This is a genomic window from Tenacibaculum gallaicum, assembly GCF_003387615.1.
Lineage (GTDB): Bacteria > Bacteroidota > Bacteroidia > Flavobacteriales > Flavobacteriaceae > Polaribacter > Polaribacter gallaicus.
Map to the genome: position 1 here is coordinate 115,343 of NZ_QUNS01000005.1, position 54,740 is coordinate 170,082.

Consider the following 54,740-nt stretch of genomic DNA (forward strand, 5'->3'; position numbering starts at 1 on the left):
TATATTTTTTTTATTACTTTTCTACCATTAAGTTTTGGTAAAACAAACATATCTCCTATGATTTTATTGTACTTGTCTGGCTCATACTCTTTTCTTCCATCCGAAGGATAAAAAGTCATTTCACCAAAAACTATTTTATCACGTATCGAATAAAAATCAACTCTTACAAATGGAAATTTATCTGCTAATTTTTCAGATAACTCAATCATTTTCTCAAAGGTTTCTGGTTTTTTTACCTCTTCTGTTATTCTATTTATTTCAGGCATTTTATTGAATGGAAGTTGTTTAAAATCTACATTAAAATTAGCAATTTTAAGTAGTTCTGCTCTGTCATAATGAACCTCCATAAACTTGACCTTTCCATCAAAGCAATAAAATTTATAATCTGTTAAAGAACCGCGTTCTTCATCTTCTATAAATTTTTCAGCAATTAATCTTGGAGCTACATCTTTATACGCCCATTCTTGACCTGCTCTGTAGTATTGATTAGTTGACTGCCACTTTTTAATTGTTTTTTTTACCTTTTTTAAATCTAATTTAGATTTATCACGGCATAAAATATTGTAGCTACTAGCATGAACAGCTTTTAAAACAAACTCGTTAGGTAGCTTATCAAAATCTATTTCAGAAAAAGACTTATAAACACCATACAATTCATTTAAGTATTCATCACCTATTTTTTCTTTAACATACTCTCTTACCGCATATTTATCAACTAATTGGTTTAATATTTTAGGACGATAATAAAGTTTATACCATTGAAGCTTTTCGTTAAACTCTATAGGGTTTTCTAAATTTAATTTTTTCCCTGTAAAATACTCGTATAAATAGGGTAAAAAGACCTTTTCTGGCAAAAAGGTCATTTTTTTCAAAAACCGTAAAACAAATCTATTCATTCTATATACATCAAATAGTTAAATTGTTTTTTACAAGAGCATAAGTTAAGTTTTTTTATTTTATAACTTTCCTTCCTTTCAAATCAGGTAATTTAATCATATCTCCAATAATTTTATTATACTCTTTAGGGTAAAAATCATCTCGTCCATCTGTAGGATAAAATGTCATCTCTCCAAAATAAGCTTTACCATCAACCGAATAAAAATCTACCCTTACAAAAGGAAAATCTGCTGCTAATTTTACAGCTAACTCTTTTAGTTCTTCAAAATTTGAAGGTTTACTTACAGACTTATGATATTTAATTCTCCATCTAAAAGGACATTCCACCCAATTTAAATCATAGAAATATTTTCCTACAGAACTTGATTGTGCCACTAAAAACTTAGGTTTTCCACCGAAACAGTAAAACTTATAATCTATCAGGTCTTCTGTTTCTTTATCTTCTAAGTATTTTTCAGCAATAAGTCTTGGCTTTACATCTTTATATGCCCATTCTTGCCCCGTTCTGTAATATTGATTTGTAGCCTGCCATTTTCTGACAGTTCGTTTTACTTTTTTTAGGTTTAATTTACTTTTATCTCTACAAATTATATTATAGCTACTTGCGTGAACGGCTTTTAAAACAAACTCGTTAGGTAGCTTATCAAAATCTATTTCAGAAAAAGAATTATAAACACCATATAATTCATTCAAATACTGGCTTCCTATTTTTTCAATTACATACTCTCTCACAGCATATTTGTCAACTAATTGGTTTAATATCTTAGGATGATAAAAAGCCTTTAACCATTGTAATTTTTGGTTAAATTCTACTGGGTTATCTAAATCTAATTTTTTACTTGTATAATATTCATACGCCCACGGTAAGTACATTTTTTGAGGTAAAAAAGTTAGCTTTTTTAAAAACCGTAAAACGGATCTGTTCATATTCTTCTCTTAAACCGCTACATCATACTCTCTAAGAGCATCATTCAACGAAGTTTTCTTGTTTGTACTTTCTTTACGTTTACCTATAATTAAAGCGCAAGGTACTTGATATTCGCCAGCAGCAAACTTCTTAGTATAACTTCCAGGAATCACAACTGAACGTGCTGGAACTACACCTTTCATTTCAACTGGCTCACCACCTGTAACATCAATAATTTTAGTACTCATGGTTAATACTACATTCGCACCTAAAACAGCCTCCTTCTCTACTCTAACTCCTTCAACAACAATACAACGTGAACCGATAAAAGCTCCGTCTTCAATAATTACGGGTGCTGCTTGTAAAGGCTCTAAAACCCCTCCTATTCCTACTCCACCAGATAAGTGTACGTTTTTACCTATTTGGGCACAAGAACCAACTGTTGCCCAAGTATCTACCATCGTTCCTTCATCTACATACGCTCCAATATTTACATAACTAGGCATTAAAATAGTTCCTGCTGAAATATAGGCCCCGTGACGTGCTACTGCATTTGGTACTACACGAATTCCTTTTGCTTCATAACCTCTTTTTAATGGAATTTTATCGTGGTACTCAAAAATACCAGCCTCTAATGTTTCCATTTTTTGGATTGGGAAATATAACACTACTGCTTTCTTTACCCACTCATTTACCTGCCATCCATTGTCAGTTGGCTCAGCAACACGTAAATCTCCTGCATCTAATAAATCTACTACTTTTCTAATAGCATTAATCGTAGTTTCTTCTTGTAACAACTCGCGGTTATCCCACGCTTTTTCTATAATTGATTGTAATTCTGTCATTTTTCTAAATATTTTCAGCAAAAATAAAACTGCTTTCCATAATACACCGCGAAGATACATTTTTTAAACAGATATTTCTTCCTTGTTTAATTTAGCTACCTTTGCAAAAACTTATAGAATGGGCAGAATAGTAGCCATAGATTTTGGAAAAAAAAGAACAGGAATTGCGGTAACCGATGAGCTTCAAATTATTGCCTCAGGATTAACAACTGTAAACACCTCTGAACTTACCGCATTTTTAAAAGACTATACACAAAAAGAAAATGTAGAGCTCTTTTTAGTAGGAAAACCAAAGCAGATGGATAATTCTGATAGTGAAAGTGAAGTACTCATAACTCCTTTTCTTCAAAAGCTTGAAAAAACTATTCCTTCTATCCCTATAAAGCGTGTAGATGAGCGTTTTACCTCTAAAATGGCTTTTCAAACTATGATTGATAGCGGTTTGAAGAAAAAACAACGTCAAAATAAAGCTTTGGTAGACGAAATAAGTGCGACAATCATCTTACAATCGTATTTATACAACAAATAATTTTCTACCAAAAGCATTCTTTGTATTTTTGCGTTCCTTAAAATTAAAAAGTAAATGATTTTACCCATTGTAGCATACGGTGATCCCGTTTTACGTAAAGTAGGCAAAGAAATCGATAAAGACTATCCGCAGTTAGAAAAACTAATTGCCGATATGAAAGAAACTATGTACAATGCTAACGGACTTGGTTTAGCAGCTCCTCAAATAGGAAAAGACATTCGTTTGTTTATTATTGATGCTTCTCCTTTTGCAGAAGATGACGATTTAAGTGAAGAGGAAAAAGAAGTTTTTAAAAACTTTAATCGCGTATTTATCAATGCTAAAATCATTGAAGAAGAAGGTGAAGAATGGGCTTTTAACGAAGGATGTTTAAGTATTCCTACCGTTAATGAAGATGTTTTTCGTCAAGAAAAAGTTACTATTGAATACCAAGACGAAAACTTTGAAAAACACACAGAAACGCTAAGCGGATTACCTGCACGTGTTTTTCAGCATGAATACGATCATATTGAAGGAGTTTTGTTTACTGACAAACTTTCTTCTTTAAAGAAACGATTAATTAAAAAGAAACTAGACAATATTTCAAAAGGAAAAGTAAACGCAGGATATCGCATGCGTTTTCCTAATGCTAAAAGATAATAGTTATACACTAAAAACATTAAGACATGGAATTTAACAAAATTATATCGGTAACAGGCAAGCCAGGTTTGTATGAAATCTTATCACAAACTAAAACAGGAGTTATCGTAAAATCTATTGTTGATGGTAAACGTTTTCCTATTACTGCTACACATAACGTAAGCTTATTAGAAAACATCGCAATTTACACCTATGAAGAAGAAGTGCCTTTAGCTCAAGTACTTAAAAATATTGCTGATAAAGAAGAAGGTAAAGAAGCAATTTCTCACAAAGAAAGTGCGAATAAATTAACTACTTATTTTAGCGAAGTATTACCTGATTATGACGAAGAGCGTGTATATGCTTCAAACATTAAAAAAGTAATTCAGTGGTACAATATCTTAGCGAAAGCTAGTTTTGACTTTAGTACATTAATTGAAGCTGAAGAAACAACTACAGAAGAAGCTTAAATCGTGAATACTCGTAAGCAACAGTTAACCGCCTTTAATCGTTTGTTAGACATCATGGATGACCTTCGTGAGAAATGTCCGTGGGACAAAAAACAAACCTTAGAAAGTCTACGTCACTTAACTATTGAAGAAACCTACGAGTTAGCAGATGCTATTTTAGACAACGATTTACAAGAAATAAAAAAAGAACTAGGCGATGTGCTTTTGCACATCGTCTTTTATGCTAAAATAGGTAGCGAAAAACAAGCTTTTGACATTGCTGACGTTGCCAATGCTATCTCAGACAAACTCATCGACCGTCATCCGCATATTTATGGCGATGTAGTTGTTGAAAACGAAGAAGACGTTAAGAAAAACTGGGAAAAGCTCAAACTAAAAGAAGGTAATAAATCGGTTTTAGAAGGCGTTCCTAAAAGTTTACCTGCAGTAGTAAAAGCCAATCGTATTCAAGATAAAGTTGCAGGTGTAGGTTTTGATTGGGAAGAACCCCATCAAGTGTGGGAAAAAGTTCAAGAAGAGCTTTCTGAGTTGAACGACGAAATCAAAAACAACAATCAAGAGCAAATAGAAAAAGAATTTGGAGACGTTTTGTTCTCCATGATTAACTACGCGCGATTTATTGGTGTAAACCCTGAAAACGCACTGGAAAAAACCAATAAAAAATTCATCAATCGCTTTCAGTATTTAGAAGAAGCTGCTAAAAAAGAAGGCAAGCAACTTTCTGACATGACCCTCGCTGAAATGGATGTGCATTGGGAAAATTCAAAGAAATTTTTCAAATAAACTTAATTGGGAAAATTCAAAGGAATTTTTCAAATAAACTTAATTGGGAGAATTCAAAAGAATTTTTCAAATAATCGACTACCGTCATTCCGAATAAAATGAGGAATCTTTCTCTATAGAATCACAATATCATTTAAAGTTATAAACATACGATTATAAGATTTCTCAGTTGTACCTCCTTCGAAATGACAACTTGTAACCGTCATTCCGAACGCGAGAGAGGAATCTCACTCAATAAAGTTCCAAATACTCTTATTGAATACTCCTGACACACTTTATTGAATACTCCCTTGAATAGTCTCTCAGCGTGACGCGCTGAACGATCCTCAACGCAACGAAACCATCAGCGTGACGCGTTGAACAATCCTCAACACAACGAAACCATCAGCGTGACGCGCTGAACGATCCTCAACACAACGAAACCATCAGCGAAGCTCGCTGAACGATCCTCAACACAACGAAACCATCAGCGTGACGCGCTGAACAATCCTCAACACAACGAAACCGTCATTCCGAACGTGAGAGAGGAATCTCACACAATGAGACTCTAAATACTCTTTAGAATTACAAACATTCTATTATAAGATGTAACTCTCCTGAACCCAGAGTTTTCTCACACTTCGCTATCGCTTGGTTCGAAATGACAAATTGTAACCGTCATTCCGAACGCAAGAGAGGAATCTCAATCAATGAATCTCCAAATAACCTTTAAAATTACAAATACTCAACTATAAGATTTCTCACACTTCACTATCGCTTGGTTCGAAATGACAAATTGTAACCGTCATTTCGAACGCGAGAGAGGAATCTCGCTCAATGAAGTTCCAAGTACTTTTTAAAGTCACAAACACTCTATTATAAGATTTCTCAGTCGTACCTTCTTCGAAATGACAAATTTTGTATTTTTACTCTATGGATATAATCATCATCACCGGAGGAAGTAAAGGAATCGGTAAAGCCTTAGCCGAAAAATACGCACAAGAAAACTATAGAGTGTACTCACTATCTAGAAGCATTTTGGATTTGGAAAATGTAGTACAGCTTTCTGTAGATTTATCTGATACCAAAGCCACACACAACACGTTTAAAATGTTATTAGACGAAATTCAGAAATTGGAGGTTTCATCGATTACCTTGGTGAATAATGCGGGAAGACTCGGTACCATAGCAAACCTAGAAAATATTCCTTCGGAAGATATTGCCAAAAGTATTCAACTCAACACCACTACTCCACTGATTTTATCCAGTTTGTTTATCAAAGCCACACAACAGTTAACCTGTAAAAAACAAATAATTAGTATCTCATCTGGAGCAGCCGTAAAACCGTATGAAGGTTGGAGTATTTACTGTACGTCTAAAGCAGCTATTGACATGATGACCAAAACCATTGCTGCAGAACAAAACGAGCTTGAACATGGAATAAAATGCAATGCTATTTATCCTGGTGTAGTAGATACCAACATGCAAACTGATATTAGAAATACCAATGAAAAAGATTTTAAAAACGTACAACGCTTTATCGATTTAAAAGAAAACGACCAACTCTATACACCAGAATATGTTGCGGAAATCATTTTTACCATAGACACCCAAAACAAACTACAAAATGGGGATATTGTTGATATTCGGAATTTTGAAAAATAACTTAACTTGATTCCTATCTCAAATTCTACTACCTTTAGCTAACGTTGAATATAAGTCATTGAATGGATTTATATTCTCAATCGAGTTTTAAAAACCGTGCTTCATAAGTTAACTTTTACTCAATTTCAACATCGCTTTTGACACGCTTAATGTACTTTTATCGTATTCTTCATGACCATAACCATGCTTTTCATTTAATTCATAAAATTCTTTATATATGACAAATGGATTTTGTGATTCACCAACCCATTTCACTACAATATCTAAAATCTCATTCATAACTGGCTGAAAGGTCATTCTTCCATCAGATTTTCTGATTCCATTATTATCAGACTTACGTTTTCCTGAATTTAGAAAAATATTTTTCTCATCATAAATGATTTTTCTTACTTCTTTAAACTCTTTCCCTTTTGGCAAATAATCCATCAGTAGTTTACGAATTCCTTTATAATAAATGTTATACTTTTCTTCAGGGTTTTCAAACTCTTTCCCTATTAATTCTCGTAATTCATCTATTTCTTCAAGTTTACCTTCTTCAGAATTTATAGTTAATTGTTTACCTATTTTTTCATTTGCCTGCTGTAAAAGTTCCATTCTTTCCAAATCAGCTTCTGACAGTTCAACTTTTTTCTTAATGTCTTTATCTTTTGCCATAATAATTATATTATCTAATTTCTAAAATCGATTTAATTCGTTCACTCGTTTCCTTAATACTAATATCATCCCATGAAATAGGACTTAACTTACTTAATGCCTCTTTATAATTTGGATAAAAATTTCTGAATGCTGCATGATCATTTTTATCATATAGTTTGTCTTGGTACCAAGTGTAAAAAGAATAAACTATTGAAACATGAATTTCATTTTGTTCAGCAAATTTTGATACTAAAAAAGGATTATTAATGTACTTTTTTATATAATGAAATTTATCTTCTGCCATAAAAAATTCTCGAGCAAATGAATCTGCTTTATCTTCAATTAAAAATAAATCGTCATCACCTGTTAGATGAAAACTATTAGTCTCTATCAAATCGAAATCAAATAACACATGATGTAATTCATGCAAAAGTGTAAACCAAATAGTAGGATATTTTTTATTAAAGTCAGTAAGAACAATACAAGGTTTTCCATTTACAACAAATGTTCCACCTCTAACTTGAGTTGTTGACAAATAGTCTTGAAAAATTACTGTGACACCAATGTTATAAAGCGCTTTGCAAACAGTAAAAAGACCTTCTTTAACATCCTGCGAATAAGGCTTAACTTTTACTATTAAGTCTTTTAATCTACCTCTATCATATTCATTTGGATTGTCAATTATTCTAAAAGTTTGATAAGCCGACTTTATCCAAAAATCTTTCATTTTATCCGAAAAATTCCTTTTTGTTTTACTATATAAAGGTTCAACAAGTTCGTCTTCATATTCTTGGATAGATGAATAACCAAAAAATGTAAGAACTTTACCTACTAATTCATCAGTTTCATAATCTTTATCAAAGAAACCAAGTTTAGTTAAAGTCTTTACATCAAAATTCTTTAATAAAAAAGTTGCTTTTCTTGCCTTATCAATTGAACCGATATTATTCTTATTTTGATTATTTAATACAATCTGAATAAATTTATCAATATTAATTTCTAAAAATTCAGCAATTTTAACCACATGGATTAAATTCGGCTGTTTTGCTGTACCACTAATTATTTGTTCAAAAACATCTTTGTCAATATTCAAAAGTTTTAAAGCCTTCGTTTTACTAACATTATAATCAATTAGTTTTTGTTCAAATTCATTTCTAATATCAAAACTTTCATCATCAGAAAAAATTGATTTTAGTAAATCGTCAATGTTGGATTCTTTCATTAAAAGAGTATTTACCCTGCAAATATAATCATTTATTTGACATATATTAACATTTAAGGGAAATTACCCTTAAAAAAACCACACCCAACACCATGTATAATTAATTGCTAGGTTCTAGCCTACTTACGAAAATCCTCGCGGATTTTCTATTCGGTTTTTATTTGCAAAATAAGTTAATTAAATACGCTACTATATCATAAACAAAACATTACCAAATTTAAAACTCTCTAATAAGCATCCACATCAATAATAAAACGAATCGGTCTAAAATCTTTGACCGCTTCAAACGTATTTTTAATTTTTTGTAGCTGCTCTTTTGTCTTTCCTAACGATTGTTTGGGTGGAATTTTAATCACTAAATTCTTAATATACTGGTTTCGAATACGAGAAACCGCAGGCGCTGTGGGTCCTAACACATTTTCATGAAACACATTTTGTAACGCTTTTGCTAACCAGTTGATACCGTTATCAACACGCGTGTAATCTTTGTGCTTTAAGGTAATTTTTATCAAACGATAGTATGGCGGGTAATGGAACTGCCAACGATCTTGCAACTGTTCTTTATACATTTCTGTATAATTGTTGGTCGATACTTGCTGTAAAATCTGATGATACGGATTGTAAGTTTGTATCGCTACATTTCCTTGTTTTTTGGTACGTCCAGCCCTACCCGACACTTGCACCATTAACTGAAAAGCACGCTCATGAGCTCTAAAATCAGGAAAGTTGAGCATAGAATCTGCATTGAGGATTCCTACCAACGATACATTTTCGAAATCCAATCCTTTAGAAAGCATTTGCGTTCCTACCAAAACATCAATTTCTTGGGCTTCAAAAGACCCAATAATCTTTTGATACCCATATTTTCCTCGGGTGGTATCCAAGTCCATTCGCCCAATAGTATGATTCGGAAATAGCTCTTTGAGTTCTAACTCTATTTGCTCCGTTCCAAAACCTTTGGTGTCTAAAGTAGCACTTCCACAAGCACCACAACTGTTCGGCATCGAACGCTGATAATGGCAATAATGACATTTTAACTCCTTACGGAATTTATGGTAGGTTAAACTCACATCACAATTCGGACATTGAGGAGACACCCCACAAGTGGTACACTCTACCACAGGCGAAAACCCACGTCGGTTTTGAAATAAAATAACCTGTTCTTTTTCGTCCAACGCTTCGGTAATCATTTTTAATAAACGATCCGAAAAATGACCATTCATTTCCTTTTTTCGATGCTTTTCTTTAATGTCTATCAGCTCGATTTTAGGCAACTGAATGTTCCCGAAACGACGCGTTAATTCTATAAACCCGTATTTAGATTGTGTAGCGTTAAAATAACTCTCTATTGATGGTGTTGCAGAACCTAACAATACTTTTGCTTGGTGTAAATGACCTAATACTACCGAGGCATCACGTGCGTTGTAACGTGGTGATGGTTCAAATTGCTTGTACGACGTTTCGTGCTCTTCATCTACCACAATCAACCCTAAGTTTGAAAACGGTAAAAACAACGAAGAACGTGCTCCTAAAACAATTTGTGCTTTCGGTTTGTTTTCTAAGACATTATTCCACACCTCTACGCGTTCATTCATTGAGTATTTTGAATGGAATACCGAAATAAAGTTTCCAAAGTAGTTTTGTAAACGGGTAATGATTTGCGTAGTCAAGGCTATTTCTGGCAGTAAAAACAATATTTGTTTTCCTTCAGCAATCACTTCTTTAATCAGTTTTACATAAATTTCTGTTTTACCAGAACCTGTAACCCCGTGTAATAAACTTACTTGCTGAGTTTCAAAAGAAGTTTTTATTTGATTGAAAGCTTCCTGCTGAAATTCATTCAACTCTTTTATCTGATTCGTTTCCCCTTGATAATTGATTCGATCGGTTTGAATGTGATAAAATTCAAAAATATCTTTCTCCACCAAGGCTTTTAAAACTGCGGAAGAAGCTCCCGACTGTTCTTCTAAATCTTTTGCTTTTATCGGCTTTTTAGCTGCTACTAACTGAAAATACGTCAGTACCGCTTCTCGTTGCTTTTTAGCTCTGGAAAGTTCTTCTAAAAGTGTTTGTAAGCCTTCATTTGAATTGTAATTAGCGTGCAAACGCACATACTTAACCAGTTTAGGTTTGTAGGTTTCGTAAATCTCTTCTTTAATGTAAATCGCGCTTTTCTCTATCAATCCGTTAATGATAGGTAGTACGGTTTTCTTTCCTAAAATATCAGCAACTTGATGAATGGTTAACTGCGAATGATGCTGTAAGGCTTCAAAAATTAAAAACTCTTCATCGGTTAAAATAGTTTCCTCAGTGAATTCCTCGTTTTTATAGATAATCGTTTCACTTTCTAGCAAAAATGCGGATGGTAAGGCTGCTCTGTACACATCACCTAACGAACACAAATAGTAGTTCGAAATCCACTGCCAATGTTGTAGTTGTTGTTCAGTTATAATAGGAGTATCATCTAATATTTGATGAATGTCTTTGGCTTCGTATACTTCGGGTGCATTTTGGTGAATATTAAACACCAATGCGGTATATATTTTACTTTTCCCGAAAGAAACGGCTACACGCATTCCTTTTTTTAAGAAAGAGGCTTCTGCTTCGGTTACCGTATAGGTAAACGTTTTTTGCAACGGAATGGGTAATATGACGTCGATGAAATATGGCATTATTCTACTATTTCTAATGGAGCTGGTGGAGGTGGTGGTGGAAATTCTATTAAATTACCCTTTTTATCAAACAACCTGAAGTCTTTTTCCAATAATATTTGAAGAGGATATACTCTCTTTAAAGAATCTATATTTTTCTTTTGAAAACCAGTAATAAAATTAAAATATGATACTGATATAGTATTCAATGCTTTATATACTCTTTCTTTAGATTTTTTAGTTAAATCGCGATACCTAAATAGTATTATACTTCTATCTGGACTATCAGAATATCCATAATCTTTTCCCCAATTTAACAACTGTCTATTTAAATACTCTTCAAAATTTTTAACACTAAGAACTTTTTCATTTTCATGAAAAAAAAGTGTTTTTTCTTCTTTAAAGTCGCCTTCCAATACAATTGTATTTTTTTCTTTAATACAAAAAGTTGGCAAATGACACTTTATAAAAAAATTAATATTTAAGGGTATATCATTATTTTGTGTTCTTACATACTGTTTCTTGTGAGTAATCTCCTCATAATACTCGCATTTTTCTATATAATTTTTGAAACTAATAATTGTATCTAAATCAAAAACAAAAGTAGAATCTGTGTTTTTCCGTGTAGGAAAAACATCTTTCATAGTTAAAGCTTGTTCCTTTACTGTTTTGGAACAAGAAATAATTAGCAGAAATAAAACAGTAAGTATGTAAAAAGTGGTTTTCTTCATCTAACATCAAAACTACACAAAAATGAGTAGATAATAAATACTAAGTTTGTGTATTTAACCTTTAGTTTGTACGGTATTTTATACTAAACTCTAAAGGATTGTTTGAGTTAATCACTTATCATTTCTAAGTACAACCTTTCTACTTTAGCTCTTGCCCATGGTGTTGTTCTTAAGAATTTTAAGCTTGATTTATAGGTTGGGTTCTTTTTAAAGGCATTTATATTCAACATCTCTCCCATATCTTCCCAACCATATTCTAGGTATAGTTCTTCTAACATGGTGGCTAGTTTTATTCCGTGAAGTGGATTATTTGGCTGTTCTTGACTCATAGCGCAAAGGTAAATATTCTATTGTAGTAATTCGTCTAACAAAATTCTAAATTTATCACTATTCCAATCGGCAGGTCCTTTTTTATCTACGACAATAGTTCCGTTCTTATCAATTATAAACGTTGCAGGAATTGAGTTACTTACTAACTGGCTGGGTACTTTTGACAAAATGTTATACGTTGGTAAATCGTAACCTTTGTCTTTATAAAAAGCCTCAATCGTTGTCCAATCCTCGTTACTCACAAATACAAACTCAACCTTGTCTTTATAATCGTTGTATAGTCTTTGAATACTTGGCATTTCGGCAATACAAGGTGGACACCACGTTGCCCAAAAATTTATAAAAACTACTTTATCCTTTATTTCATTAAAATCAATATTAGTAGTATTTAAACCTTTAAGATTCCAATTGTAGTCATTTAATGTTTCTCTTTTTTCTTTAGTAATGGTAGAAGGAGAAAACGAAACTAATCTAATAAAATATACTTTTGTAGGAGGATATAATAACAAGCCAATAATTACGACAAATATGATGTTTGAAATTGTTTTTCTGTTGAGTTTCATTAAAATTATTTTTAGCTGAATTGTCGCTTTAATCACTAGAACATTACAGAGTAATTATCTTTTCTCTTAACCTTTTTCAAATCTACCATTCTTTGCTAAGACGAGGAAAATATTAACAAACATTTGGGTACTATACTATTATAATATTACACAGATTCAACTGTATTGTTTGCTAATTTTTCAATACTTTAGCATCACTTTTTTAAATAAACAATACACAATAATGAAACCAACATGAATAAAATAATGTTTACTTATTATTCTATTCGTTAAAAGGTTACAAAAACAATAAAAAACAAACACATGAAAAATACAGCTTTATCACATGTACATGAGGCTTTGGGAGCCAAAATGGTTCCTTTTGCAGGTTATAATATGCCTGTACAATACGAAGGAGTAACTGCTGAACACGAAACTGTTAGAAAAGGAGTTGGTGTTTTTGATGTAAGCCATATGGGAGAGTTCTTTTTAAAAGGAGAAAACGCTTTGGCTTTAATTCAAAAAATATCTTCTAACGATGCTTCTAAATTAGTTCCTGGAAAAGCACAGTACAGCTGTATGCCTAATACTGACGGAGGAATTGTAGATGATTTAATTATTTACATGATCGCCGAAAATGAGTATATGTTAGTAGTAAATGCTTCTAATATTGAAAAAGACTGGAACTGGATTTCTCAACACAACGATTTAAACGTTGAGATGGAGAACCGTTCTGAAGAATGGTCGTTATTAGCTATTCAAGGGCCTAAAGCTGCAAAAGCTATGCAGTCATTAACTTCAGTAGATTTATCAACTATTAAGTTTTACACTTTTGAAATCACTGATTTTGCTGGTATACCAAATGTAGTAGTTTCTGCTACTGGATATACAGGTTCTGGTGGTTTTGAAGTATATGTAAAAAATGAAGATGCTGAACAACTTTGGAACAACGTTTTTGAAGCTGGAAAAGATTGGGGAATTAAGCCTATTGGTTTAGCTGCTCGTGACACCTTACGTTTGGAAATGGGCTACTGTTTATATGGTAATGATATTGATGATACTACCTCTCCTTTAGAAGCTGGTTTAGGGTGGATTACAAAGTTTACTAAAGACTTTGTAAACGCAGAAGCTTTAAAAGCTCAAAAAGAAGCGGGTGTTACCCGTAAATTGGTTGCTTTTGAATTAACTGAGCGTGGTGTACCTCGTCATGATTACGAAATTGTAGATGTTGATGGAAACAACATTGGTCGTGTTACTTCAGGTACTATGAGTCCGTCGTTAGGAAAAGGAATTGGATTAGGATATGTTACTATTGAAAACTCTAAAGTTGATAGTGCTATTTTTATCCAAGTTCGTAAAAAACAAATTCCTGCTAAAGTAGTGAAGTTACCTTTTTATAAAGGTTAATAATATTTCTAAAAAAAGCAGCTTTTTAAAGCTGCTTTTACCCCTTAAAGAATAATTTAATTTTCCCCAAAAAATTAAATTAAATACTCATTTTTTTACTTTGAGCACTTCAAATATCTAGAACAAAAGTGCCTTTTCAGCTTTAACTTCCTTAAAAGACATCTTTTTAGATATAAGTGTACTATTTTACACCTTAAAAGTAAAAAAGCAGTTCTTAAAAGAACTGCTTTTTTACTATAAATCAATATTTTAGCTGTTATTAGTCTTTCTTCTCATCATCTTTTGATGCTTTGTTCCAGATTTTAATTTCATCATCGGCAGTTACTCCTTCTAAAACTTCAATATTTACTCCGTCTGAAACTCCTAATTTTAATTCTCTTTTTTCAAACTCATCATCGCCCTTTTTTATCTCTACATATGGTTCTTCTGTTTTCTTATCAAAACGTAATAATGATTCTTTAATAGATAAAACACTATCTTTTTTCTCTAATACTATATCTGCGTTGGCACTATACCCTGCTCTTACAAAATAATTATCATCAAGTTTTACATCTGCTTTAATTTTAAACTGTACAGCTCCGTTTTCTTCAGTTCCTTTTGGTGCTATAAAGTTTAATATTGCTGGAAATTTTTTGCTTTCAATAGCGCCTAATGAAACCTGAATATTTGAGCCTTTTACTAATTTTCCTACCTCTGATTCATCAACTTGCCCTTCAAAAATCATTTTTTCCATATCCGCAATTGTTGCGATGGTAGTACCTTCATTAAAGTTATTTGATTGAATAACTTGGTATCCTTTTTTTACAGGGATTTCTACAACCATACCAGATGTTGTTGCTCTAATATTAGTATTTGCCCCAGCTGAACCTACTGACCCTTTCTTAATGATTTGATAGTCATTCTGAGCATTTCTTAAATCATTTTTTGCTTGATTGTATGATAATTGAGAGGCTTCAAAATCTTGACTAGAAATTACACCTTTGTCAAATAAATTTTTGTTTCTATCATACTGCGTTTTTGCATTGTTTAGTCTAATTTGTATAGAGTTAATCATTCCTCTAGCACTTTGTAACGATTGTTCGTTTGGCACTACTCTAACAGTTGCTAATAAGTCTCCTGATTTTACTATCTCTCCCTCTTCTACAACAACTTTATCTATAATTCCTGCTATTTGAGGTTTAATTTCTACTTCTTCTAAAGGAACAACTTTTCCTGTAGCTACTGCTTTTTTAACGATTGTAGTTCTGAATGGTTTCTCTGTTTCATAGGTTACCACACTTTTTTGATTTTTCTTCCCTAACCAAATTAGGATGACTACAAATAATAGTGCTACTATTCCTAAGATAATTTTTGCTCTTTTGCTCATGATTAATTGATTATTTCTTTTTTTATTCTTCTCTTAATGCTTCGATTGGTTTTACTACTGTTGCCATATATGCTGGTATTAATCCTATTAAAGTTCCTAAAATTACTAGGATTGAAAAAGCCAACATTACTATGGGTATATTTACGGTTGGATTTACTAATGTTGGATCGTCTCCACTTCCTACTGTGAAATCTAATAGAAACAGTACGAGTCCTCCAAAAATAATTCCTAACATTCCTGCTACAGTGGTTAAGAAAACGGACTCTAATACTATTTGTCTTCTTATACTTCTAGGTGTTGCGCCTAAAGCTCTTCTAATCCCAATTTCTTTAGTTCGTTCTTTTACGGTAATTAATAAGATGTTACCAATCGCAAAAACTCCTGCTATTAAGGTTGCAATTCCCACAAACCATGTTAAAAATTGCATCCCTGTTAAAAACCCCATTAGTTTATCTATTTGGTCTCCTAAGTTTACACTACCAAAGGCTCTGTTATCTTCTGGGTGTACTTTGTGCAAACTTTTTAAGGTTAACAAAATATCTTTTTCCATTTGTTTTATATCCACTCCTTCATTAGCCGTAATCATCATCCAATCTACCTTATTAGAAGTATTGTATACTTTTTGAAAAGTTGTAAAAGGAATATAGGCAGTATCTCCGTCAATATCTATAGTACTTGAAGGTTTATAGACACCTATTACCTTATAATTTACATTGCTAATTTTCACATACTGTCCAATAGGCACTTCTTTTTTATCAAACAATTGTTTGTACATGTCTTCAGAAATAACACAAACTTTAGAGTTGTTCTTTATATCATTCTGATTGAGAAATCTTCCGTAGATTAAATCTTTCTTTTGTACACGATCTAAAACTGGATAATCCCCACTAACCTGAAAATCGCCTGATTTAAAATCTTTAACAACAGTACCATTGGTTTGGTTTCTTGGTGCTAGTAGCTTTATTTCTTTGCTGTATTCTTTTTGAAGTACTTCAATATCTTTAAAGGTTAAATTAAACCTTCTTCCTTTTTGAAAGCCTTTAAAAGGCATATCGGTTCTCTGCGTCCACATAAAAACACTATTGGTAGCAAAATCTCCAAAAATTCTTTTAAAGTTATTCTCCATACCACGAGCAGCTCCCAACAACACTACTAGTATGAAAATTCCCCATAGTACTCCTACAATAGTAATACCTGTTCTTAATTTATTTTTACGAATACTTCCGTAAATTTCTTGCCAAGTGTCTGAATCAAATAAAAACTTCATAATTAGTCTGCTCTTAGTGCTACAATTGGTTTAATTTGTGCTGCCTTTTTTGCTGGTAAATACCCTGCAATTAACCCTGATAAGATTAAAATAATGGTAGCTCCTATTACAATTCCCGGACTTACACTTGGATCTTTTATAAAGTATTTTTCTAAACTGTCTCCAATAGCACTTAATATATAGGTTCCCAAACTTAAACCTAAATACCCTGCTATCGTTGTTATTAAAATAGACTCTTGAATTACCATCCCTATAATTGATGCAGGTTTTGCTCCTAGTGCTTTACGAATTCCAAATTCTTTAGTACGTTCTTTAATAACAAAAATCATAATATTACTAATACCAATAATTCCTGCAATTAAAGTTCCTGAGCCTACAAATATGACAATGAAATACAACGCAAACATAAATTGGTTAATTCCTTTGTTTGCTTCTGCCATATTTCTTACTGATAAAGCACTTTGATCATCTGGATGAATGTCTAGTTTCTTACGTAAATCTCTTTCTAATCGATTACCAAATGTAATAGCTTGATCTAAGTTTAATTTTGGATCGTACCCAATATTAATTTGACTGATATAATCGTTATTTCCATATAGTTTTTGTGCTGTTGTTACAGGCATATAAGTTAATCGTTCTTCATTATCTCCTCCTTTATCAGAAAATATTCCAACTACTTTATACGAAATTCCATCAACATTTACTCTTTTTCCTAAAGCTGGTTTCTCTCCAAATAAATCTTGTTTTACAAGTCTACCAATTACAATTACTTTAGATTTATTTTTTAAGTCTAATTCGTTAATATACCTTCCTTCATCAATAATTGTTTTTTCTAAAAATTGATGATCTGGATGTACAGCTCGTAATTGATAACTATTTTGGTTGTTCTTATAAGCAATATTTACACTTTTATATATTCTTGCTGTTAAGTGTTGAATTTTGTTTTCGTATTCATCTTTAACATAATCAAAATCTTTATTTTTTAACTGAATTCTTCTTCCTGTCTGTAATCCTTTATAAGGCTTTGAGGTTTTCCATACTCTTACAAACATAGCATTGGTTGCATCGTCTACAAAAGCTGTTTTAAACTGATTTTGTAATCCAGATACAATTCCAAATAATAGTGTAAATAGTAAAATAGCAAAGGCTACCGTGAAGCCCGATAAAGCTGAACGCAACTTGTTTTTACCAATACTTTGAAATATTTCTCTCCAGCGATCTAAATCAAACATAATTAAATTGCTTTTGCTTTATTCGTTGCTGTTTCTGTTAACTCATCACTTATAATAACACCATCTTTTAAACGAACAACTCTATTAGTTTGTTCTGCTACTTCTTCTTCGTGTGTAATTACAAAAACAGTCATTCCTTCGTCATTAATTTCTTTTAACAAATCCATTACTGAATCGGTTGTTGTAGAATCTAACGCTCCTGTTGGTTCATCTGCTAACACTACTTTTGGTTTTGTTACCAACGCCCTTGCAATTGCTACACGTTGTTTTTGACCTCCAGAAAGCTCATTTGGTAAATGGTTCGCCCATTCCTTTAGCCCTACTTTTTCAAGATATTCTAAAGCGGTTTCTAATCGTTCTTTTCTAGAAACTCCTTTATAATATAGGGGTAGTGCTACATTTTCTAAGGCTGATTTGTATGATATTAAGTTAAAAGATTGGAAAACGAATCCTAAAAACTTATTACGCAGTACAGCTGCTTTCTTTTCGTTTAAGTCCTCTATTAACTGTCCGTTTAAATAATACTTTCCTTCATCATGCGTATCTAATAAACCTACAATATTTAACAAGGTAGATTTCCCAGATCCTGAAGACCCCATAATAGATACAAATTCGCCTTCTTTTATGTGTAAGTCTAACCCTTTTAAAACATGAAGTGAGTCTTTTCCTATAGGGTAAGATTTGTGAAGATTTTCTATTCGAATCATAGTGTTAGTTAATTTTTAAATAAAAATAAATACTAATTTCTCTAATCTACTAATAAATTATTGTTAAATCATTATTTACTTTCTTACAAGACGCTTAATTTTGATTTATGTTACAAGTTAACGCTTAATTTTTCTCAAAAAATTAAATATGAACAATTTACCTAGTAATAAAAAAGTGATTTTATTTGATGGTGTTTGTAATTTTTGCAACGATAGCGTGTTAAAGGTTATAAAATACGACACCAAAAACAAATTTGTTTTTACTTCACTTCAATCGGATATAGGAAAAGAAATTACACAGTATTTAGGGGTAGATACTTCTAAAATTGATTCTATTATATTATATGAACCGAACGTTTCTTACGATATTAAATCATCAGCTGCGTTAAAAATTATGAATGGTTTTGGTGGAATCTGGAAATTAACGCAAGTTTTTTGGATATTTCCAGAGAGTCTTAGAAACTTTGTATACGATTATATTGCTAAAAATCGTTACAAATGGTTTGGTAAAAAAGAAGCATGTATGCTACCTTCTAAAGAAATACAAGAAAAATTTTTATAAAAAATAAGCTCACCAATTTGGTGAGCTTATGCATAGCATTCTTCCCATAAAAAATTAATGAAACTTTCTTTATTTTAACAGAACTTTTTTTGTTGTCCTTGTTGTTTTTAGAATATGAATCCCTCTTAATCCAGCTTCATTTATAATGTTATTTTCATTACTCTTATTTTCTATTAGAAAACTTTTTTTATAATTACCATTAATATCATAAACATCAAGCTTATATGGTTTTTCAATAGAATTTTCTTTTAAATTATAATTAACAGATGATATTTTTGAACTAGTAGGACTCTCTTTAAAAGTAATTGGTATAACAAAGGTATTATTACTTTCATCCACTTCCTCTATCTTATTATCAGGATCAATTTTCCCTATAATATAAACATTACCATAAGGCATACCTTCTGTCTTAAAATCGTTACCATCAATTATTTGAGATACTTTTCTAATAGTGTTACTGTTAATTGTAGAAACACTAGTAGAAATAGTAAAAGGAATATCAGAATCACCTAAAGAATTATTCAATGAATAATAATACTTTATCTCAGTTGGCTTAGTAGATTTCCCCCCTGAATTAAGCACTAACACTTCATTTATATTTAACTCTAATCCATATCGATAAACAATGTGTCTTTTGCTTCCTAAATCTTTTAATCTTGGTCTGCAATCCCCACATGCACTTGTTATAAATACTTCTTCAAACTTAAAGTCGGGTTTAGGGCATCCATTATTAGATTTACTTCCTGCTTCATAACGGCACTCATCTTCATTATCATACACCCCATCTCCATCAGAATCTGTATCTATAAATATCCCGTTGTTACAATCTGTACAAATATCATTTATTGAAAACACCTTTACTCCATTAGTAACACCTGAAATTAAATCTCCATTACTATCCCATTCAGCCGCTGGTCTATGTCCCCAGTTAGGGATAATACCTACAATTGTAAACTTAAAATTTCCTTCAGGAAAAGTTTTTCCGTTGTATGTAAAAGTTGATAAATCTATCAATTCACTTTTATAAGTATAAATATCATTACCTCCTGTACTTACTTTACTTATTCTATTAAACCTGTAACGTCTTCCTTTTTCATCATCATTTCTTGAAGACATATAATATTCATTTTCTCCATAGATTAAATAATCAAAATACATAATAACTGAATTATTAAAATATTCATCACTATCTTCAGGTCTAACTACTTTATATTTAATATAAAATTTATAAGGTTTATTATGTTCTTGAACTGAATTTTTTGCTAATTCAAATGTTATATTATTATTATCAATTAAAAACTCATCATGAATTGAAAACTGAGCTTTTACTTCATTTGTTAGGTTATAAAGCAATATGGTTAACAGAATTATCTTTTTCATTTTTTATAGTTTATTTGTTAGAATATTAATTAAAATAAATTTTTGAAGCTCCTAAACCTACAGGTGACGAGTAAACTTCTGATTTTGTATTTATGTCATAAACTAAAAGCTTACTCAATTTTGTAAACTCATACTTTACCGTAAATAATTCATTTCCTTTTACATTCATACCATAAATAGAACCTACACTTATTCCATCCTCAGCTAATTCTGCAGCAGTTTCACTAATACTATAAACTTTGTCTGTATCACCTTGATAGTAGTAAAGTTTGCCTTCTGATTGTGTTAAGTATGTTGCTCTTTTGTTTTCTGGAAACACTATTTCTTTTGTAACTTCATTAGTAGAAGTGTTTATAAAGCTTATCGAAGAAGTCGTTGATGTTAATACTTCTGTATAATCAGAGTTATAAGTAAGTGGCTTCCCTTCAGATAAAACAATTAGATTTCCTGCACTATCAAATGCTATATCATCAGGGTTATCTTTTACTGTTATTGTTGAAACAGCATTGTTATTATTTAAATCTACTACAGAAATAATATTATTAGATGACCAAGCTCCTTTGTGAGAAACATATAACTTGTTATTTCTGCTTACAATTTGTTCTACACCGTTAGCTAGTGAAATTGTATTCTCTTCAATAGTGTTCGTTTCAATATCTATAATAGCTAGATAATCATCATTCTCATTCGCTCCATCTCCCCAATTCGTAACATATCCTTTTCCATTTACAATAGTCATATATCTAGGATTCCCTAACCCTGTATTAATTTCTGCCTTTTTCTCAAAGGTAATTCTATCAACTACTACGATAGTATTTACATCATTTAAAATGATATAAGCATCTGTATCTGTAAATGTAATAGACTGTATTAAACCTCCTAATTGAGCGTTATTTTTTCCTGTATAAATAAAATTAGTAGCTACAGTTGATAAAGAGTTATCCACATAAGCTACAGAACCATCTTTGTTTCCGAAATTTCCTTCGGAACTGATGATTATACCATTATCGTACTTGTCTCTTATTACTTCAACTATTTTATCGTCACTAGAACAAGAAGTAAGAACTATACTTACTAAAAAAAGCTGTAAAAGTAGTTTTGTTATTTTCATTGGTTTAAAATTTATAATTTAAATTGATATTAAAATTTGTTCCAGGCATAGGACGTAAGTTTGAAAAATAATACACCTTATTAAATATATTATTTAGCGTAAACCCTATCATTGGAAGCTTTGTTTGTTTTGTAGATAAATTAAAGGTTACTCCTGCATTTTGAACATGTACTGGATCTAAAGAATAAAAATCTAAGTTTGTTTCATTAGTATACACCTTACTTTGATGTAAGCTTTGTATAAAAAAATTAAACCTTTTATAATTATAATTGATATTAAAATTTAACAAATGCTCAGGTGCATAAGGAAGTGTTTTTTTTGTTTCTGTGTTTTCTGCCAAAGTAAATGTATAGTTAGAAGAAAAATCAATAATATGCTCCCCTATCTCTTTCTTATAACTTACAAAAGTTTCTACACCTTTATTTATTACATCGTTCACGTTTCTTGGTCTCCACAAATTACTACCTCCTGTCGGTAACCAGAGAATTTTATCATTGATATAAATATAAAATAATGTAGATGTTATATTTAAACTTTTCCTTTTAAAAGAAGCTCCTAACTCTCCTTGCTTGGAACTTTCAGGTATTAAGTTTAAGTTTCCTACTACAGGCCAATACATTTCATTATAAGTAGGAACTCGATAATTTGTTGAAAAATTGGCTAGAATGTTTAATTGATTAGTTAATCTATATTCTCCTCCTACGAATAAAGACAGAGGCACATTAAAATCTGAATTAATTTCTTTTCTAACTTGTACATTTGTTACTAATTTTTCAATAGGCTGATATTTAACACTACCTACAAACGCTACAGAATTTCTTGTTTTGGTATTAATATCTGTATTCTCACCATTAATGTTTTCGTACATCGTTTTATAATTAAACGATAAAACATTAGATGATTTATAAGTTAAAGAGTGATTTAATAAAGTAGTTTTAGACTTACCAAAACTGTAATTTTCAGCATCTTTATCCCCGTAATACCTATATTCCTGCGTTAGGTAAGCTAAGTTTAGTTCTTGTTTAAACTGAGAAGAAAATGCATATTTCCACTGTAGTAAGTTTCTTTGATTAAAATCTTCGTTACGTTCACTACCAGCGGACGGATTTGGTAACCCATCAGAAAACAAACGGTTTCCATAGTATGCAGTTGAATAAAAAGATAAAAAGTTTACAGGACTAAACTTATAACCTATGACAAAATTAACTCCGTAGTTTTTGTACTTACCATTTTCATTAGTTAGGAAATTACCTTCGCTATCTTTATAACGTTCATCTATGTATGTATAATCATTATCGGAATAATTAAATGTAGACGCTAATTTCACATTCCACTTATCTGTTCCAGATGAACTTTTAAAGAAATTAGACGTTGTATTGTAACTTCCATAAGAAGTAAACAATTGAATTTTTTGATGCTCTTTAAACAGTACTTCATCTTTTAAGTGTACCGTTCCTCCTATAGCTCCTGAACCATATTCAGTACTATTCCCACCACTTTGCACAAGAATATTATCACTTATACTCGCAGAAAGTGCGTTGAAATCTGTTTGTCCGCTTCCTACAGCATTAATAGGAATACCATTCCATAACACCAACGTATTTGAAGCCGATGTCCCTCTAAAACGTGCAGTACTCACGCCTCCATTACCATAATCTCTAAATGCTATAGGACTGTTATAACGCAGAAGGTTTGTTAAGTTGATAGGGTTTTTAGCTTGTTCTTTAACTCCAATCTTTAATTCTTTCGTAGCAATGCGTTTTTTCTCTATATTTCTCTTACCATTAACTATTACTTCTTTTAATTTATTAACAGTTACAGTATCTTTTTGAGAAAAAAGATTAATCGTAAAAAACAGTATGAATATTGTTGTTATTTCCTTCATTATACATTAAACTTTTATCCCGAAAGTTTTAATTAAATTATAATAATTGGCAGGTCTCCTGGCTTGCGTCTTGTAACATACCTTCCCATTAAAAAACAGTGGTTTGAGTAATCGTTACAAGCTTAATAGCTTACAGTTGCGGGAACAGCTTCGGTTTTACACCGAATTCCCTTTTAATTTTCTTTAATAGATGATTAAAGAAAAACCAAAAATCACGGCAAATGTATCGTATTCTTATAAATTAGCAACCATCAAATCATGATAATTTGCGAATTTTGTTTGTAAGTTTTCGGGAAGCGTATAATACTCTGGATGAATCATTTTTGCCAAACATTCAATTCCCTCTACTAAAGTACCCGCTGAAGATTGTGTAAACATGGCAAAGTCGGCAATATACACTTGTTTATTTTTTACCGCTCTTAAAGACGTCCATTCCTCTCTCTCTTCTAAAAACCTCATATCTTCAAGTGTCCTGTCAATTCCGTATCCGCAAGGAGCGATAATCAATACCTCTGGATCGTATTTTACAATTTTATCCCAAGAAATTACAATACTATCTCCTGATGGATGCGATAATAAATCAATACCACCTGCATACCCTATTTGATGAGGAATCCAGTGCCCGCAATTGAACAACGGATCAATCCACTCTAATAACATCACACTTTTCGACTGGATTCTATGCTCACGTTGCACATCAACAATACCATAAACACGCTTTTTTAATCCACTCACATACGCCTCTCCTACTGCTTCCTGCTTCATTGCTTTTGCAATAGTTAATGCATTCTCAAAAACATCTTCTAAAGAGTTTGGAGTAATCGATATTAATTCTGGAACCTTTGGCAATTTATAAGCTGATTTTGCCACAGATTCTGTGTCTATCTGGCAAACATCACAAACATCTTGTGTAAAAACAATATCGGGTGCTAAACGTTCTAAAACAGGTTCATCTACATAATACAATGTCTTTCCTTCAGCCTTGGTTTTAGAAAAAATAGCGGTGATTTCTTTACTTGTTAAGACTTTTCCTTCCAACTTATATCGAACAGCTACTTCTTTTTCCTGTAAAGCTACTTCTGGACACTCAAAAGTTATTCCGTTTAAATAATCTTGCAACCCCATGTCATAAATCATCTGAGTTACTGCTGGCATAAAAGAAGATACTGTCATAATTCGTGGTTTTAGTTCAGCAAAAATAAACAGTTCTCTATTTTAATTTGTTTTTTATTAAAAATCTTTCCAATCTTTGTGTCAACATAAAATACGATTTCATGATACATTATATCTCAGGAGGTGAACGTTCAGGTAAAAGTAGCTATGCTCAAAAGCTAGCCGAATCTTTATCCGACACCCCTATTTACCTAGCCACTTCTCGTATTTGGGATGAAGATTTTCAGCAGCGAGTTGACAGACATGTTTCTGATAGAGATGAACGCTGGACCACTGTTGAGGAAGAAAAATGGTTAAGTAACGTAATTTCTGAAAAACAAACGGTGGTTGTTGATTGTGTTACACTATGGCTAACCAACTTCTTTGTAGATACAAAATATGATATTGAAAAAGCGCTAGAAATCGCTAAAGAAGAACTCAATAAACTGGTTGAAATTGACGCCAATATTATCATCATTTCTAATGAAATTGGTATGGGATTACATGCCAATTCTGAATCTGGAAGGAAATTTACACAATTACAAGGCTGGACGAACCAACACATAGCAAAACTAGCCGATAAAGCTACTTTTATGGTATCTGGACTTCCTTTAACTTTAAAATAACACATGATAACAACGATAACTCCCCTTTCAAAAGAACTACAAAACGAGCTTCAAGAAGAAATCAACTTCAAAACCAAGCCTATTGGTGCTTTGGGTGATTTAGAAAAAATTGCCATGCAAATTGGTTTGATTCAAAATACGACCACACCTGTGCTATCAAAACCCACAATTATGGTTTTTGCAGGAGATCATGGAATTGCTACTACGGGAAAAGTAAGTCCGTACCCTCAAGAAGTTACGCAACAAATGGTGTTCAACTTTTTACAAGGAGGTGCTGCTATTAATGTATTTTGTAAACAAAATAACATTCTTTTAAATATTGTAGATGCTGGCGTGAATGCTGATTTTGAAGCACATCCACAGCTTACCAATGCCAAAATAGCGAAAGGAACGCAAGATTATAGCACTACCAAAGCTATGACCTCAGAGCAATACCAAGAAGCTTTAGAAAAAGGAAGACAATTGGTGAGAAAGGTATATAGTGAAGGGTGTAATGTTATTGGTTTTGGTGAAATGGGGATTAGCAATACGTCATCTGCGGCTTTGTTAATGAGTTATTTTACCAATGCACCTATTGAAAACTGTGTTGGTAGAGGTACTGGAGTGGATGATAAAGGACTACAAACAAAAATCGACACATTATATGAGGTTTATAAGTTACATGCCGATTCTATTTCAACACCTACGGAAGCCTTAACTACTTTTGGCGGATTTGAAATTGTAATGATGTGTGGTGCTATGTTAGAAGCCGCTTCTTTAAAAATGACCTTACTTATTGATGGTTTTATTGTGACTGCTGCTCTGTTAGCAGCTCATGCAATGGAGTCTGATATTCTAGACTATTGTATTTTCTGTCATAATTCTGGTGAACAAGGACATCAAAAAATGTTAGAATTTTTAAATACTGAACCGCTTTTAAATTTAGGTTTACGTTTAGGTGAAGGTACAGGTTGTGCAGTTGCATTTCCTATTATTCAATCGAGTGTCAACTTTTTAAACGAAATGGCTACCTTTAAAAGTGCCAATGTTAGCGAAGCCTAGTTATGATAAAAAGACAAATCCATTATTTTTTAACAGCTATATTGTTTTTCACACGAATTCCGTGTCCTAAATGGGTTAATCATTCTCCTGAAATACTCAATAAAAGCAGTCGTTATTTTTCCTTGGTAGGCATTGTAGTTGGAAGCATTGCAGCACTAGCCTATTTTGCCTCCGCTTATATTTTTCCTACGGATATTGCTATTGTTATCAGCATGATTAGTTCTATTTGGATTACAGGAGCTTTTCATGAAGATGGATTTGCCGATGTTTGCGATGGTTTTGGTGGTGGGTGGACTAAAGAAAAGATTTTAACCATTATGAAAGATTCCAGACTCGGAACTTTCGGAGTGAGTGGTTTGGTGTTCATTCTAGCTATAAAGTTTTTAACTCTATATCATTTACAAAACCTATCAGTTAATTTAATTCTAGTAATTATCTCAGGACACAGTATTAGCCGATTTATCGCTACGGTTTTATTGTATACACATGAATACGTGAGAGATATTGACAGCTCAAAAATAAAACCAACTACCAAACAAATGAGTAGTAAATCGCTACTCATATCTGCTATTTTCGGAATAGTGCCTTTGTTTTTCTTTCAAAAACCAGCCATATTTTTAGTCTTACTTCCATTATTACTCGCCTATTTGTACATGGGACGCTTTTTTAAAAAATGGATTGGTGGTCAAACAGGAGATTGTGCCGGTGCTTTGCAACAAGTAGCTGAAATTGTTTTTTATCTAAGTCTACTCGCCTTATGGAAGTTATTTTAGTTAGACATACCACACCTGATATTGCTAAAGGTATATGCTATGGTCAAGCCGATATTGACGTTACCACTACTTTTGAAGAAGAAGTGAGTAATATTCTAAAAAAAGTTCCTGTTAACAATGCTGATGTAACCTATTATAGCAGTCCTTTACTACGTTGTAAGCTTTTGGCTGTAAAACTTTCATCCACAGTAATTTTTGACGATCGATTGAAAGAACTTGATTTTGGTGATTGGGAGCTACAAAAATGGAACGATATTGATAAAAAAGAACTCGATATTTGGATGAACGATTTTGTAAAAACTCCTGCTAAAAACGGAGAGTCTTATATCGATTTACACAACAGAACCATCGATTTTTTAACCGAATTAAAAGCTAAAAACCACCAAAAAATAGTGCTTGTTACCCATGCGGGAGTAATGAGAAGTCTTTGGGCGTATACAAACAATATTCCGTTGGAAAAATCATTTGAATTAAAACTAAACTATGGAGATACTCTAACCCTCCACCTATAAAAACTTATTACTATGAAACGTTATTTACTTATTTTTTCTTTATTACTTCTGTTCACACAGTGTAAACAAGAAACTAAAAAAAACACTGAAAAGAAAACCTCACAAAGCACTGTAAAATACGCCAAGGGGTTTGATATTATTTCAGAAAACGGAGTAAAAAAATTAGTGATCAAAAAAGCTTTTCAAAGCTCTCACGACCTATACTCTTATACGCTTACCGATAAAACCGATCTTTCTAAAAATGAAATTAAAGTTCCTATCGAAAAAATGGTGGTTACCAGTACTACACATATTCCGATGTTAGAACTTTTGAATGCTGAAAACACCATTGTTGGTTTTCCGCATACCAAATATGTTTCTTCAAAAAGGACAAGAAATAGAATTAATGAAGGTAACATTGTTGAATTAGGCTTGGAACAAGATATGAATACTGAAAAGTTGATTGATATTGAACCTGAACTCGTTGTTGGTTTTGCTTTGCATCCAAATACGAAACTATACCAAAACATCAAGAAAACAGGAATTCCTGTCATTTTTAATGGAGATTGGCTGGAAGAAACGCCTTTAGGAAGAGCAGAATGGATTAAGTTTTTCGGAGCTTTATACGGAAAAGAAAAGGAAGCAGACAGTATTTTCACCAACATAGAAAAGGAATACCTAAAAGCGAAAAAAATTGCTAAAAACAGCGCTAAACAGCCAACTATTTTATCTGGAAGCATGTTTAAAGATGCATGGAATGTGCCTGCGGGTGAAAGCTTTATTGCTACATTTTATAACGACGCGAACTTAAATTACTTATGGAAAGACACGAAAGGAACGGGTAGCTTACCACTAAGTTTTGAAAGCGTATTGGAAAAAGGACAACATGCCGATTTTTGGTTTAACTGTGGCTTGTATGCTACCAAAGAACAATTAACTACCGCAAACATTCATTACAAAGAGTTTGATGCCTTTACAAATAACAAGATATTTTCTATTGGGCATAACAAAGGAGAAACTGGAGGTTTAATTTACTTTGAGCTATCACCTGTACGCCCAGATTTAGTATTAAAAGATTTAATAAAAATTACACACCCTAATTTGTTACCAGAATATGAATTGACTTTTTATAAAGAGGTTAAATAAATTTAAGTTAACTCTTATCTTTAAATTGCAAAAAACAAAACTTAAATCTTTATTTTTTTTTATTTAAGAATAAAATGCCTAAAAGCCCAACAAATAATTCTGCTCTTGATTTTTATGAAGCCTTACTCCTAGGGCCTTTAACACAACTGTATTCTGTCAGAAAAGAAACAGAACTTTCTGATTGGATGAACTTCTCAAACCTACTTATCGACAAATTTGCGATACACTCATCATCATTTTTTCATTTATCAAAAGGAATAATTGAACATCGAAAATCAGGTAAAAAAAGAAGAATTAATGGTTATGATTTATTTACGGTAAATATAACTTTCAGAGCATTATTAGAAACTTATGTTACATTTCACAACCTTTATGTTGAACCAAAATCAGAGCAGGAAACAAAGTTTAGATTTTTGATATGGAAACTTGATGGCCTATATCAAAAAAGGAAATATAATATTTATAACTCTAATTTTAAAAACGCAAAGGAAACTCTCAAAAGAGATAATGACCTAATAAATGAAATTCAAAATCAAATTGAACAAACAGAATTCTATAGAAATTTAGATTCTGAGCAAGCAATAAAGGTCTACAACCCTGAACACAAAAGTGCAAATTGGAAGTTTATATTAAAGAATAACCTTATCAAACCCAAAAAAATAATTGAGTTAATAGAATATGTATGCAAACTAAAAGCCTTTGTTAACTTGTATAAATATACCTCAATTCATTCTCACTCTAGTTTTCCTGCAATAGCTGAATTTAATGCTACTCGAGGAAAAATAATATCAGAGACACATACAGAACCTATAACAAATTATGCTACAATTATGACTTGTCTCTTAATTTCTGATATATGTGAAATTGATAAAAAAGTAAAATCAAAGTTTGATACTTTCCCTAGAGAAATAAAAGAATACATAAATGAGGTGATAAAAACAATTAAGACATCTGAATAAAGCCTGTATATTATACTATATGAAACCTCAAACAAATCTCTCTGTAATTTATTCTTCGACTTGTTTATCAGAAAGTTTCTTACTTAAAAAACTCAATGAACCTTTAAAAAACAAGATAACAAACCTACCTCACAATCGTTCTAAACGTTAAGTTTACTCGTGGTCGGTGAATTTTTTTGGTAGGCGGTAATCGGTGTAGCCAATGGGTTTGGGTTTCGTCTTTCATTACCAATAACGAACCGTGTTCTAATACTTTGTACACCGTCTCTTTGGTTTGCTTGTGTTTAAAACCAAAACGTCTTTCTGCTCCAAAGCTTAACGAAGCAATCGCTCCATTCTTTTTTAAGTCTTTTTCTCCGTCACTATGCCACGCCATTCCTTCAGAACCATCGTGATATAAATTCAACAAACAAGAATTATACGTTTCACCGGTTTCTTTTTCAACCAACTCTTTTAACGCTAACAATTCTTTCGTAAACGATAAGGCTGTTTTTGTGATGTTGGAATAGGAATATTCAAAGGGTTGTTCGGCATACCAAGCTACTTTTCGTTTGGTTACCATTCGTTTACCAAAAATAATAGCTTCGTCATTGCGCCACTCAATAGAGTTTAATAAAGCCTCATAATAATAGTCTGCTTCCTTTTTTGAGAAAACAATTCCGTAGTAGTGTACCGTTCCATCTTTCGGAAGTAAGTTTATAGGGGTATTATCAAATTGTGAGAATAAATCCATCGTTATAAAATTAAAAAACTCCTGTAAGTTACAGGAGTTTTAATACTTTAATTTCTAAACTTATTTCGTGTGATAATATGCTTGAGTTTCTGTTTTAAATCGGTACCTGTATCGTACACCATTTGTTCACTAGAAGGAAAGTTTACTGATCTTTCATCAAGTAACTCTATAAACGACTTATCCAACGCTCTTCTGTCTCCATCATAATCGGCATATATGTGTTCAAAAATAAACTCACTTTGTATAGGAAAACGTTGTAATAATTGATTGCTTCTATTATCAATGTACTTTACAACACCAGTTACTTTACTACTCTTAAATTGCGTAAACTGGTAAAGCTTACAACGTATTCTTTTAAACTTATCTACTTTTATTTTATTTCCTAAGCTATCTTTTACATAGCTTCCATTATTATCTCGTAAATACTTAAACCCATCTTTTATGCGTCGTTCTTTAATAACTTCCTTTTCATGTACCTGTTCCGGAGAAACTATAATATCTGTAAAATCTAACTCTAAATCGAAATCATATTGAATATTTCTATCTCTTTTTGCGTGATATTGTGTCCATAAATCATTCAACCCATAGGTATCAATTGCTAGCAAGTCTCTTTCTAATCTTTTTGGAATTATTTGCTCTGTTCTATTTCTAACAGAAACATGTACATAATCAATTCCTCTAGCATGCGCCTCTTCTATTAAGTTTCTTGTATCTCTATAGTTAGGGCTAATTTTATCTAAATGCCTTAACTCGTCAAAAGCTCTTCTGTAGTTAATTTTGTTTCGGTCTCCTTCATTTAACAAGGCTACACCATTTTCATACAAATAACCAGCATAATTTTCTTTCGCTGCAAGAATTTCATCCGTATAATTAACAAGTTTAAACTTGGCATTTCTACCAGAAGATAAAATTCGCAACGGTAACAATGGCTTTATTTTTTCCTGCCTGTTATTAAGACGTTGATACAGCGTATAAATTGTTTCAAAGTTTTCAGGATTTCGTTCTTTCTCTAAAAAAGAAATTCTGTCCAAATCTCTATCCGTCGCTTTTCTAAAAGCTTCCTGAAGCATTAGTACGTGCGGCTGATTTTTCTCTTTGGTTTTATTCTTGGCTAATTTTTCAATAGATAATGAAATTGCCTTGTCATAATTACCCGAATTAAGCGCTTTTTCGGTAGTTTTTACACTACTACAAGACGCTAATACCAATACCGATAAAATAAGTAGTAAAGTAGTTTTTCTCATAAAGTTTAAGTTTCGCAAGAAAATTCAATTATTGTGCCAAAACTAAGTATTCTTTTTAACTTAAACTTTATGAAGTATACTATTTATTCAAGTAGCTTCGCCATAGCTATTTGAATAAATTTAAGATGTTTTTCTTTATTTGACGGATTATTAGTTTTTTGCATTTGAACCATTTGACGTAATAAATTTACTCCAACCTTATCAAAGTTATATTGCTTATACTGAAGTCCTTTAGCCACAATATCTTCGGATAAGTTTTGAATAGCCTCTGTATTATTACTTTTTCCAATCTTATCAAATGCTTTTTTATACAATGATTGAATTTTCTTATTCGGACTTAAAAACATTCCAGACATTACATTGCTTGCAATAAAACTTAGCTCTTCATCATCATTTTCTTCTAAATAAATGCGCGTTAACGGTGTTGCAATGATCTTTTTTACAGCTAATGGTAACGTTTTTGATTTTTGAATTGCTAACTGTTTGTCTATATAATACATTCCTACCAACGACTTTCCTAATACTGAGTATGACTTACTTTGTAAGCCTTTTTCGAACACCGATTTTAATGCAGGGTCTGTTAACTTTCCTAAGGTTTCAATTGCAGCTGCTTGCACCAACGTTTTTGGATCGTTCTGAGCTATTTTCATTATTTGATCAATCACATTCTTTTTTGAATACTTATTGATTAAATTAATGTTCTCCAAAGCTAAAATCCTGATTTTATAAAAATCATTATTCAGAGCATCTGCCACAGCATTAAACGCTTTTTTATCATCTTGATGTTTAGCTACTTCTAACAAAGCCTCTCTTTTATGTACATAGTTTTGAGCATATTTTAATTGATGTATATAATCGCTCAATACTTTATTCTCATTAATATCGCACAACAACACACCGTCAGCATTTACTTGAATTAAATCTGGATGCTTGGTAAAAGGAAAGGTGAATGAAGCATCTCTTCCCTCAACAAACACAGTATGACGTGTACGTTTACTTCCTTCAAAAACATCGATCGCAAATGGGAATTTAAACTCATTAAGTTGAGATTGAATAATATTTACGGTTACTGTTTTTCTAAGTTTGTTATAATCGTAAGATATTGATAGTTTTGGATGTCCGCTGTTAAAATACCACTGATTGAAAAACCAGTTTAAGTCTTTACCACTTACTTTTTCAAAAGCTAAACGTAATTGATGCGCTTCTCCTGTTCCGTATTTATTAGCTGTTAAATAAGTATTCAATCCTTCATAAAAAGCTTCATCACCCAAATAGTTGCGTAACATGTGTAAAATAGCGCCTCCTTTGTTGTAACTAACCGCATCAAACATATCTTCTTTATCCTCGTAATAAAAACGAACTAAATGTTTATCAAAATTTTGTCCACTTTTATACCCTTCAATATCTTCAAACAAGTGTGCGTCTGCTTCATTTTTTCCATATTTATGCTCTAACCACAAATACTCACTATAATTAGCAAAACTCTCGTTTACGGTTAGGTTACTCCAACTTTCGGTAGTTACTAAATCACCAAACCAATGATGAAAAGCTTCGTGTGCTATCGTATTCTCTTGTACATTTTCATCAATTAATTGCCCAGGTGTTTGGTAAGCTCTTTCTCCATGAATTACGGCTGTGGTATTTTCCATAGCACCACTTACATAATCACGTCCTACAATCTGCGCATATTTATTCCATGGATATTCAATTCCTGTAATCTTTGAAAAGAACGCTAACATTTCAGGAGTATTCCCAAAAATATCTTTTGCATACGGGGCATATTCCTTCTCTACATAATAATCTACAGGTATATCTTTGTATTTATCTTTGATAATCTCATACTCTCCTACCCCCATAAAAAACAGATATGGTGCATGCTTCTGAGTAAAATTCCAATAATCAGTACGAGTTCCGTTAGCATTGGTAGTTTGTTTTTCTAGTTTTCCGTTAGAAAGTGTTACATACTTTTGCGGAACCGTCATATAAATTTCTTGTGATGTCTTTTGGTTTGGCGCATCAATTGTTGGAAACCAACAACTACTTGCTTCGGTTTCACCTTGCGTCCAAATTTGAGTTGGTTTGTTTTTATCAAAACCTGTTGGATTGATAAAATACAGCCCTTTTGCAGATGTAATAGCGGCACTTCCTTTTTGCTTTACCCTTTCTGGTCGCGCCGTATATTTAATATATAGTGTAAACTCTTCGTTTCGCTTATAGGTACGAGGTAAGTTGATGATTAACTCATAATCATCGTAATTATACTCTAATGCTTGATTATTCATTGTTACTTTATCAATAACCATTGCTTTAGCATCTAACGTAACTTTATCTGTTTCATAAAAATGAGGTGTTAAGGTTACCCATTCTTCTCCATTCATTTCTTTTTCTTGAAAGTTAAAATCTACTTTTAACTTCGTATGAACTAAGTTGTGAACTTTATCTTTTTCAGCTCTATATACTTTATTTGATTGAGAAAATAAGCTTGCTGTAAAGAAAACAGCGATAAAAACAAGGAGTTTGTTAAATTTCATATGTTTTTGTTTAGAGTCCAAAAATATGAAATTCTATTGGGAGGCTTGTTAATGACCCGTTAAAAAGAAAAAGCCGTCAGATAATCTAACGGCTTTTCTATATTTTCAACACAAATTTTTATTCTGTTTCTTCTGAAGAACGATGTTTGTCATCGAAGATCATTTTAAATTGTTTTAAATCTAGGTTTCCGGCATCCATCTTAGCTTTTTGCATCATTTCCATAATTTTCCCAACATTCATATTTTCTCCTAAAATTCGTGCAACTCCTACTCCCATATCTTTTCCGTAACCAAAAGCTACAATTTCGTCAATAGCATCAGCATCTCCTGAATAATAAATTGCTGCATTAGCTCCATCTTTTTTAAATTTCATTAACTGTTTATAACCTGATTTTTTAAAGATAGATTTCAATTTCTCCTTTTCTACTTCATAACTAGCTTCATCTAAATTCTTATAAGGAACACCAGTAATGTTAACCTTTTTTATGCTTTCATACGCTTTTTTGTCTTCTTCCGAAGCTTTATCCATGCTTAATTGCAGCACACTAGCTGGTACATCAAACGTTATAAAGCCTTCTTTTTCTTGGCTTTCTACCAAATAGCTTTGTAAGGATTCTGTTTTACAAGAAACGGCTACAAAAGCTACTAGTAATATTGAATATATAAGTAGTTTTTTCATTGTTATTAGTTTTTGATTAAAAGCAGCGCTAACTTGTTAACGCTGCCTTATTTGTTTTTATTTGTTCTTCTTTCCGTCTTTAGAAAACGTCTCTGCTAATTTTGACATTTTATTGATGTCTATGTTACCAGTTAACGAAACAATTACAGATTCTGGTGAACCATTATTAGAGTTTTTGTCTTTTACAAACATTAACACTTCACTTACAAAGTCTTTGTTTTTAGTAGACTTTACATAGATTTTAACACGAGAATCTTTATCTTTTACACGCATTAACTCTATTAAGTTACTCTTTGCTATTGCTGATTTTACCATGCTCTCCATTTGTCCAGATACTTTTGCATTTTCAGTAGAAAATACTTTTAGCTCTTGTAGGTCTTGAATCATTTTAAAAACCTCCATAGCTTCATTGTCTTCAGATTCTACCTTAAATTTAGATAAAATTTCAAAAGCATCTTTATTTACTACCACTGATGATACCTCATCTAGGTCTTCTAATTTATCAAATATCGACTGTCCGAAACTTATATTAGCTATAGATACGAATGCGAATAATAATATTACTTTTTTCATGATTTTCTTGGTTTATAAGTACTTGGTTTTACTTTCTTAATTAATTTACTGTGTTTATTACTTTGTTTACTGTTTCTTCATAGGTTCCTAAATGTTCAATAGCATCATTTCCTTTTTTTAGGTTGTTTGAAACTGCATATAATGCATCATTTCCTTTGTTTAAATTGACTGAAACTAGTTGCAACGCTTCTTTAATTTGTGCAAACTGTTTACGCTGTTGATGCTTTTTGTACTCTTCATTACCCATAAATAAACTAAATAGTAAGACTACTGACGCTGCTACTGATAACCATTTCCAGTTCTTCTTAGTTTTCTCAGGTTTTAACTGAATGGTTTTGGTAAAGGTTTCGTCTTTACTTTGTTTAAAATAACCAAACATCATACTATACTCTTGCAAATGCGGTGCCACGTCGTTTGATGTAAAATACTCTTGTAACGTTTGCTCTTCTTGCAATGTTGTTTCTGCGTCTAGATATTTATCTAATAATTTTTCTATGTTAGCTAACTCCATAGTTGTGTTGTTTTATTAATTCTTGTCTTATTGCTTTTCTAGCTCTTGATAATGCTACTCTTACAGCTGTCGGCTTCATATCAACCATTTTACATATTTCTTCAAAATCATATTGTTCAATATCTCTTAATTGTATGATTATTTTTTGCTGCTCTGGTAACTTATCTATAAGCTCATGTACTCTGTTTACACTGTCGTTATGTTCTACCCTCTTTTCTAAAGGAGTATCTTTCTCTTTATAATTACTATGAACCAATGTTAAATTACTTGCTTGTTTAGACTTTAATCTGTCATAACAGTAATTCTTCGTCATGGTCATTGCAAATGCCTCTACATTTTTATAATTAGAGAGCTTTTCTCTATTTCTCCACAATTTAAAGTACAACTCTTGTGTAGCATCTTCAGCTTCTTCAGTAGAAACCAACAATCTTTTCGCTAAACGAAAGACTTTGTCTTTAAATGGTAATACAACTTTTAAAAAGTCCGATTGGTTCATGGTTTGGTTAATTAGTTCTGTAAGCCTATTAAAACAATTGCGTCTTATTTAACAGGTTTACATATCTACGACGACGCAGTTTTAAGTTTGTTACATCAATACTAAAAAAAATAATATTATTCAGTAAATTGCGTTGTTGTTACAACTAATATACTCTTATGAAATTACTTAAAGCATCCCTAATCATCTTTTTTTCAATACTACTTGTATCATGCAGTGAAAAAGACGATGCGCCGAAAAATATTGAAGTTCAAAATTTTGTTTGGAAAGGTTTAAACGCCTACTACTTATGGCAAGATTTGGTTCCTGATTTAGCTGACAGACGTTTTAGTAATGATAGTGAATTGTTCAGTTATTTGTCAGGATATGACGATCCTGCTAACCTATTTTACAATTTATTATACATGCCTAATGAATACCCTAAAGATCCTAACAGAACCTATTCGTGGATTGTAGATGATTACATAGCTCTAGAGGAGTCTTTTGCTGGAATACGCTTAACAAGTGGTATGAAGCTAGAAGGTGCTGATTATACTGATGGTTCTGGAGGTTACTATATATATGTATATGATGTTGTTACTGGTTCTGATGCAGATGCACAAGGAGTTACTCGTGGAATGATTATTACTGAGATTGACGGAACAACTATAACTAGAGCGAATGTAAATGATTTATTAGATAATGATACCTTTACTATTCATTTAGCTAATTACAATGGAGGAAATCCTGTTAGTAATGGCACAACCATTACTGTTACAAAATCTCAAGTAACAGAAAACCCAATAAAAGTAACCAACGTAATTACTAGCGGTAGCCACACTATTGGATATTTAATGTATAACCAATTCTCTAGTAACTTTGACGGAGAATTAAATGCTGAGTTTGCTAAGTTTCAAACAGCTAATATTACCGATTTAATCATCGACTTACGTTATAACGGTGGGGGTTCTGTACAAACAGCTACGTATTTAGGAAGTATGATTACCGGACAGTTCACTAATGAGTTATTTGCTAAACAAGTATGGAATCATAAAGTGATGGAGGTAACAAACCCTGATTTATTAATCAATAACTTTACGAATCAAATTTTAAATAAAGACCAACAAGGAAATGTAGTGTTAGATGAAGCTATTAATAGTTTAAACCTAAATACTATTTACTTTATCGTTTCTGATGATTCTGCCTCTGCTTCAGAACTGGTCATCAATGCTCTAAAGCCTTATATTGATGTAAAGCTAGTAGGTGAACAAACCTACGGAAAGCATGTAGGTTCTATTACCTTATACGATTCTGACGATTATACCCGTAATGGTGATAACTTAAAGAGTCATACTTGGGCAATGCAACCTATTGTATTAGAAATTCAAAATGTAGATGGTGAAAACGCTCCTGAAGGATTTATACCTGAAGTTATTATAGACGAAGACCCAGGCAACTTAGGTATTTTAGGAAACCCTAATGAGCCTTTATTACAAAGAACCATTCAATACATTACTACGGGAGCAAAAGGAACTCCTACAATGAAAAAAGGAGTTCAATTCTCTCCATCATGGAATTCAAACATGATGCGTCCTGATTACAACAATATGTATGTGGAGTTGAAATAACATATTATCCTATATAAATAAAGAATCCAGCTTGCTTAGCTGGATTTTTTTATCATACTTTTTTAATGAGAACGAAAAATAAACTATTCCTTTGAGTGAGATTCCTCCTCGTATCTCGTTCGGAATGACAATACATATTACTTTTTTATATTAAGTCTCGTCATTTCGAGCGATAGCGAGAAATCTTAAAACCGTTTATTACTCCATACAAAATATTCCTCTCCTATCTCGTTTGGAGTGACTAAATACCTTTATTTTTCTACAACAAACTCATTTGTTGATTATTCTCTTCATTAGGAATCTTTAAATCAACTCCTAACTCTTTGTTTAGATTTTTTATAAAATACGCTGCTAATAATGGCGACTCTACCTCTAAGTTTTGATGGATAAAAAAGTGAATGTTCTCTAAACCTACATCGTTCCATTCTTTTAAACGAACTACCCAATCATCTAAACGAGCATAATCTGACGGGTGATTTGCTCCAACATAACGAACAAAAGCTTCATTATTCGTTAAACGCATATGCATCATATCTCTCCTTCCTGCGGTATCAACTAACACATTGGTTATGTTATGTTCTTCAAACAACTGTGTAAACTCATTAAACACAACCTCATCTTCAAACCAATTTGGGTGACGAACCTCAATAGCTAATGGTATACCTTTAGGCCAGCTTACCACAAAGTTTTGCAATCTATCAAAGTTTTTATTACCAAAATTAGCGTGTAACTGTAAAAAGATGGTACCTAACTTCTCTTGTAAATGTGAAGCATTATCTAAATACACATTCACAGCATCTTGTACACCTTGTAAACGCTTCCAGTGGCTTATCTCCTGTCCTAGTTTTGGGAAAAACTTGAAGTTTTCAGGAGTTTTAGCTTTCCACTTTTCAAATTGTGCTGCTGGAAACTGTCTATAAAAAGTAGCATTGAGTTCTATCGAATTAAACTGTTTCGAATAATATTCCAATTCATCCTTAGTTCCTCGTGGGTAAAAACCTTTTAAATCTGCTTTATTCCATTTTGCACAGCCAACATACACATTAGGCGTACCACTCTTTTCAAAAGAACTTAATAGCTCTATTGTTTTAGGATGCGTTGCTGGTAATGTAAAATCTATTAACTCTGGTTGTGCTACTTTTCCAAACTTCATACTTCGTTATTTTCTATTCCTTCCTCTATATCTTGATTATCTACCATCTCTGGTCTAAACTCTGTCATTCTATCATCATCCAGTTTTTTAGCATACTTATAACCCGACTTCCACCATTTCTTCATTTTCTCTTTATCAAAAACTAGCGAATTGGTTGTTAACACCGTTGGTGTATAGTATAAGTTCAACTTTACATTATGTTGTTTGGCAGATAACTTTCCTATGGTAATATTATGTCGCTCAACATTCTCCAACATAAAATCAAACGTATCCATCATCAGTGAAAAAGGGTTCTTAGCAGGCAATCGGTTCATTTGGGTTACTTCGGTAGCTAAAATAATAGCATCTACTTCTGTAGCTCCTCGTGCAATTGCTTCACGAATAGGAACTAAACTACCAAAACCACCATCGGCATACTGACAATGATCTTTTTCTAACAAACTCATAAAAGGCACATAGTTACACGACCCCCAAATCCAATCACAAAAATCTTCATACTCACACTCCAAAATAGATTTGTACTCAATTTGATTTGCTGTTAAATTAGAAACTGTTACCACTACCTCTTTATTTAACCTTCTAATTTCATCATAAATTTCTTTAGTTATGCTATTGCTTATAAGCTTTCGTAAGTTCTTACTCTCACCAAATGTTTTACGACCATTTAAAAAGTTCCAAAAAGTATTTCTATGTCGTATAGAAATTACCTTCTCTCCATGCACCGATTTTATTCTAAACGGACTATTACTAAAAATAGCTTTTTGATCTACTGAAGTATATATTTCTTTTAATTCATCAACCATACCTAAAGCTAAATGCGAAACCATTAAGCTTCCTGTTGACGTTCCTAAAAGCATATCGTAATCTTTATTTTTATTTTTCATTAGGTATTGTGCAACACCGCCCGCAAAGGCTCCTTTACTTCCTCCTCCTGAAATTACTAAGGCTTTTTTCATTGATTTAAGTTTGGTTTTCCTATTTTTAGTTCTGTAAAAATATCAAAAATATGACACGATTATCATTCCTTTTATTAATCTCTTTTATAATACTTTCTTGTACACAAGAAAAGAAAGCCCCAAGAACTTTTGAAACTATTAAAATTACCGAGTTTAAACAAGATAGTACCAGCATTAGAGCTATGCTAGCCATTAGTAACGATGAATTAATTTTTGCAGGCTCTAAAGGAGATATTACAAGTACAAAGGATGGTGGTAAAACATGGCAAACACAAAATTTAAAGTATAACGATACTATTATACCACACTTTAGAAGCATTGCCAAAAACGGTGAACACATATTTGTTTTATCGGTAGCTAATCCTGCCTTACTATATAAAGGAAATGAAAACAGTTATGAATTGGTATATACAGAAGAACACGAAAAGGTTTTTTACGACTGTATGCAATTCTTTGCTGATGGAAAACATGGGATTGCCGTTGGTGACCCTACAGAAGATTGTCCGTCTGTTATTCTTACCTCAGACGGAGGAAATACGTGGACAAAACTACCTTGCTCTCAACTACCTACTTTTGAAGAAGGAGAAGCTTTCTTTGCTGCTAGTAATACCAATATTGCTATTGTAAACAATACTGTGTGGATAGGTTCTGGAGGAACCAAAGCACGTATTTTAAAATCTACCGACTTTGGAAACACTTGGGAGGTTTTTGATACTCCAATTGTACAAGGTGATGGACCTCAAGGAATCTACTCTATTGATTTTTATAATGAAAATAACGGAATTGCTATTGGAGGTAACTACTCAAAACCAGAAGATAATAACGCTAATAAAGCAGTTACTACCGATGGTGGTAAAACATGGACACTCGTAGCTAATAATACCAACCCTAACTACAAAAGCTGCGTACAGTATGTACCTAACACGAACGGAGAAGAAGTTTTTGCAGTTGGAAAAACAGGAATATCATTTTCTAACGACGGTGGACATACTTGGAAAGAAGTAAGCAAGGAAAGCTACTATGCAATTCAGTTTATTGATAAGAATACCGCTTGGTTATCTGGTCATGAAAAGATTGGAAAGCTAGTTCTTAACTAAACTATCTTAGGGCAAATAAACAAAGAACTATAAGAAAACCCATTTTAAGTCTATTAAGTAAGCCTTGGTGGATTAAATTCTTGGCTATCACCCTGTGATTAATTCTTAATGTTTTGTTAAAAGGAATTCTTTTCCTTTTTAACTATCTATTTTTATAAGCTAATCAACTCAATATTAAATGAAAAAAATACTATTCTTACTCTTATCCCTGTGTATTAGTACCTCTTTTGCACAAGAGTACTTTCCTACCAACACAGGAGTAAAGTCATCCAAAAACAATGTGTATGCATTTACCAATGCTACCATTTATGTTACCCCTAGCCAAGTAGTAAAAAAAGGAACGCTGCTTATTAAAGACGGTAAAGTTGTTGCTGTAGGCAAATCGGTTAACATACCTAACGAAGCACACGTAATTAACCTAGACGGAAAATCTATGTACCCTTCGTTTGTAGATGCCTACTCAACCTTTGGTATCGCAAAACCTAAACGTGAAAGCGGTCGTGGTAAAAGACCACAATACGATGCTGGCAGAAAAGGGTATTACTGGAACGATCATATTCGTCCTGATGTAAACGCTGCTACCGAATTTAACTTTGATGCTAAAAAAGCCAAAGAATTATTGTCTTTAGGTTTTGGTACTGTTAATACACACGTAGCAGACGGTATTATGCGAGGTAACGGAATTTTAGTTGCTTTAAACCCTAATAGTTCTGATGCTTACAGAATTTTAAACAACGAATCAGGAAACTACTTATCGTTTTCTAAAAGTGCTAAATCACGTCAAAGCTACCCTACGTCACGTATGGGAGCCATGGCATTATTACGTCAAACGTATTTAGATGCCGATTGGTACGCCAAAGGAAATGCAAAAAACACCGATTTAGCTTTAGAAGCATTAAATAACAAGAAAAAACTACCACAAATATTTAATGCGGGTGGATATTTAGATAATAAGCGTGCTGATAAAATTGGTGACGAATTTGGAATTCAATACACCATTGTAGGTGGAGGAAATGAATATGAAAGAATCAATGATATTAAAGCGACCAATGCTACGTACATTATTCCTATTAACTTTAGAAAAGCTTACGATGTATCAAATCCATTTTTAGCAAATAAAATTGCGTTAAGCGATATGCGCTCTTGGAATCAAGAACCAGCAAATCCATCAATTTTAGCAAAAAACAATGTTCCTTTTGCCTTAACTACCTATAAGTTAAAAAAGGCAAAAGAATTTAGTAGTAATCTACAAAAGGCTATTACTTACGGATTAGATAAGACTACAGCTTTAGAAGCGTTAACTACAGTGCCTGCCAAAATTTTAAAAAATGACAAAGTTGGTAACTTAAAAGCTGGTAGTTATGCCAACTTCTTAATTACTTCTGGTGATATTTTTGACAAACAAACTACTTTATATGAAAACTGGGTGCAGGGTGATAAAAACACCATTAACTCAATGGATATTAAAGATATTACAGGTAAGTACACGTTAACAGTTAACGGGAAATCGTACGATATGACCATTACTGGTAAAGGAGCTAAACAAACAACTGCTTTAAAAAGTGGAGATAAAAAGATAAATAGTAAATCATCTTTTAGCAACGACTGGTTGCATATAACTCTTAAAGATGGTGACAACTATACTCGCTTAACAGCATTTGTTAAAAACAAACAACAAATTACAGGTACAGCTACCGACAATAATGGAAATGAAAGTACTTGGAATGCTACTTATACTGGAAAAGCTGATGCTAAAAAGAAAGACAACAAGAAAAAAGACAATACCCCTGAAGTAGTAGCCGTTACCTATCCAAACATCGGATTAGGAAACCCAACTGCTCCACAAAAAGAAACTATTTTAATTAAAAATGCTACGGTTTGGACTTCTGAAAACAACGAAGTACTAAACAATACCGATGTATTAATTACAAATGGAAAAATAGCCAAAATAGGTACCAACTTATCTTCAAGAGGAGCTACAATTATTGACGGAACTGGTAAGTATGTAACCGCAGGTATTATTGATGAACATTCACATATTGCTACTTCCGCAGTAAACGAATCAGGTCATAACTCAACAGCTGAGGTTACTATTGAAGACGTTATCAACCCTAACGATGTAAATATTTACAGAAACATTGCGGGTGGTGTTACTTCTATTCAAGTATTACACGGTTCTGCGAATCCTATCGGTGGACGTTCGGCAATTATCAAACTAAAATGGGGAGAAAATGCTAACGGAATGTTATACAACAACACACCTAAGTTTATCAAGTTCGCCTTAGGTGAAAACGTAAAACAATCTAACTGGGGAGATATGAATACCATTCGTTTCCCTCAAACACGTATGGGAGTTGAACAAGTATATATTGACTACTTCCAAAGAGCCAAAGAATACGATGCTAAAAAGAAAAGCGGACAACCATATCGTAAAGATATTGAGTTAGAAACCTTGGCTGAAATTATTAATAAAGAACGTTTTATTTCTTGCCACTCTTATGTACAATCAGAAATTAACATGTTAATGAAGGTTGCAGAACAATTCAACTTTAACATTAACACGTTTACCCACATTTTAGAAGGATACAAACTCGCTGATAAAATGAAAGAACACGGAGTTGGTGGCTCTACTTTTGCTGACTGGTGGGCATATAAATACGAGGTTAACGACGCTATACCATACAACGCTGCTATTATGCACAACCAAGGTATTACAGTTGCTATTAATTCTGATGATGCTGAAATGTCTCGTAGACTAAATCAAGAAGCTGCAAAATTAATTAAATACGGAGGTTTAAGCGAACAAGAAGCTTGGGCTACTGTAACTATTAATCCTGCAAAACTATTACACTTAAACGACCGTACAGGAAGTATTAAAGTAGGTAAAGATGCCGATGTTGTAGTATGGAGCGGAAATCCGCTTTCAGTATATTCAAAAGCAGAAAAAACAATTATTGACGGAGCTATCTATTTTGATATTGAAAAAGACTTAGAAAAGCGTAAGGCTATTAAAGCAGAACGTGCTAAGCTAATCAATATGATGTTACAAGAGAAGATTAAAGGAGGTAAAACACAAGCTCCTAAAAAGAAAACTCAGAAATTATTTCACTGTGACACAGAGTAATCCTCACAGAGAAATTTAGTAAGATTAGCTACTAAGTATAAACTAATAGTAACAAAAATTTAAAACGTGAAAATTAAATATATATATAACATAATATGCTTCTTATGTATAGGAAACATACTAGCGCAACAAACACCAGCACCCAAGCAAACTGAAGCTTATAGTATTGAAGGTGCCACAGCACACTTAGGAAACGGAGAAGTAATTGAAAACTCCTTAATCATGTTTTCTAACGGTAAAATAGCACATGTAGGAAATGCCAATAGCAGAATTGCTCGTATGGGAACTGTTATTAATGCCAAAGGAAAACACGTATACCCAGGATTCATTGCTGCAAACACCTCTTTAGGTTTAGCTGAAATTGATGCTGTACGTGCAACCAGAGACTTTGATGAGGTAGGTTCTATGCTACCACACATCCGTAGTATTATTGCCTATAATGCAGAAAGTAAAGTGGTAGAAACCATGCGTCCTAACGGAGTATTAATGGCACAAATTGCCCCACGTGGTGGTGTTATTTCTGGTACCTCTTCGGTAGTACAATTAGATGCTTGGAACTGGGAAGATGCTACTATTAAAACTGATGATGGTGTTCATATGAACTGGCCTCAGGTATTCTCTAGAGGTCGTTGGTGGATGGGTGAAGACCCAGGATTAAAGCCTAACAAAAACTATCAAAAAAGTATTGATAAGCTTACAAAATTTTTCGCCAATGCAAAAAGCTACCTAGCGGGTAATAAAACACCTAAAAACTTACCTTATGAAGCTTTACAAGGAGTTTTAAACGGTAATCAAAGAATGTTTGTACACGTATCTGGTGAAAAAGGAATTACTGATGCTGTAAATATTTGTAAAGAATTAGGAGTTAAAAATATCGTGATTGTTCGCGGACAAGAGGCTGAAAAAGTTGCTGACTTATTAAAAGCAAACAATGTACCTGTTATTTTAGAACGTGCACACCGTTTGCCTAATGGTGAAGATGCAGATTATGACAGACCTTTTAGAGCAGCTAAGATATTAACCGATGCTGGTATTTTAGTAGGTTTAGGTATGGAAGGAGATATGGAACGTATGAGCACACGTAACTTACCATTTTATGCAGGAACGTATGCTGCTTACGGATTAGGTAAAGAAAAAGCCTTACAATTAATTACTCAAAACAATGCTAAAATTTTAGGTATAAACAACAACGTAGGAACCTTAGAAGTTGGTAAAGACGCTACCCTATTTATTTCTGAAGGAGATGCTTTAGATATGCGTACTAACATTTTAAAAGAAGCTTTTATACAAGGAAGAAAAATTAGCCTAGAATCGCATCAAACAAAATTATGGAAGCGTTATGCTAACAAGTATAAAAACCAATAGAACATCTTTCTAAACTAAGAGATAGCCACGTCATTATCATTCCTCGCTATGACTGCAATTTTAACGTCATTCAGAGGAGTTTGTTGAGCCTTTCGACTTCGCTCAAGATAAACTTAAGTCGAAATAATAACGAAGGAATCTCTTCTATTTAAGAAACTATTAAACATCATTCCGTAAAAAGAATGATGTTTTTTTATGCACAAATAATAAGCATGCGCTACTGTATGGTAACTTCATACACCACTATATCGTGACACCATACAGTAGTGTCGGGTGACTTCATACACTACTGTATGAAGCTTAATACAAACTAGTACACCCCATATTTTAGTTTTGTTTGAAGGTTCAAACAGTAGCATCTAGTGTTAAACAACAGTAGTGTTTGGTGTTGGGCAACAGTACTGTTGTTTGCCTAACAACAGCAATAGCTAGTAATTATTCTTTTAGTAAGATGGTATTTTATTATAAAACAGAATAGTACTTTTGTATTTAGATATCATAGCAAATGAAACAGATTAGTAGCACACAAAACGCCTATATAAAAGAGCTTTTAAAGCTTCAAGAGAAATCTAGAGAACGTAAGAAGAAAGGACTATTTTTAGTAGAAGGACAACGTGAAATTTCGTTAGTTGTTAAAGGAGATTATGAAATAGACACCCTGCTGTTTGTTGCTGATATGTTTACCGAAGAAAGTGTAAACAAAATTCTAAATAAGGCTGCTAACTGTATAGAAATAACAAAAGAAGTATACCAAAAACTAGCCTATCGTGATACTACCGAGGGTATTATTGCTGTAGTTAAAGCTAAAAACTTCGATTTAGACGCTATTGAATTCAATACCACTACCCCACTCGTATTAGTTATGGAAGGTATTGAAAAACCAGGGAATATTGGTGCTATGTTACGTACTGCCGATGCTGCTAAGGTGGATGCTGTTTTTATCGTCAACCCAAAAACGGATTTATTCAATCCTAATATCATACGTTCTAGTGTAGGTTGTGTATTTACCAATCAGATAGCTACAGGTACATCTGAAGACATTATAGCGTACTTACAAGAGCACAACATTCATATTTACAGTGCTACACTACAAAATTCAAACGAGTACCATAAAAACGACTATACAAAGGCTACTTCTTTGGTAGTGGGTACCGAAGCGACAGGATTAACACAAATTTGGCGAGACCAAGCTACTCAGAACATCAACATCCCTATGCAAGGGGAAATAGATTCTATGAATGTATCGGTTGCCGCAGCCATCTTAACTTTTGAGGCAAAACGACAACGTAATTTTGTATAATTGAATTTAATTACAAGCACTTGCAAAAGTTTTATGTATTACAGTAATAAGGTGGATTTAATTATGTCTATATTCTGTATATAAATACAGCCTTAAAATTTAAATTCTCTCTTAAATATATACAAAATAAGGACAAGTATATATTTTATAAAACACTTGTGTTTAAAAGGCTTTCGTGATACAACATACTTAAAATAGATCTTACTTGGTGGAATCCTAAAATGTCCATATATTTGGGTGTTACCTGCAAGCTGAACCCAGCCGCACAAACAGCACATTTGGTTTTTGCCGACACATAAGCCAACGCTGAAAAACCAAAAGAGCTGTTTTTTGCCTTTGCGCTCGAAAACATAGTGAAAAGATTGTGAATAAAAATATAGAAGCCGACCAACCAAAACAGCAAACTTTATTAACTTGTACGGTTAAATAAGAGATAATGATTAAAGAAAGAATTGACATAGAAAACATTGACGGACAACTATTTGAAATAAAAGTAGTTGACCCTGATAATTCTAAACCTGCTTCTTTTACGCATTATTTACACAATCATAAAAATGGAGTTTCTCAATTTTACAAAAAAGATGCACTTTCTTACGTAAAAGAAATTCTTGAAAAAGAATATCCAACAGAAAAAGTCACAAATAAAGTAGCGGAAGAAGCACTTCAATATTTGATTTTTGACCTCAATAAAACTGTTCCATTTCCAGCACCTGAAAAACCAAAATTTAAGTTTATTGACCTTTTTGCAGGAATTGGTGGATTTCGTTTAGCTCTTCAAAATCTTGAAGGAAAGTGCGTTTTTACAAGTGAATGGGATAAATATTCAAAACAAACCTATAAAGCTAATTTTGGAGAAATTCCGTTTGGAGATATAACAAAACCTGAAACAAAAAATTATATTCCAAACAATTTTGATGTGCTTTGTGCAGGCTTTCCTTGTCAAGCGTTTTCGATTGCAGGAAGACGTGGCGGATTTGAAGATACAAGAGGAACATTATTTTTTGATGTTGCAGAAATTATAAAAAGGAAACAACCAAAAGCAATTTTTCTCGAAAACGTAAAAGGTTTAAGAAATCACGACAAAGGAAAAACATTAGCAACAATTTTAAACGTGCTTCGAGAAGATTTAGGCTATTATGTGCCTGAACCTCAAATATTAAATGCAAAAGAATTTGGCGTTCCTCAAAATCGTGAACGAATTTTTATCGTAGGTTTCCGTAAAGATTTAGGAATAACTGATTTTCAGTATCCAGAACCAACTAATAAAACCGCAGTATTAGATGATATTTTGGAACAAGAAGAAGTTTCTGTTAAATATTATTTATCAACAACTTACGTTCAAACATTAAAAAATCACAGAGCACGCCACGAAAGCAAAGGCAATGGATTTGGTTACGAAATAATTCCAAATGATGGAACAGCAAACGCAGTTGTTTGTGGAGGAATGGGCAGAGAACGAAATTTAGTTCTTGATGATAGACTGACAAATTTTAAACCAATAACTAACATTTCAGGAAAGGTGAATCGAGAAGGAATTAGAAAAATGACACCACGAGAATGGGCAAGATTACAAGGTTTTCCAGACAATTTTAAAATTATAGTTTCAGACGCACAAGCATACAAACAATTCGGAAATTCAGTTGCAGTTCCCGCAATTCAAGCAACAGCGGAAAAAATAATAGAAAAACTTAACTGCAAATGATTACAGGAAATAAGGGAGAATGGAGCGAAATTTATGCGCTTTTCAAATTATTAGGCGACAAACAATTATTTCTTGGAAACAAAGACATTGAAAAATTAGAAGGTTTAGTTTACCCAATTATAAAAATACTTCGCACAGAAAACAATGGTAATTTTGAATATTCAATCCAAGATGAGATTATTTTAGTTTCGGGAGATGAAGAAGTTTTAAAAATCCCCATTTCAGACTTTAAAGACAAAGCACTTTTTCTTTTAAATGCAATCAAACAAAATAAAGAAAGGACTTTTTCAGTTCCAGAAATTGAGGAATTTATGCAATCCATAAATTGTATTTCCTTAAAAGCAAGTTCTACAGCGAAAACTGATATTACGATTGTTGTTCACGACCAAAGAACTAATCAAGAACCGACATTGGGTTTTAGCATAAAATCTCAACTCGGAAGTCCCTCTACTCTTTTAAATGCAGGTAAAACAACAAACTTTATTTATAAAATCAAAGGAGCGAAACTTTCAGAAGATAAAATTCAGGAAATCAATTCAATTGCTTCGAGAAGTAAAATAATGGATAGAATTGTTCAAGTTCATAAAAATGGCGGACAATTTGAATTTATAAAAACAGAACGACAAATATTTTCAAACAACCTTGTTTTAATAGACAGTTTGCTTCCAGAGATTTTATCGCAAATAGTATTTGATTTTTATTCAAGTGAGTTTTCGCACTTGACTGATTTAGTAAACAAAACGGCTGACAAAAATCCATTAAACTTCGATATTGAAAACGAACATAAGTTTTACGAATACAAAATAAAACGCTTTTTGACAGATGTTGCTCTTGGAATGATGCCCTCGCAAGTTTGGACAGGAAAATATGATGCGACAGGTGGATATTTAATCGTCAAAGAAAATGGAGACGTTTTATGTTACCACATTTACAACAGAAATGAGTTTGAGGATTATTTGCTAAATAATACAAAACTTGACACAGCAAGTTCGTCTCGACACGGATTTGGAGAAATATATAAGGAAAACGGAGAACTATATTTTAACCTGAATTTACAAATTAGGTTTACAAAATAGCCAACGCTAAAAGCCATACACATTCGCAATTCGCACCAGCCGACACACAAGCCAAAAATTGCAAAAGAGTATGTCTTTGCCAACGCTGAAAACCAAGCAGAACGGAACAAAGCCAGCAGGTAACAATGTATAAAAATAATAGCGGTTTTATCGCTAAAATGAAAGTAAGTAAATATAAAAAAGGTCTGTGTTCAACCGAAAAGTTAGTTTGTAAAAATCCGCTACTATTCTTATACGAGACCGTTAGCAAAAATAACCAACAACGAATGAACATAGCAATAATATTAGGAGTCAGCGAATATGAAGACAAACAAAATAATCTACCTGGTTGTAAAAAAGATGCTGAAATTGTCAACTCAATAATTTCTAAGACTAGTAAATTCGAATCTATATTATATATAAATGAAAAAAAATCTAGTGCTCTCGTAAAAGAGAAAATAACTGATTTTATTTCTGAAAATAAAACTAATGAAATAGAAGAGTTATTTTTCTACTTCACAGGACACGGAGAATTCTATAACGAGGAATTTTATTATATACTTTCTGATTTTAACAAAAACAAGAGAAAACAAACCTCTCTTCAAAACGAGGAAGTTGATAGTTTAATCAAGACTTTAAATCCAAATTTAGTTGTAAAAATTATTGATGCTTGTCAATCTGGAAAAACTTATATCAAAGAAACATCTGTCGTTGCTAAATACTTTAAAGAAACCCAAAACAAATTTAATAATTGTTATTTCTTAAATTCTTCATTGAAAGACCAAAGTTCAATGCAATCTGATTTAATTAGTGACTTTACACTAAGTTTTATAAAATCTGTTAAAGAACATAAATCAAATGAAATTCGATATAAAGACATAATTGACTATATATCAGATGAATTTGAAAACAATGAACTTCAGACACCTTTTTTTGTTATTCAAGCGGATTATACTGAAAAATTCTGTGAGATAAATGACAGCCTTAAAGAATACCTTTTAAAAATAGATACTGTAACACTAGACACAGAAAATATTGATGGTTCAAAAGATTTTAGTCTAATAGATAAAATCAAAAAACAAGCATCAGAATATCTAACTAAAGAACAAGCTTTAGAGGTAATAGATTTTACCAAATCAGAAATTGAAAAAATTGAAATCTCAGAATCTCTAAATGATATATATGATTTAGAAGTAATTCTTTCTGAAAACTATGATTATATAATTAATAAAAATACCATAGGAAATTGGCTAGATAATAACACTCACGATTACTTTGCAAAATCTATAACGAGACGTGTAAGAAAAGATAGAAATCATTATTCAAATTTCTTGAGAACACCAAACCTTTTCGGAGTCGAAAATGAAGATGATTATGAATATATAAAAAGTGGGTTTGATATTGAAATAGATGTTCCTTTTAAATCTATAATTTTTAATTTAAATTCTAAATATCCAAATGTGGAATCATTTACTGCAAGAGCAATTTATTTAGTTTCTCAAAAACAGATTAGATATTTTTATTTTGTTACTAATTTTATTACTAAAAACTGGGATGAAAGAAAACTAAATTCGGAAATTGAATGGTTTTTTACGGAACATCCAATTTACAATAAAGAGGAAGTAGTTGATGGAATCAAAAAGGTTTATAAAAATCTAGAAAAAAAAGCAACTATCTATCTCGAAGAAAAATTTAACAACCAAGAAGGAAAAAAGGAATAATTACTTTTGCTAACAACGTATATAGCTCATATCTAGGTAGTTGCTTAATCGAAATTATGACATATTTGGAAAGTCGCCAAATTTTTAAATTTGACGATTTCCAATAAAAAAATAAATAGTAAAATTTAAAAATCTGGCTTGTGCTTAATCCGAAAATAATTTTCTAATTTGCACGCTACGAGCCATATACAGAGACGTTACCTGCAAGCTGAACCCAGCCGCACAAACAGCACATTTGGTTTTTGCCGACACATAAGCCAACGCTGAAAAACCAAAAGAGCTGTTTTTTGCCTTTGCGCTCGAAAACATAGTGAAAAGATTGTGAATAAAAATATAGAAGCCGACCAACCAAAACAGCAAACTTTATTAACTTGTACGGTTAAATAAGAGATAATGATTAAAGAAAGAATTGACATAGAAAACATTGACGGACAACTATTTGAAATAAAAGTAGTTGACCCTGATAATTCTAAACCTGCTTCTTTTACGCATTATTTACACAATCATAAAAATGGAGTTTCTCAATTTTACAAAAAAGATGCACTTTCTTACGTAAAAGAAATTCTTGAAAAAGAATATCCAACAGAAAAAGTCACAAATAAAGTAGCGGAAGAAGCACTTCAATATTTGATTTTTGACCTCAATAAAACTGTTCCATTTCCAGCACCTGAAAAACCAAAATTTAAGTTTATTGACCTTTTTGCAGGAATTGGTGGATTTCGTTTAGCTCTTCAAAATCTTGAAGGAAAGTGCGTTTTTACAAGTGAATGGGATAAATATTCAAAACAAACCTATAAAGCTAATTTTGGAGAAATTCCGTTTGGAGATATAACAAAACCTGAAACAAAAAATTATATTCCAAACAATTTTGATGTGCTTTGTGCAGGCTTTCCTTGTCAAGCGTTTTCGATTGCAGGAAGACGTGGCGGATTTGAAGATACAAGAGGAACATTATTTTTTGATGTTGCAGAAATTATAAAAAGGAAACAACCAAAAGCAATTTTTCTCGAAAACGTAAAAGGTTTAAGAAATCACGACAAAGGAAAAACATTAGCAACAATTTTAAACGTGCTTCGAGAAGATTTAGGCTATTATGTGCCTGAACCTCAAATATTAAATGCAAAAGAATTTGGCGTTCCTCAAAATCGTGAACGAATTTTTATCGTAGGTTTCCGTAAAGATTTAGGAATAACTGATTTTCAGTATCCAGAACCAACTAATAAAACCGCAGTATTAGATGATATTTTGGAACAAGAAGAAGTTTCTGTTAAATATTATTTATCAACAACTTACGTTCAAACATTAAAAAATCACAGAGCACGCCACGAAAGCAAAGGCAATGGATTTGGTTACGAAATAATTCCAAATGATGGAACAGCAAACGCAGTTGTTTGTGGAGGAATGGGCAGAGAACGAAATTTAGTTCTTGATGATAGACTGACAAATTTTAAACCAATAACTAACATTTCAGGAAAGGTGAATCGAGAAGGAATTAGAAAAATGACACCACGAGAATGGGCAAGATTACAAGGTTTTCCAGACAATTTTAAAATTATAGTTTCAGACGCACAAGCATACAAACAATTCGGAAATTCAGTTGCAGTTCCCGCAATTCAAGCAACAGCGGAAAAAATAATAGAAAAACTTAACTGCAAATGATTACAGGAAATAAGGGAGAATGGAGCGAAATTTATGCGCTTTTCAAATTATTAGGCGACAAACAATTATTTCTTGGAAACAAAGACATTGAAAAATTAGAAGGTTTAGTTTACCCAATTATAAAAATACTTCGCACAGAAAACAATGGTAATTTTGAATATTCAATCCAAGATGAGATTATTTTAGTTTCGGGAGATGAAGAAGTTTTAAAAATCCCCATTTCAGACTTTAAAGACAAAGCACTTTTTCTTTTAAATGCAATCAAACAAAATAAAGAAAGGACTTTTTCAGTTCCAGAAATTGAGGAATTTATGCAATCCATAAATTGTATTTCCTTAAAAGCAAGTTCTACAGCGAAAACTGATATTACGATTGTTGTTCACGACCAAAGAACTAATCAAGAACCGACATTGGGTTTTAGCATAAAATCTCAACTCGGAAGTCCCTCTACTCTTTTAAATGCAGGTAAAACAACAAACTTTATTTATAAAATCAAAGGAGCGAAACTTTCAGAAGATAAAATTCAGGAAATCAATTCAATTGCTTCGAGAAGTAAAATAATGGATAGAATTGTTCAAGTTCATAAAAATGGCGGACAATTTGAATTTATAAAAACAGAACGACAAATATTTTCAAACAACCTTGTTTTAATAGACAGTTTGCTTCCAGAGATTTTATCGCAAATAGTATTTGATTTTTATTCAAGTGAGTTTTCGCACTTGACTGATTTAGTAAACAAAACGGCTGACAAAAATCCATTAAACTTCGATATTGAAAACGAACATAAGTTTTACGAATACAAAATAAAACGCTTTTTGACAGATGTTGCTCTTGGAATGATGCCCTCGCAAGTTTGGACAGGAAAATATGATGCGACAGGTGGATATTTAATCGTCAAAGAAAATGGAGACGTTTTATGTTACCACATTTACAACAGAAATGAGTTTGAGGATTATTTGCTAAATAATACAAAACTTGACACAGCAAGTTCGTCTCGACACGGATTTGGAGAAATATATAAGGAAAACGGAGAACTATATTTTAACCTGAATTTACAAATTAGGTTTACAAAATAGCCAACGCTAAAAGCCATACACATTCGCAATTCGCACCAGCCGACACACAAGCCAAAAATTGCAAAAGAGTATGTCTTTGCCAACGCTGAAAACCAAGCAGAACGGAACAAAGCCAGCAGGTAACAATGTATAAAAATAATAGCGGTTTTATCGCTAAAATGAAAGTAAGTAAATATAAAAAAGGTCTGTGTTCAACCGAAAAGTTAGTTTGTAAAAATCCGCTACTATTCTTATACGAGACCGTTAGG

At 32.4% G+C, this 54,740-nt stretch carries 49 protein-coding genes and 1 riboswitch (1 of these 50 cut by a window edge); of the genes, 23 read left to right on the forward strand and 26 right to left on the reverse strand.

Going from position 1 to position 54,740, the window contains the following annotated elements:
• From C7448_RS10765 to C7448_RS10775, 3 genes are all read right to left on the reverse strand, one after another.
• Positions 1-863: the 5' portion of an ATP-grasp fold amidoligase family protein gene (locus C7448_RS10765; RefSeq protein ID WP_245939470.1), read on the reverse strand. 1 nt of this gene lie to the left of the window's left edge; the window shows 863 of its 864 coding nt (coding positions 1-863); its start codon is at positions 861-863; its stop codon straddles the left edge of the window (only 2 of its three bases are visible, at positions 1-2).
• Positions 864-951: 88 nt separating this feature from the next.
• Positions 952-1,770, reverse strand: a complete 819-nt coding sequence (locus C7448_RS10770; RefSeq protein ID WP_245939471.1) for an ATP-grasp fold amidoligase family protein — start codon at positions 1,768-1,770, stop codon at positions 952-954.
• Between the two features lie 63 nt (positions 1,771-1,833).
• Complete coding sequence (locus C7448_RS10775) at positions 1,834-2,649, reverse strand: 2,3,4,5-tetrahydropyridine-2,6-dicarboxylate N-succinyltransferase (protein ID WP_115901386.1); 816 nt, start codon at positions 2,647-2,649, stop codon at positions 1,834-1,836.
• Between the two features lie 118 nt (positions 2,650-2,767).
• Here C7448_RS10775 and ruvX point away from each other — a divergent pair, with 118 nt between their 5' ends.
• The 5 genes from ruvX to C7448_RS10800 all read left to right on the forward strand — a co-directional run bounded on the left by ruvX (position 2,768) and on the right by C7448_RS10800 (position 6,693).
• The gene (ruvX, locus tag C7448_RS10780; protein ID WP_115901387.1) at positions 2,768-3,178 is read left to right on the forward strand and encodes a Holliday junction resolvase RuvX; all 411 of its coding nucleotides are present in this window, start codon (positions 2,768-2,770) and stop codon (positions 3,176-3,178) included.
• A 54-nt stretch (positions 3,179-3,232) separates the two neighbouring features.
• Positions 3,233-3,817 (forward strand): peptide deformylase, encoded by a 585-nt coding sequence (def, locus tag C7448_RS10785; RefSeq protein ID WP_115901388.1) that lies wholly within the window; start codon positions 3,233-3,235, stop codon positions 3,815-3,817.
• Between the two features lie 26 nt (positions 3,818-3,843).
• Positions 3,844-4,266 (forward strand): DUF5606 family protein, encoded by a 423-nt coding sequence (locus tag C7448_RS10790; RefSeq protein ID WP_115901389.1) that lies wholly within the window; start codon positions 3,844-3,846, stop codon positions 4,264-4,266.
• 3 nt (positions 4,267-4,269) lie between these two features.
• Positions 4,270-5,049, forward strand: a complete 780-nt coding sequence (mazG, locus tag C7448_RS10795; protein WP_115901390.1) for a nucleoside triphosphate pyrophosphohydrolase — start codon at positions 4,270-4,272, stop codon at positions 5,047-5,049.
• Positions 5,050-5,961: 912 nt separating this feature from the next.
• The gene (locus tag C7448_RS10800; RefSeq protein WP_115901391.1) at positions 5,962-6,693 is read left to right on the forward strand and encodes a (S)-benzoin forming benzil reductase; all 732 of its coding nucleotides are present in this window, start codon (positions 5,962-5,964) and stop codon (positions 6,691-6,693) included.
• Between the two features lie 108 nt (positions 6,694-6,801).
• On the opposite strand, the gene C7448_RS10805 is transcribed toward C7448_RS10800, so the two are convergent.
• The 6 genes from C7448_RS10805 to C7448_RS10830 all read right to left on the reverse strand — a co-directional run bounded on the left by C7448_RS10805 (position 6,802) and on the right by C7448_RS10830 (position 12,826).
• Entirely contained in the window at positions 6,802-7,347 is a 546-nt protein-coding gene (locus C7448_RS10805; protein ID WP_115901392.1) for a hypothetical protein, read from the reverse strand.
• Positions 7,348-7,357: 10 nt separating this feature from the next.
• Complete coding sequence (locus tag C7448_RS10810; protein WP_115901393.1) at positions 7,358-8,551, reverse strand: ImmA/IrrE family metallo-endopeptidase; 1,194 nt, start codon at positions 8,549-8,551, stop codon at positions 7,358-7,360.
• A gap of 227 nt (positions 8,552-8,778) precedes the next feature.
• On the reverse strand, positions 8,779-11,223 hold the full coding sequence (priA, locus tag C7448_RS10815) for a replication restart helicase PriA (RefSeq protein WP_115901394.1): 2,445 nt from the start codon (positions 11,221-11,223) through the stop codon (positions 8,779-8,781).
• On the reverse strand, positions 11,223-11,846 hold the full coding sequence (locus tag C7448_RS10820) for a hypothetical protein (protein ID WP_147300527.1): 624 nt from the start codon (positions 11,844-11,846) through the stop codon (positions 11,223-11,225). Before C7448_RS10820 ends, priA begins: the two co-directional genes overlap by 1 nt.
• A gap of 194 nt (positions 11,847-12,040) precedes the next feature.
• Entirely contained in the window at positions 12,041-12,262 is a 222-nt protein-coding gene (locus C7448_RS10825) for a VF530 family protein (RefSeq protein WP_115901396.1), read from the reverse strand.
• A gap of 18 nt (positions 12,263-12,280) precedes the next feature.
• Positions 12,281-12,826, reverse strand: a complete 546-nt coding sequence (locus C7448_RS10830; protein ID WP_115901397.1) for a TlpA family protein disulfide reductase — start codon at positions 12,824-12,826, stop codon at positions 12,281-12,283.
• 303 nt (positions 12,827-13,129) lie between these two features.
• Between C7448_RS10830 and gcvT the strand changes: the two genes are divergently transcribed.
• Positions 13,130-14,212 (forward strand): glycine cleavage system aminomethyltransferase GcvT, encoded by a 1,083-nt coding sequence (gene gcvT / locus C7448_RS10835; RefSeq protein WP_115901398.1) that lies wholly within the window; start codon positions 13,130-13,132, stop codon positions 14,210-14,212.
• Positions 14,213-14,471: 259 nt separating this feature from the next.
• Here the strand turns inward: gcvT and C7448_RS10840 are convergent, their stop codons facing one another.
• The 4 genes from C7448_RS10840 to C7448_RS10855 are packed head-to-tail and all read right to left on the reverse strand — an operon-like array spanning position 14,472 to position 18,784.
• Positions 14,472-15,578, reverse strand: a complete 1,107-nt coding sequence (locus C7448_RS10840) for an efflux RND transporter periplasmic adaptor subunit (RefSeq protein ID WP_115901399.1) — start codon at positions 15,576-15,578, stop codon at positions 14,472-14,474.
• A gap of 22 nt (positions 15,579-15,600) precedes the next feature.
• Positions 15,601-16,845 carry an ABC transporter permease gene (locus tag C7448_RS10845; protein WP_115901400.1) on the reverse strand — a complete coding sequence of 415 codons (1,245 nt, stop codon included), beginning with the start codon at positions 16,843-16,845 and terminating at the stop codon, positions 15,601-15,603.
• Between the two features lie 2 nt (positions 16,846-16,847).
• Positions 16,848-18,077 carry an ABC transporter permease gene (locus C7448_RS10850; RefSeq protein WP_115901401.1) on the reverse strand — a complete coding sequence of 410 codons (1,230 nt, stop codon included), beginning with the start codon at positions 18,075-18,077 and terminating at the stop codon, positions 16,848-16,850.
• A 2-nt stretch (positions 18,078-18,079) separates the two neighbouring features.
• Positions 18,080-18,784, reverse strand: a complete 705-nt coding sequence (locus C7448_RS10855; protein WP_115901402.1) for an ABC transporter ATP-binding protein — start codon at positions 18,782-18,784, stop codon at positions 18,080-18,082.
• A 148-nt stretch (positions 18,785-18,932) separates the two neighbouring features.
• On the opposite strand from C7448_RS10855, the gene C7448_RS10860 reads away from it, so the two are divergent.
• Entirely contained in the window at positions 18,933-19,346 is a 414-nt protein-coding gene (locus C7448_RS10860) for a thiol-disulfide oxidoreductase DCC family protein (RefSeq protein WP_115901403.1), read from the forward strand.
• A 69-nt stretch (positions 19,347-19,415) separates the two neighbouring features.
• Here C7448_RS10860 and C7448_RS10865 read toward each other — a convergent pair whose 3' ends face one another.
• The 4 genes from C7448_RS10865 to C7448_RS10880 form a co-directional block, all read right to left on the reverse strand.
• On the reverse strand, positions 19,416-20,726 hold the full coding sequence (locus C7448_RS10865; RefSeq protein WP_115901404.1) for a CARDB domain-containing protein: 1,311 nt from the start codon (positions 20,724-20,726) through the stop codon (positions 19,416-19,418).
• Between the two features lie 25 nt (positions 20,727-20,751).
• Positions 20,752-21,837 carry a YncE family protein gene (locus C7448_RS10870; protein ID WP_115901405.1) on the reverse strand — a complete coding sequence of 362 codons (1,086 nt, stop codon included), beginning with the start codon at positions 21,835-21,837 and terminating at the stop codon, positions 20,752-20,754.
• A 4-nt stretch (positions 21,838-21,841) separates the two neighbouring features.
• Positions 21,842-23,722 (reverse strand): TonB-dependent receptor plug domain-containing protein, encoded by a 1,881-nt coding sequence (locus C7448_RS10875; RefSeq protein ID WP_115901406.1) that lies wholly within the window; start codon positions 23,720-23,722, stop codon positions 21,842-21,844.
• A gap of 31 nt (positions 23,723-23,753) precedes the next feature.
• A riboswitch (cobalamin riboswitch) is annotated at positions 23,754-23,947 on the reverse strand.
• Positions 23,948-23,956: 9 nt separating this feature from the next.
• Positions 23,957-24,895 (reverse strand): ABC transporter substrate-binding protein, encoded by a 939-nt coding sequence (locus C7448_RS10880; protein WP_115901407.1) that lies wholly within the window; start codon positions 24,893-24,895, stop codon positions 23,957-23,959.
• 101 nt (positions 24,896-24,996) lie between these two features.
• Here C7448_RS10880 and C7448_RS10885 point away from each other — a divergent pair, with 101 nt between their 5' ends.
• The 6 genes from C7448_RS10885 (at position 24,997) to C7448_RS10910 (ending at position 29,910) form a co-directional block, all read left to right on the forward strand.
• Entirely contained in the window at positions 24,997-25,500 is a 504-nt protein-coding gene (locus C7448_RS10885; protein ID WP_115901408.1) for a bifunctional adenosylcobinamide kinase/adenosylcobinamide-phosphate guanylyltransferase, read from the forward strand.
• A gap of 3 nt (positions 25,501-25,503) precedes the next feature.
• Positions 25,504-26,541: a nicotinate-nucleotide--dimethylbenzimidazole phosphoribosyltransferase gene (gene cobT / locus C7448_RS10890; protein WP_115901409.1), complete on the forward strand. Its 1,038-nt coding sequence runs from the start codon at positions 25,504-25,506 to the stop codon at positions 26,539-26,541.
• 2 nt (positions 26,542-26,543) lie between these two features.
• Entirely contained in the window at positions 26,544-27,314 is a 771-nt protein-coding gene (locus tag C7448_RS10895; RefSeq protein WP_115901410.1) for an adenosylcobinamide-GDP ribazoletransferase, read from the forward strand.
• Positions 27,299-27,826: an alpha-ribazole phosphatase family protein gene (gene cobC, locus C7448_RS10900; protein WP_115901411.1), complete on the forward strand. Its 528-nt coding sequence runs from the start codon at positions 27,299-27,301 to the stop codon at positions 27,824-27,826. Before C7448_RS10895 ends, cobC begins: the two co-directional genes overlap by 16 nt.
• Positions 27,827-27,838: 12 nt before the next feature.
• Positions 27,839-28,951 (forward strand): ABC transporter substrate-binding protein, encoded by a 1,113-nt coding sequence (locus C7448_RS10905; RefSeq protein ID WP_115901412.1) that lies wholly within the window; start codon positions 27,839-27,841, stop codon positions 28,949-28,951.
• A 74-nt stretch (positions 28,952-29,025) separates the two neighbouring features.
• A complete protein-coding gene (locus C7448_RS10910) occupies positions 29,026-29,910 on the forward strand; it encodes a DUF5677 domain-containing protein (RefSeq protein ID WP_115901413.1) in 885 nt (294 codons plus the stop codon).
• Between the two features lie 124 nt (positions 29,911-30,034).
• On the opposite strand, the gene C7448_RS10915 is transcribed toward C7448_RS10910, so the two are convergent.
• The 7 genes from C7448_RS10915 to C7448_RS10945 form a co-directional block, all read right to left on the reverse strand.
• On the reverse strand, positions 30,035-30,643 hold the full coding sequence (locus C7448_RS10915; RefSeq protein WP_115901414.1) for an alpha-ketoglutarate-dependent dioxygenase AlkB family protein: 609 nt from the start codon (positions 30,641-30,643) through the stop codon (positions 30,035-30,037).
• Between the two features lie 47 nt (positions 30,644-30,690).
• Positions 30,691-31,887, reverse strand: coding sequence for a hypothetical protein (locus C7448_RS10920; protein WP_115901415.1), 1,197 nt, complete (start codon positions 31,885-31,887; stop codon positions 30,691-30,693).
• 83 nt (positions 31,888-31,970) lie between these two features.
• The gene (locus tag C7448_RS10925) at positions 31,971-34,418 is read right to left on the reverse strand and encodes a M1 family metallopeptidase (protein WP_115901416.1); all 2,448 of its coding nucleotides are present in this window, start codon (positions 34,416-34,418) and stop codon (positions 31,971-31,973) included.
• 118 nt (positions 34,419-34,536) lie between these two features.
• Positions 34,537-35,097: a DUF4252 domain-containing protein gene (locus C7448_RS10930; RefSeq protein WP_115901417.1), complete on the reverse strand. Its 561-nt coding sequence runs from the start codon at positions 35,095-35,097 to the stop codon at positions 34,537-34,539.
• Positions 35,098-35,154: 57 nt separating this feature from the next.
• Positions 35,155-35,670 carry a DUF4252 domain-containing protein gene (locus tag C7448_RS10935; protein WP_115901418.1) on the reverse strand — a complete coding sequence of 172 codons (516 nt, stop codon included), beginning with the start codon at positions 35,668-35,670 and terminating at the stop codon, positions 35,155-35,157.
• A gap of 40 nt (positions 35,671-35,710) precedes the next feature.
• Complete coding sequence (locus tag C7448_RS10940) at positions 35,711-36,181, reverse strand: hypothetical protein (RefSeq protein ID WP_115901419.1); 471 nt, start codon at positions 36,179-36,181, stop codon at positions 35,711-35,713.
• A complete protein-coding gene (locus C7448_RS10945; protein ID WP_115901420.1) occupies positions 36,168-36,677 on the reverse strand; it encodes an RNA polymerase sigma factor in 510 nt (169 codons plus the stop codon). The genes C7448_RS10940 and C7448_RS10945 overlap by 14 nt, the downstream gene beginning before the upstream one ends.
• Positions 36,678-36,835: 158 nt before the next feature.
• On the opposite strand from C7448_RS10945, the gene C7448_RS10950 reads away from it, so the two are divergent.
• Positions 36,836-38,284, forward strand: a complete 1,449-nt coding sequence (locus tag C7448_RS10950) for a S41 family peptidase (RefSeq protein WP_115901421.1) — start codon at positions 36,836-36,838, stop codon at positions 38,282-38,284.
• Positions 38,285-38,543: 259 nt separating this feature from the next.
• On the opposite strand, the gene C7448_RS10955 is transcribed toward C7448_RS10950, so the two are convergent.
• Both C7448_RS10955 and C7448_RS10960 read right to left on the reverse strand, forming a co-directional pair.
• Positions 38,544-39,437 (reverse strand): DUF72 domain-containing protein, encoded by an 894-nt coding sequence (locus tag C7448_RS10955; RefSeq protein WP_115901422.1) that lies wholly within the window; start codon positions 39,435-39,437, stop codon positions 38,544-38,546.
• Positions 39,434-40,393 carry a patatin-like phospholipase family protein gene (locus C7448_RS10960; RefSeq protein WP_115901423.1) on the reverse strand — a complete coding sequence of 320 codons (960 nt, stop codon included), beginning with the start codon at positions 40,391-40,393 and terminating at the stop codon, positions 39,434-39,436. Before C7448_RS10960 ends, C7448_RS10955 begins: the two co-directional genes overlap by 4 nt.
• A gap of 50 nt (positions 40,394-40,443) precedes the next feature.
• On the opposite strand from C7448_RS10960, the gene C7448_RS10965 reads away from it, so the two are divergent.
• The 9 genes from C7448_RS10965 (at position 40,444) to C7448_RS11010 (ending at position 54,492) form a co-directional block, all read left to right on the forward strand.
• A complete protein-coding gene (locus tag C7448_RS10965; RefSeq protein ID WP_115901424.1) occupies positions 40,444-41,490 on the forward strand; it encodes a WD40/YVTN/BNR-like repeat-containing protein in 1,047 nt (348 codons plus the stop codon).
• Positions 41,491-41,668: 178 nt separating this feature from the next.
• Positions 41,669-44,614, forward strand: a complete 2,946-nt coding sequence (locus tag C7448_RS10970; RefSeq protein ID WP_115901425.1) for an amidohydrolase family protein — start codon at positions 41,669-41,671, stop codon at positions 44,612-44,614.
• 72 nt (positions 44,615-44,686) lie between these two features.
• Entirely contained in the window at positions 44,687-45,979 is a 1,293-nt protein-coding gene (locus C7448_RS10975; RefSeq protein ID WP_115901496.1) for an amidohydrolase family protein, read from the forward strand.
• Between the two features lie 505 nt (positions 45,980-46,484).
• A complete protein-coding gene (locus C7448_RS10980) occupies positions 46,485-47,279 on the forward strand; it encodes a TrmH family RNA methyltransferase (protein WP_115901426.1) in 795 nt (264 codons plus the stop codon).
• Positions 47,280-47,715: 436 nt separating this feature from the next.
• The gene (locus C7448_RS10990; protein WP_115901428.1) at positions 47,716-48,981 is read left to right on the forward strand and encodes a DNA cytosine methyltransferase; all 1,266 of its coding nucleotides are present in this window, start codon (positions 47,716-47,718) and stop codon (positions 48,979-48,981) included.
• Entirely contained in the window at positions 48,978-50,057 is a 1,080-nt protein-coding gene (locus tag C7448_RS10995) for an HpaII family restriction endonuclease (RefSeq protein WP_115901429.1), read from the forward strand. Before C7448_RS10990 ends, C7448_RS10995 begins: the two co-directional genes overlap by 4 nt.
• Before the next feature lie 125 nt (positions 50,058-50,182).
• Positions 50,183-51,757 (forward strand): caspase family protein, encoded by a 1,575-nt coding sequence (locus C7448_RS11000; protein WP_115901430.1) that lies wholly within the window; start codon positions 50,183-50,185, stop codon positions 51,755-51,757.
• Positions 51,758-52,150: 393 nt separating this feature from the next.
• Positions 52,151-53,416, forward strand: coding sequence for a DNA cytosine methyltransferase (locus C7448_RS11005; RefSeq protein ID WP_115901428.1), 1,266 nt, complete (start codon positions 52,151-52,153; stop codon positions 53,414-53,416).
• A complete protein-coding gene (locus C7448_RS11010) occupies positions 53,413-54,492 on the forward strand; it encodes an HpaII family restriction endonuclease (protein ID WP_115901429.1) in 1,080 nt (359 codons plus the stop codon). The genes C7448_RS11005 and C7448_RS11010 overlap by 4 nt, the downstream gene beginning before the upstream one ends.
• The last annotated feature ends 248 nt before the right edge of the window (positions 54,493-54,740 follow it).

Bases quoted from the DNA above. Each gene is read 5' to 3' on its own strand.
- C7448_RS10850 (WP_115901401.1), bottom strand. From the start codon at position 18,077: ATGTTTGATTTAGATCGCTGGAGAGAAATATTTCAAAGTATTGGTAAA.
- C7448_RS10810 (WP_115901393.1), bottom strand. From the start codon at position 8,551: ATGAAAGAATCCAACATTGACGATTTACTAAAATCAATTTTTTCTGAT.
- C7448_RS11000 (WP_115901430.1), top strand. From the start codon at position 50,183: ATGTATAAAAATAATAGCGGTTTTATCGCTAAAATGAAAGTAAGTAAA.
- cobT (WP_115901409.1), top strand. From the start codon at position 25,504: ATGATAACAACGATAACTCCCCTTTCAAAAGAACTACAAAACGAGCTT.
- C7448_RS11005 (WP_115901428.1), top strand. From the start codon at position 52,151: ATGATTAAAGAAAGAATTGACATAGAAAACATTGACGGACAACTATTT.
- C7448_RS10980 (WP_115901426.1), top strand. From the start codon at position 46,485: ATGAAACAGATTAGTAGCACACAAAACGCCTATATAAAAGAGCTTTTA.
- C7448_RS10770 (WP_245939471.1), bottom strand. From the start codon at position 1,770: ATGTACTTACCGTGGGCGTATGAATATTATACAAGTAAAAAATTAGAT.
- C7448_RS10870 (WP_115901405.1), bottom strand. From the start codon at position 21,837: ATGAAAATAACAAAACTACTTTTACAGCTTTTTTTAGTAAGTATAGTT.
- C7448_RS10875 (WP_115901406.1), bottom strand. From the start codon at position 23,722: ATGAAGGAAATAACAACAATATTCATACTGTTTTTTACGATTAATCTT.
- gcvT (WP_115901398.1), top strand. From the start codon at position 13,130: ATGAAAAATACAGCTTTATCACATGTACATGAGGCTTTGGGAGCCAAA.
- C7448_RS10925 (WP_115901416.1), bottom strand. From the start codon at position 34,418: ATGAAATTTAACAAACTCCTTGTTTTTATCGCTGTTTTCTTTACAGCA.
- C7448_RS10950 (WP_115901421.1), top strand. From the start codon at position 36,836: ATGAAATTACTTAAAGCATCCCTAATCATCTTTTTTTCAATACTACTT.
- C7448_RS11010 (WP_115901429.1), top strand. From the start codon at position 53,413: ATGATTACAGGAAATAAGGGAGAATGGAGCGAAATTTATGCGCTTTTC.
- C7448_RS10865 (WP_115901404.1), bottom strand. From the start codon at position 20,726: ATGAAAAAGATAATTCTGTTAACCATATTGCTTTATAACCTAACAAAT.
- C7448_RS10965 (WP_115901424.1), top strand. From the start codon at position 40,444: ATGACACGATTATCATTCCTTTTATTAATCTCTTTTATAATACTTTCT.
- C7448_RS10840 (WP_115901399.1), bottom strand. From the start codon at position 15,578: ATGAGCAAAAGAGCAAAAATTATCTTAGGAATAGTAGCACTATTATTT.
- C7448_RS10955 (WP_115901422.1), bottom strand. From the start codon at position 39,437: ATGAAGTTTGGAAAAGTAGCACAACCAGAGTTAATAGATTTTACATTA.
- C7448_RS10905 (WP_115901412.1), top strand. From the start codon at position 27,839: ATGAAACGTTATTTACTTATTTTTTCTTTATTACTTCTGTTCACACAG.
- C7448_RS10830 (WP_115901397.1), bottom strand. From the start codon at position 12,826: ATGAAACTCAACAGAAAAACAATTTCAAACATCATATTTGTCGTAATT.
- C7448_RS10820 (WP_147300527.1), bottom strand. From the start codon at position 11,846: ATGAAAGATGTTTTTCCTACACGGAAAAACACAGATTCTACTTTTGTT.
- C7448_RS10895 (WP_115901410.1), top strand. From the start codon at position 26,544: ATGATAAAAAGACAAATCCATTATTTTTTAACAGCTATATTGTTTTTC.
- C7448_RS10800 (WP_115901391.1), top strand. From the start codon at position 5,962: ATGGATATAATCATCATCACCGGAGGAAGTAAAGGAATCGGTAAAGCC.
- C7448_RS10960 (WP_115901423.1), bottom strand. From the start codon at position 40,393: ATGAAAAAAGCCTTAGTAATTTCAGGAGGAGGAAGTAAAGGAGCCTTT.
- C7448_RS10995 (WP_115901429.1), top strand. From the start codon at position 48,978: ATGATTACAGGAAATAAGGGAGAATGGAGCGAAATTTATGCGCTTTTC.
- C7448_RS10805 (WP_115901392.1), bottom strand. From the start codon at position 7,347: ATGGCAAAAGATAAAGACATTAAGAAAAAAGTTGAACTGTCAGAAGCT.
- C7448_RS10945 (WP_115901420.1), bottom strand. From the start codon at position 36,677: ATGAACCAATCGGACTTTTTAAAAGTTGTATTACCATTTAAAGACAAA.
- cobC (WP_115901411.1), top strand. From the start codon at position 27,299: ATGGAAGTTATTTTAGTTAGACATACCACACCTGATATTGCTAAAGGT.
- C7448_RS10855 (WP_115901402.1), bottom strand. From the start codon at position 18,784: ATGATTCGAATAGAAAATCTTCACAAATCTTACCCTATAGGAAAAGAC.
- C7448_RS10790 (WP_115901389.1), top strand. From the start codon at position 3,844: ATGGAATTTAACAAAATTATATCGGTAACAGGCAAGCCAGGTTTGTAT.
- C7448_RS10930 (WP_115901417.1), bottom strand. From the start codon at position 35,097: ATGAAAAAACTACTTATATATTCAATATTACTAGTAGCTTTTGTAGCC.
- C7448_RS10970 (WP_115901425.1), top strand. From the start codon at position 41,669: ATGAAAAAAATACTATTCTTACTCTTATCCCTGTGTATTAGTACCTCT.
- def (WP_115901388.1), top strand. From the start codon at position 3,233: ATGATTTTACCCATTGTAGCATACGGTGATCCCGTTTTACGTAAAGTA.
- C7448_RS10935 (WP_115901418.1), bottom strand. From the start codon at position 35,670: ATGAAAAAAGTAATATTATTATTCGCATTCGTATCTATAGCTAATATA.
- C7448_RS10880 (WP_115901407.1), bottom strand. From the start codon at position 24,895: ATGACAGTATCTTCTTTTATGCCAGCAGTAACTCAGATGATTTATGAC.
- priA (WP_115901394.1), bottom strand. From the start codon at position 11,223: ATGCCATATTTCATCGACGTCATATTACCCATTCCGTTGCAAAAAACG.
- C7448_RS10825 (WP_115901396.1), bottom strand. From the start codon at position 12,262: ATGAGTCAAGAACAGCCAAATAATCCACTTCACGGAATAAAACTAGCC.
- C7448_RS10860 (WP_115901403.1), top strand. From the start codon at position 18,933: ATGAACAATTTACCTAGTAATAAAAAAGTGATTTTATTTGATGGTGTT.
- C7448_RS10910 (WP_115901413.1), top strand. From the start codon at position 29,026: ATGCCTAAAAGCCCAACAAATAATTCTGCTCTTGATTTTTATGAAGCC.
- C7448_RS10940 (WP_115901419.1), bottom strand. From the start codon at position 36,181: ATGGAGTTAGCTAACATAGAAAAATTATTAGATAAATATCTAGACGCA.
- C7448_RS10990 (WP_115901428.1), top strand. From the start codon at position 47,716: ATGATTAAAGAAAGAATTGACATAGAAAACATTGACGGACAACTATTT.
- C7448_RS10920 (WP_115901415.1), bottom strand. From the start codon at position 31,887: ATGAGAAAAACTACTTTACTACTTATTTTATCGGTATTGGTATTAGCG.
- C7448_RS10845 (WP_115901400.1), bottom strand. From the start codon at position 16,845: ATGAAGTTTTTATTTGATTCAGACACTTGGCAAGAAATTTACGGAAGT.
- C7448_RS10885 (WP_115901408.1), top strand. From the start codon at position 24,997: ATGATACATTATATCTCAGGAGGTGAACGTTCAGGTAAAAGTAGCTAT.
- C7448_RS10915 (WP_115901414.1), bottom strand. From the start codon at position 30,643: ATGGATTTATTCTCACAATTTGATAATACCCCTATAAACTTACTTCCG.
- C7448_RS10775 (WP_115901386.1), bottom strand. From the start codon at position 2,649: ATGACAGAATTACAATCAATTATAGAAAAAGCGTGGGATAACCGCGAG.
- ruvX (WP_115901387.1), top strand. From the start codon at position 2,768: ATGGGCAGAATAGTAGCCATAGATTTTGGAAAAAAAAGAACAGGAATT.